At 66.7% G+C, this 55763-nt stretch carries 52 protein-coding genes and 1 pseudogene (2 of these 53 running past the window's edge); 17 read left to right on the plus strand and 36 right to left on the minus strand.

The genetic code is table 11. The features are described 5' to 3' along the window. The 5 genes from trmD to ACVOLJ_RS06165 form a co-directional block, all read left to right on the plus strand. Nucleotides 1–436 carry the 3' portion of a tRNA (guanosine(37)-N1)-methyltransferase TrmD gene (gene trmD / locus ACVOLJ_RS06145; protein WP_475278177.1) on the plus strand. It extends 323 nt beyond the left edge of the window, so the window shows 436 of its 759 coding nt (coding positions 324–759); its start codon lies off the left edge, out of view; it ends in the stop codon at nucleotides 434–436. A 153-nt stretch (nucleotides 437–589) separates the two neighbouring features. After that, complete coding sequence (gene rplS / locus ACVOLJ_RS06150) at nucleotides 590–991, plus strand: 50S ribosomal protein L19 (protein ID WP_475277810.1); 402 nt, start codon at nucleotides 590–592, stop codon at nucleotides 989–991. A gap of 81 nt (nucleotides 992–1072) precedes the next feature. Beyond that, the gene (locus ACVOLJ_RS06155) at nucleotides 1073–1447 is read left to right on the plus strand and encodes a DUF6404 family protein (protein ID WP_481563715.1); all 375 of its coding nucleotides are present in this window, start codon (nucleotides 1073–1075) and stop codon (nucleotides 1445–1447) included. 80 nt (nucleotides 1448–1527) lie between these two features. Then, entirely contained in the window at nucleotides 1528–1962 is a 435-nt protein-coding gene (locus ACVOLJ_RS06160; RefSeq protein WP_475277812.1) for a DUF1801 domain-containing protein, read from the plus strand. A 36-nt stretch (nucleotides 1963–1998) separates the two neighbouring features. Next, nucleotides 1999–2406: a DUF1801 domain-containing protein gene (locus tag ACVOLJ_RS06165; protein WP_481563716.1), complete on the plus strand. Its 408-nt coding sequence runs from the start codon at nucleotides 1999–2001 to the stop codon at nucleotides 2404–2406. A 16-nt stretch (nucleotides 2407–2422) separates the two neighbouring features. Here ACVOLJ_RS06165 and ACVOLJ_RS06170 read toward each other — a convergent pair whose 3' ends face one another. Beyond that, entirely contained in the window at nucleotides 2423–3895 is a 1473-nt protein-coding gene (locus ACVOLJ_RS06170; protein ID WP_475277814.1) for an MATE family efflux transporter, read from the minus strand. A 62-nt stretch (nucleotides 3896–3957) separates the two neighbouring features. On the opposite strand from ACVOLJ_RS06170, the gene ACVOLJ_RS06175 reads away from it, so the two are divergent. Together ACVOLJ_RS06175 and ACVOLJ_RS06180 are read left to right on the plus strand one after the other, a co-directional pair. Beyond that, entirely contained in the window at nucleotides 3958–4197 is a 240-nt protein-coding gene (locus ACVOLJ_RS06175) for a hypothetical protein (RefSeq protein ID WP_475277815.1), read from the plus strand. Nucleotides 4198–4206: 9 nt separating this feature from the next. After that, nucleotides 4207–4614 (plus strand): RNA-binding S4 domain-containing protein, encoded by a 408-nt coding sequence (locus ACVOLJ_RS06180; protein ID WP_475277816.1) that lies wholly within the window; start codon nucleotides 4207–4209, stop codon nucleotides 4612–4614. 159 nt (nucleotides 4615–4773) lie between these two features. Here ACVOLJ_RS06180 and katG read toward each other — a convergent pair whose 3' ends face one another. The 4 genes from katG to ACVOLJ_RS06200 all read right to left on the minus strand — a co-directional run bounded on the left by katG (nucleotide 4774) and on the right by ACVOLJ_RS06200 (nucleotide 11035). Next, on the minus strand, nucleotides 4774–7014 hold the full coding sequence (gene katG, locus ACVOLJ_RS06185) for a catalase/peroxidase HPI (RefSeq protein WP_481563717.1): 2241 nt from the start codon (nucleotides 7012–7014) through the stop codon (nucleotides 4774–4776). Nucleotides 7015–7158: 144 nt separating this feature from the next. Next, a complete protein-coding gene (locus ACVOLJ_RS06190) occupies nucleotides 7159–7773 on the minus strand; it encodes a DUF937 domain-containing protein (RefSeq protein ID WP_481563718.1) in 615 nt (204 codons plus the stop codon). Between the two features lie 130 nt (nucleotides 7774–7903). Further along, nucleotides 7904–10495, minus strand: a complete 2592-nt coding sequence (gene mutS / locus ACVOLJ_RS06195) for a DNA mismatch repair protein MutS (RefSeq protein ID WP_475277820.1) — start codon at nucleotides 10493–10495, stop codon at nucleotides 7904–7906. A 147-nt stretch (nucleotides 10496–10642) separates the two neighbouring features. Continuing rightward, nucleotides 10643–11035 (minus strand): barstar family protein, encoded by a 393-nt coding sequence (locus ACVOLJ_RS06200; protein WP_481563719.1) that lies wholly within the window; start codon nucleotides 11033–11035, stop codon nucleotides 10643–10645. Nucleotides 11036–11138: 103 nt separating this feature from the next. On the opposite strand from ACVOLJ_RS06200, the gene ACVOLJ_RS06205 reads away from it, so the two are divergent. The 3 genes from ACVOLJ_RS06205 to ACVOLJ_RS06215 all read left to right on the plus strand — a co-directional run bounded on the left by ACVOLJ_RS06205 (nucleotide 11139) and on the right by ACVOLJ_RS06215 (nucleotide 14735). Continuing rightward, the gene (locus tag ACVOLJ_RS06205; RefSeq protein ID WP_481563720.1) at nucleotides 11139–11816 is read left to right on the plus strand and encodes a hypothetical protein; all 678 of its coding nucleotides are present in this window, start codon (nucleotides 11139–11141) and stop codon (nucleotides 11814–11816) included. A 176-nt stretch (nucleotides 11817–11992) separates the two neighbouring features. Next, on the plus strand, nucleotides 11993–14212 hold the full coding sequence (locus ACVOLJ_RS06210; protein WP_475277826.1) for a methyl-accepting chemotaxis protein: 2220 nt from the start codon (nucleotides 11993–11995) through the stop codon (nucleotides 14210–14212). A gap of 154 nt (nucleotides 14213–14366) precedes the next feature. Then, nucleotides 14367–14735, plus strand: a complete 369-nt coding sequence (locus ACVOLJ_RS06215; protein WP_475277827.1) for a glycine zipper 2TM domain-containing protein — start codon at nucleotides 14367–14369, stop codon at nucleotides 14733–14735. Nucleotides 14736–14850: 115 nt separating this feature from the next. On the opposite strand, the gene ACVOLJ_RS06220 is transcribed toward ACVOLJ_RS06215, so the two are convergent. The 5 genes from ACVOLJ_RS06220 to ACVOLJ_RS06240 all read right to left on the minus strand — a co-directional run bounded on the left by ACVOLJ_RS06220 (nucleotide 14851) and on the right by ACVOLJ_RS06240 (nucleotide 20528). Then, nucleotides 14851–15978: an ABC transporter permease gene (locus ACVOLJ_RS06220; protein ID WP_475277828.1), complete on the minus strand. Its 1128-nt coding sequence runs from the start codon at nucleotides 15976–15978 to the stop codon at nucleotides 14851–14853. Next, nucleotides 15975–17162 (minus strand): ABC transporter permease, encoded by a 1188-nt coding sequence (locus ACVOLJ_RS06225; RefSeq protein ID WP_475277829.1) that lies wholly within the window; start codon nucleotides 17160–17162, stop codon nucleotides 15975–15977. Before ACVOLJ_RS06225 ends, ACVOLJ_RS06220 begins: the two co-directional genes overlap by 4 nt. Next, nucleotides 17147–18160, minus strand: coding sequence for an HlyD family secretion protein (locus ACVOLJ_RS06230; protein ID WP_475277830.1), 1014 nt, complete (start codon nucleotides 18158–18160; stop codon nucleotides 17147–17149). Before ACVOLJ_RS06230 ends, ACVOLJ_RS06225 begins: the two co-directional genes overlap by 16 nt. Continuing rightward, complete coding sequence (locus ACVOLJ_RS06235) at nucleotides 18153–19556, minus strand: TolC family protein (RefSeq protein ID WP_475277831.1); 1404 nt, start codon at nucleotides 19554–19556, stop codon at nucleotides 18153–18155. Before ACVOLJ_RS06235 ends, ACVOLJ_RS06230 begins: the two co-directional genes overlap by 8 nt. A gap of 78 nt (nucleotides 19557–19634) precedes the next feature. Next, complete coding sequence (locus tag ACVOLJ_RS06240; RefSeq protein ID WP_475277833.1) at nucleotides 19635–20528, minus strand: LysR family transcriptional regulator ArgP; 894 nt, start codon at nucleotides 20526–20528, stop codon at nucleotides 19635–19637. A gap of 106 nt (nucleotides 20529–20634) precedes the next feature. On the opposite strand from ACVOLJ_RS06240, the gene ACVOLJ_RS06245 reads away from it, so the two are divergent. Next, a complete protein-coding gene (locus tag ACVOLJ_RS06245) occupies nucleotides 20635–21249 on the plus strand; it encodes a LysE/ArgO family amino acid transporter (RefSeq protein ID WP_475277834.1) in 615 nt (204 codons plus the stop codon). On the opposite strand, the gene map is transcribed toward ACVOLJ_RS06245, so the two are convergent. The 13 genes from map to ACVOLJ_RS06310 form a co-directional block, all read right to left on the minus strand. Next, entirely contained in the window at nucleotides 21246–22028 is a 783-nt protein-coding gene (map, locus tag ACVOLJ_RS06250) for a type I methionyl aminopeptidase (RefSeq protein ID WP_475277835.1), read from the minus strand. The two genes, ACVOLJ_RS06245 and map, sit on opposite strands and share 4 nt — an antisense overlap. Before the next feature lie 7 nt (nucleotides 22029–22035). Next, on the minus strand, nucleotides 22036–22248 hold the full coding sequence (locus tag ACVOLJ_RS06255) for a ParD-like family protein (RefSeq protein ID WP_475277836.1): 213 nt from the start codon (nucleotides 22246–22248) through the stop codon (nucleotides 22036–22038). A 68-nt stretch (nucleotides 22249–22316) separates the two neighbouring features. Then, entirely contained in the window at nucleotides 22317–22676 is a 360-nt protein-coding gene (locus ACVOLJ_RS06260) for a bleomycin resistance protein (RefSeq protein WP_481563721.1), read from the minus strand. Nucleotides 22677–22883: 207 nt separating this feature from the next. Then, nucleotides 22884–23768 carry a hypothetical protein gene (locus ACVOLJ_RS06265; RefSeq protein ID WP_475278178.1) on the minus strand — a complete coding sequence of 295 codons (885 nt, stop codon included), beginning with the start codon at nucleotides 23766–23768 and terminating at the stop codon, nucleotides 22884–22886. Between the two features lie 3 nt (nucleotides 23769–23771). Next, entirely contained in the window at nucleotides 23772–24836 is a 1065-nt protein-coding gene (locus ACVOLJ_RS06270; RefSeq protein ID WP_481563722.1) for a GNAT family N-acetyltransferase, read from the minus strand. Nucleotides 24837–24868: 32 nt separating this feature from the next. After that, complete coding sequence (locus ACVOLJ_RS06275; RefSeq protein WP_481563723.1) at nucleotides 24869–26269, minus strand: aspartate aminotransferase family protein; 1401 nt, start codon at nucleotides 26267–26269, stop codon at nucleotides 24869–24871. Between the two features lie 48 nt (nucleotides 26270–26317). Then, nucleotides 26318–27004, minus strand: coding sequence for an MtnX-like HAD-IB family phosphatase (locus ACVOLJ_RS06280; RefSeq protein WP_481563724.1), 687 nt, complete (start codon nucleotides 27002–27004; stop codon nucleotides 26318–26320). A 162-nt stretch (nucleotides 27005–27166) separates the two neighbouring features. Beyond that, nucleotides 27167–28360: a DegT/DnrJ/EryC1/StrS family aminotransferase gene (locus ACVOLJ_RS06285; RefSeq protein ID WP_481563725.1), complete on the minus strand. Its 1194-nt coding sequence runs from the start codon at nucleotides 28358–28360 to the stop codon at nucleotides 27167–27169. Between the two features lie 5 nt (nucleotides 28361–28365). Next, complete coding sequence (locus tag ACVOLJ_RS06290; RefSeq protein WP_475277843.1) at nucleotides 28366–28764, minus strand: DMT family transporter; 399 nt, start codon at nucleotides 28762–28764, stop codon at nucleotides 28366–28368. Beyond that, on the minus strand, nucleotides 28761–29120 hold the full coding sequence (locus tag ACVOLJ_RS06295; RefSeq protein WP_475277844.1) for an EamA family transporter: 360 nt from the start codon (nucleotides 29118–29120) through the stop codon (nucleotides 28761–28763). Before ACVOLJ_RS06295 ends, ACVOLJ_RS06290 begins: the two co-directional genes overlap by 4 nt. Nucleotide 29121: 1 nt before the next feature. Further along, entirely contained in the window at nucleotides 29122–29961 is an 840-nt protein-coding gene (locus ACVOLJ_RS06300) for an alpha/beta hydrolase (RefSeq protein WP_481563726.1), read from the minus strand. A gap of 79 nt (nucleotides 29962–30040) precedes the next feature. Beyond that, nucleotides 30041–31420 carry a sensor histidine kinase gene (locus ACVOLJ_RS06305; RefSeq protein ID WP_475277846.1) on the minus strand — a complete coding sequence of 460 codons (1380 nt, stop codon included), beginning with the start codon at nucleotides 31418–31420 and terminating at the stop codon, nucleotides 30041–30043. Beyond that, complete coding sequence (locus ACVOLJ_RS06310) at nucleotides 31417–32088, minus strand: response regulator (RefSeq protein ID WP_475277847.1); 672 nt, start codon at nucleotides 32086–32088, stop codon at nucleotides 31417–31419. Before ACVOLJ_RS06310 ends, ACVOLJ_RS06305 begins: the two co-directional genes overlap by 4 nt. 354 nt (nucleotides 32089–32442) lie before the next feature. On the opposite strand from ACVOLJ_RS06310, the pseudogene uraH reads away from it, so the two are divergent. Then, a pseudogene (gene uraH / locus ACVOLJ_RS06315) lies at nucleotides 32443–32774 on the plus strand (hydroxyisourate hydrolase). A gap of 19 nt (nucleotides 32775–32793) precedes the next feature. Here the strand turns inward: uraH and ACVOLJ_RS06320 are convergent. The 6 genes from ACVOLJ_RS06320 to ACVOLJ_RS06345 form a co-directional block, all read right to left on the minus strand. Further along, the gene (locus tag ACVOLJ_RS06320; RefSeq protein WP_481563727.1) at nucleotides 32794–33924 is read right to left on the minus strand and encodes a metallophosphoesterase; all 1131 of its coding nucleotides are present in this window, start codon (nucleotides 33922–33924) and stop codon (nucleotides 32794–32796) included. Between the two features lie 119 nt (nucleotides 33925–34043). Further along, nucleotides 34044–36182 (minus strand): TonB-dependent siderophore receptor, encoded by a 2139-nt coding sequence (locus ACVOLJ_RS06325; protein ID WP_481563728.1) that lies wholly within the window; start codon nucleotides 36180–36182, stop codon nucleotides 34044–34046. Nucleotides 36183–36273: 91 nt separating this feature from the next. Then, the gene (locus ACVOLJ_RS06330) at nucleotides 36274–36567 is read right to left on the minus strand and encodes a DUF3325 domain-containing protein (RefSeq protein ID WP_475277851.1); all 294 of its coding nucleotides are present in this window, start codon (nucleotides 36565–36567) and stop codon (nucleotides 36274–36276) included. Then, nucleotides 36564–38141, minus strand: coding sequence for a PepSY-associated TM helix domain-containing protein (locus tag ACVOLJ_RS06335; RefSeq protein WP_475277852.1), 1578 nt, complete (start codon nucleotides 38139–38141; stop codon nucleotides 36564–36566). The genes ACVOLJ_RS06330 and ACVOLJ_RS06335 overlap by 4 nt, the downstream gene beginning before the upstream one ends. Beyond that, nucleotides 38138–38473, minus strand: a complete 336-nt coding sequence (locus ACVOLJ_RS06340) for a hypothetical protein (RefSeq protein ID WP_475277853.1) — start codon at nucleotides 38471–38473, stop codon at nucleotides 38138–38140. The genes ACVOLJ_RS06335 and ACVOLJ_RS06340 overlap by 4 nt, the downstream gene beginning before the upstream one ends. Before the next feature lie 93 nt (nucleotides 38474–38566). Beyond that, nucleotides 38567–38998, minus strand: coding sequence for a winged helix-turn-helix transcriptional regulator (locus tag ACVOLJ_RS06345; protein WP_475277854.1), 432 nt, complete (start codon nucleotides 38996–38998; stop codon nucleotides 38567–38569). Between the two features lie 79 nt (nucleotides 38999–39077). Between ACVOLJ_RS06345 and ACVOLJ_RS06350 the strand changes: the two genes are divergently transcribed. Continuing rightward, nucleotides 39078–40289, plus strand: a complete 1212-nt coding sequence (locus ACVOLJ_RS06350) for an MFS transporter (RefSeq protein ID WP_475277855.1) — start codon at nucleotides 39078–39080, stop codon at nucleotides 40287–40289. Between the two features lie 36 nt (nucleotides 40290–40325). On the opposite strand, the gene ACVOLJ_RS06355 is transcribed toward ACVOLJ_RS06350, so the two are convergent. Continuing rightward, nucleotides 40326–41744: a GGDEF domain-containing protein gene (locus tag ACVOLJ_RS06355; RefSeq protein ID WP_475277856.1), complete on the minus strand. Its 1419-nt coding sequence runs from the start codon at nucleotides 41742–41744 to the stop codon at nucleotides 40326–40328. Between the two features lie 286 nt (nucleotides 41745–42030). On the opposite strand from ACVOLJ_RS06355, the gene ACVOLJ_RS06360 reads away from it, so the two are divergent. After that, entirely contained in the window at nucleotides 42031–44280 is a 2250-nt protein-coding gene (locus tag ACVOLJ_RS06360; protein ID WP_481563729.1) for a TonB-dependent siderophore receptor, read from the plus strand. Between the two features lie 46 nt (nucleotides 44281–44326). Here ACVOLJ_RS06360 and ACVOLJ_RS06365 read toward each other — a convergent pair whose 3' ends face one another. Next, complete coding sequence (locus tag ACVOLJ_RS06365) at nucleotides 44327–45253, minus strand: hypothetical protein (protein WP_475277858.1); 927 nt, start codon at nucleotides 45251–45253, stop codon at nucleotides 44327–44329. A gap of 221 nt (nucleotides 45254–45474) precedes the next feature. On the opposite strand from ACVOLJ_RS06365, the gene ACVOLJ_RS06370 reads away from it, so the two are divergent. Beyond that, nucleotides 45475–46449 (plus strand): cation diffusion facilitator family transporter, encoded by a 975-nt coding sequence (locus ACVOLJ_RS06370; protein ID WP_481563730.1) that lies wholly within the window; start codon nucleotides 45475–45477, stop codon nucleotides 46447–46449. A 27-nt stretch (nucleotides 46450–46476) separates the two neighbouring features. On the opposite strand, the gene nfi is transcribed toward ACVOLJ_RS06370, so the two are convergent. Continuing rightward, nucleotides 46477–47157 (minus strand): deoxyribonuclease V, encoded by a 681-nt coding sequence (gene nfi / locus ACVOLJ_RS06375; RefSeq protein ID WP_481563731.1) that lies wholly within the window; start codon nucleotides 47155–47157, stop codon nucleotides 46477–46479. A 94-nt stretch (nucleotides 47158–47251) separates the two neighbouring features. Between nfi and gpmA the strand changes: the two genes are divergently transcribed. Together gpmA and ACVOLJ_RS06385 are read left to right on the plus strand one after the other, a co-directional pair. Beyond that, nucleotides 47252–48001, plus strand: a complete 750-nt coding sequence (gene gpmA / locus ACVOLJ_RS06380) for a 2,3-diphosphoglycerate-dependent phosphoglycerate mutase (RefSeq protein WP_088100450.1) — start codon at nucleotides 47252–47254, stop codon at nucleotides 47999–48001. 157 nt (nucleotides 48002–48158) lie between these two features. Continuing rightward, the gene (locus ACVOLJ_RS06385; protein WP_481563732.1) at nucleotides 48159–50249 is read left to right on the plus strand and encodes a M13 family metallopeptidase; all 2091 of its coding nucleotides are present in this window, start codon (nucleotides 48159–48161) and stop codon (nucleotides 50247–50249) included. Between the two features lie 81 nt (nucleotides 50250–50330). Here ACVOLJ_RS06385 and ACVOLJ_RS06390 read toward each other — a convergent pair whose 3' ends face one another. From ACVOLJ_RS06390 to ACVOLJ_RS06405, 4 genes are all read right to left on the minus strand, one after another. Continuing rightward, nucleotides 50331–50894, minus strand: a complete 564-nt coding sequence (locus ACVOLJ_RS06390; protein WP_481563733.1) for a hypothetical protein — start codon at nucleotides 50892–50894, stop codon at nucleotides 50331–50333. 101 nt (nucleotides 50895–50995) lie between these two features. Next, a complete protein-coding gene (locus ACVOLJ_RS06395) occupies nucleotides 50996–51601 on the minus strand; it encodes an HD-GYP domain-containing protein (protein ID WP_475277864.1) in 606 nt (201 codons plus the stop codon). Between the two features lie 178 nt (nucleotides 51602–51779). Beyond that, the gene (mfd, locus tag ACVOLJ_RS06400) at nucleotides 51780–55244 is read right to left on the minus strand and encodes a transcription-repair coupling factor (RefSeq protein WP_481563734.1); all 3465 of its coding nucleotides are present in this window, start codon (nucleotides 55242–55244) and stop codon (nucleotides 51780–51782) included. Nucleotides 55245–55448: 204 nt separating this feature from the next. Next, nucleotides 55449–55763, minus strand: the 3' portion of a protein-coding gene (locus ACVOLJ_RS06405; protein WP_475277866.1) for an N-acetyltransferase family protein. Its footprint extends 231 nt past the window's final position; the window shows 315 of its 546 coding nt (coding positions 232–546); the start codon falls outside the window, past its right edge — the gene reads right to left on this strand; its stop codon occupies nucleotides 55449–55451.

A 55763-nucleotide genomic window follows, 5' to 3' on the forward strand; every position in this document is an offset into this window, starting at 1 on the left:
GGTCCTGCTCTGCGGCCGCTATGAAGGCATCGACGAGCGCTTCCTGGCCGCCAACGTCGACGAGGAGATTTCCCTCGGCGATTACGTGCTGTCCGGTGGCGAGCTGGGCGCGGCGGTCATCATCGACGCGGTCGCCCGGTTGCAGGAAGGCGCCCTGAATGACGCTGAATCGGCGGCCCAGGACAGTTTCGAGGGCGACCTCGGGCTGCTGGACTGCCCGCATTACAGTCAGCCGGCCCAGCACCCGCTGGGCGATGTGCCTGATGTGCTGCGTTCGGGCAACCATGCCGCCATCGCCGCCTGGCGCCGGCAGCAGTCGTTGATCCGCACCGCGCAGCGGCGTCCGGACCTGCTGGATGAACCGGCGCTGGGCAAGGCCGACCGCAAACTGCTGGCCCTGGCTCGCCAGGCCCAGCCAGGGAAGGGCAGCCCCTAGCGCAGGGCTGCCTCCATCGGCTATGATGGTCAATTCCCGCCAGCTTCGGCCGGCGTGCGCAGTACCCAAAACAAACGTGCAGCACAGTTCCGTGACTGCATAAGCCTACGCTGTCAAATGACACGCCCACCCGAACAAGAATCGGTGTAACCCATGAGCAAGCTGAACAAGTCCATCGTTGCGGAATTCGAATCCGCCCAGATCACCCGTGAACTGCCGAAGTTCAGCCAGGGCGACACCGTTATCGTCAATGTGAAGGTGAAGGAAGGCGCTCGCGAGCGCGTGCAGGCCTACGAAGGCGTTGTGATCGCCACCAAGAACGGCGGCCTGAACTCCTCGTTCACCGTCCGCAAGATTTCGCACGGCTACGGCGTCGAGCGCGTCTTCCAGACCCACAGCGCCATCATCGACTCGGTCGAAGTGAAGCGTCGTGGTAAGGTCCGCGCCGGCAAGCTGTACTACCTGCGTGGCCTGGAAGGCAAGGCTGCCCGCATCAAGGAAGACCTGGCTGCCGCTGCTGCCGCCAAGGCTGCCCGTCTGGCCGACAAGGCCTGATAAACAACTTCGGTTGTTGCCGCGACGGCCGCCTTCGGGCGGCCGTTTGCGTTTGTGGCGTTGCATCGTTAGGTTCAGGGCATGGCGACGACCGAAGCACGCTATCCGGCCCCGATCCAGGTGGCGCTGCGTTTCCTGGACAACTCCGGCATTCCCCGGCGCGAAGCGGCGCCCCTGCTGCATCGCAGGCTGTGGCGGCTGGGCATCGCGCTGCCGCCGCCGATACTGGCCAGCTTCCTGACCAATGCGCTGTTGCAGGGCGTCCTGTTCGCCGGCTTCTGGACGCTGCTGATGTGGCTGTTGCTGTGGCAGGGGCGGATTACCTCGCTGGAACTGCTGCTGCTGGCCAGCGCGCTGGCCGGGGCGATGTTCGGCGTGGTGATGGCCACCTTGATGTGGTTCCTGCGAGGCAGCCGCAAGCTGCCTACCTGGCGGCAGTTCCGCGCAAGCCTGTAACCGGCCATGGCGCGGTGCGCCGTGACCGCAGGTTTCGGGCGGCGTAGGCTCGCCCCATCGCCTGGACGGTGCCGCCCGCAATGCCAGCCAAACGATCCGCCCCAGAGGCCGTGCCGGCGCTGTTGTCCGGTGGCAATCCGCAGATCGCCAAGGGTGAAGGCGATGCCCCCGTGCAGGCGTACATCGCCGCGATGCCGGGCTGGAAACGGGCGATGGGCGCGCGTCTGGATGGGTTGATCGTGCAGGCCGTGCCCGGCGTGCACAAAGCGGTGAAATGGAACTCGCCGATGTATGCCGCTGTGGCCGGTGAAGGCTGGTTTCTCAGCTTCCATTGCTTCACCCGCTACATCAAGGTCGCCTTCTTCCGCGGCGCCGCGCTGCAGCCGATGCCGCCGGAATCCTCGAAGAGCGCTGACACGCGCTACCTGCATATCCACCAGGAGGATGCGCTGGACCAGGCGCAGTTTCTCGACTGGGTGCGCCAGGCCGCGTCGCTGCCCGGCGAGCGCATGTAGTCCGGCCGTTCCGATTCCCTCCTGACGAGAACACTGATGGCCACGCACGCGCCCCGACCCACCGATGCAGCAACACCGGCCGCCGAACTGATCGATGCCCGTATCGCCGAGCTCGCTGACTGGCGCGGCGCGACCCTGGCACGTGTGCGTGCGCTGATCCACGACGCGCTGCCGGGCGTAGAGGAAACCTGGAAGTGGCGGGGCACGCCGGTGTGGGAGCAGGACGGCATCCTCTGCACCGGTGAGACCTACAAGCAGGCGGTGAAGTTGACCTTCGCCCATGGCGCTGCGCTGCCTGATCCCACGGGCCTGTTCAACGCCAGCCTAGCGGGCAACATGCGCCGTGCGATCGACATCCATGAAGGCACGATGCCCGATGCGACGGCGTTCAAGGCGCTGGTGCGCGCGGCCGCCAGATACAACGCCGGCAACAGGAAACGGTAGCGCCGGGGAGGTCGGTTCAGCGTGGCGGGGTGGCTTCCAGCGCAGCGTCCGGATCGGCCACCGGTGATGGCGGGCAAGCGGGAATCTCCGACGGCGTGGCCAGTACCTCGGCATGCGCGGGCGTGCTGATCATCGTCGCCTTGCGCCAGCCGCCCCAGCGGTAATACGCCAGCGACAGCAGCATCGACACCAGCGAGCCGGCCGGGAAGCTCCACCAGATCGCATCGGCGCCCCAGTACGGCTGCAGCAGTTCGGCGAAGGGCACGCGGACACCCCACAGTGATGCCGCCAGGATCAGCAGCGGCGGAATCACCGCGCCGGTGGAGCGCACCACGCCGGAGATCACGAAGCTGACGCCGAAGAACAGGAACGAACCAATCACGATGTGGTTCAGGTGCCGTGCGATCTGCAGCGACTCGCTGCCCTGCGGCAGGAACAGGGCCAGTGAATACTGGTCCAGCAGTACCAGCGGCAGGATCAGCGCGCCCGTCAGCAGGAAGTTGAACAGGATGCCCTGGCGTGCCGTGCCTCGCACGCGATCCCAGCGCTGCGCGCCGACATTCTGTGCCGCCATCGACGAGCACGCTGCGCCGATCGCCATCGCCGGCATCTGCACGTAGTTCCACAACTGCAGCGAGGCGCCATAGGCCGCACCGGTGGCGGTGCCGTACTGGTTCACCATGGTCATCAGCAGGATCACCGACAGCGAGATCAGCACCATCTGCAGGCCCATCGGAACGCCCTTGACCACCAGTGCGCGCAGGATGGTCATGTCCAGCTTGAACAGGTGCATGTCGGCGCGGCCGAGCCACAGCATGTGCCGCTTGTGCCGCATGTACAGCAGCAGTCCGGCCAGCGACAACGTCTGCGACACCAGCGTGGCCCAGGCCGAGCCGGCGATGCCCAGTTCCGGGAACGGGCCCATGCCGAAGATCAGTACCGGATTCAGCGCGATGTCCATCACCACCGACACCAGCAGGAACCGGAACGGCGTGCGTGAATCACCGGCGCCGCGCAGGGCCGCGCTGAGGAAGGCGAAGGCGTACAGCGTCGGCATCGCCAGGAAGATGATGCGCAGGTAAGCCTCGGCCAGCGGCAACGAGGCCGCCGGCGTGCCCATTGCTTCCAGCAGCGGATGGGCCAGGAACCAGCCGGCAACGGCGATGATCACCGACAGGCCGATGAAGAAGGTGGCGCTGGTGCCGACCACGCGTCGTGCCTGCGCGATGTCGCGCGCACCGATGGCCTGGCCGATCAGGATGCTGGAGGCCATGCCAAAGCCGAACACCGAGCCGATCAGGAAAAACATGATGTTGTTGGCGTTGGCCGTGGCCGTCAGTGCGGCCTCGCCCAGGAAGCGCCCGACCCACACCGCGTTCACCGATCCATTCAGCGACTGCGCGATGTTGCCGGCCAGGATCGGCAGCGAGAACAGCAGCAGGTTGCGCCCGATAGGGCCGGAGGTCAGGTCAAGCGGCGCTTTGGCCATGGAGTGGTGATCGAATCCCGGGAGGCGCACACTAGCATCAAGCTGGTTTGCAGGATGTGGCAATGCATCACTCACAGCAGGCTGTACCGATGCTGGCAGTGGCCTTGATAGCGGCCGTGCTGGCCGCATGTTCGTCAGGTGACCGGCTGGGTGATGCCCAGGTGCGGCCAACCGACCGGCCCGAGTGCCTGGTCGGCAGCCAGCGCCAGGATCTGGCCGCCGGAACGCCGGCATTGATCGGGGGCAGCGGTTGCCGCACCGACCCCGACAACCCGCGCCCCCTGAACAAGCGAACGGAGTAGTCCTTACCGATGTCCGAGCTTTCCCCGTTGTCGCCCAGCGTCCGCCTGGACATCTGGTTGTGGGCGGCGCGTTTCTTCAAGACCCGCAGCCTGGCCAAACAGGCGATCGAGACCGGCAAGGTGGTCGTGGCCGGGCAGCGGCCGAAATCCTCGCGTGCGGTGCGTGTGGGCGAGCAGCTCCAGGTTGACCGTGGCGAGGAGCATTTCGATATCGAGGTGCGGGGCCTGAGTGACCAGCGCGGGCCGGCGCCGCTGGCGCAGCAGCTGTATGTCGAGAGTGAGGCTTCGAAGGCGCGGCGCGCGGAACGTCGTGCGTTGCGTATTGCCGCGCGCGACGGCTACCAGGCGCCGGAGCACAAGCCGGACAAGCGTGCGCGACGGTTGATCCGCGCATTGGGTGATATCGACGCGCTGTGAGCGACCCCGCCGGGAGGGCCCGGCGAGCGCTTCAGCCCGCCGTGTGCCAACCAAGGTTGGCATCTACCAGATCATGGGCTCGGCGCGCATTCCGGTAGTCGCCCACCTTGGTGGGCGTTCTGCTGTGTGCCAACCAAGGTTGGCACACAGCAGATCAGGTCAACCGTGCAGGTCGTAGCGGTCCAGTTCCATCACCCGCGTCCAGGCGGCAATGAAATCCTGTACGAACTTCTTTTCGCCGTCGGCGCTGGCATAGACCTCGGCCAGTGCGCGCAGCACCGCATTCGAACCGAACACCAGGTCGGCACGGGTGCCGGTCCAGCGCGCAGCGCCGTCGTTGCGGCCGCGACCTTCGTAGCTCTCACGGCCGGTCGCCTTCCACGTCGTTCCCATATCCAGCAGATTGACGAAGAAGTCGTTGCTCAACGTGCCCGGTCGCGTGGTGAACACGCCGTGCGTGCCGCCATCGGCATTGGTGCCCAGCACGCGCAGGCCGCCGACCAGTGCGGTCATCTCCGGCGCGGTCAGGGTCAGCAGCTGTGCCTTGTCGATCAGCAAAGCTTCGCCCGGCACGCTGTAGGCGCCCTTGAGATGATTGCGGAAGCCATCGGCCACCGGTTCCAGCACCGCGAACGACTCGACGTCGGTCTGTTCCTGGCTGGCATCGGTGCGGCCCGGGGTGAACGGTACGCTGAGCGCATGGCCACCGGCCTTGGCCGCCTGCTCGATACCGACGCCGCCGGCCAGCACGATCAGGTCGGCCAGCGACACCTGCTTGCCACCGCCGCTGTTGAACCCGGCCTGCACCTTTTCCAGCGCGGCCAGCACCTTGGCCAGCTGCTGCGGCTGGTTCACCGCCCAGTCCTTCTGCGGGGCCAGGCGGATGCGCGCACCGTTGGCGCCACCGCGCTTGTCCGAGCCGCGGAAGGTCGAGGCCGACGCCCACGCGGTGGACACCAGCTCGGCCACGCTCAGGCCGGTCGCGGCGATCTGCTGCTTGAGTGCGGCAATGTCCTTGGCGTCGAGCAGCGGATGCTTCGCTTCGGGAACCGGATCCTGCCAGATGAATTCCTCGGCCGGGATTTCCGGGCCCAGGTAGCGCGCGCGCGGGCCCATGTCGCGATGGGTCAGCTTGAACCAGGCGCGCGCGAAGGCATCGGCGAAGGCCTGCGGATCGGCGAGGAACCGGCGCGAGACCTTTTCATAGGCCGGGTCCATGCGCAGCGACAGATCGGTGGTCAGCATGGTCGGGCGATGCTTCTTGGACGGATCGTGCGCGTCGGGGATGACCGCGTCGGCGTCCTTGGCCACCCACTGGTGGGCGCCGGCCGGGCTCTTGGTCAGTTCCCATTCGTTGCCGAACAGGATCTCGAAGAAGTCGTGGCTCCACTGCGCCGGGGTGCGCGTCCAGGTGACTTCCAGGCCGCTGGTGATGGTGTCGCCGCCCTTGCCGCTGCCGAAGCTGTTGGCCCAGCCCAGGCCCTGGCTTTCCAGGCCGGCCGCTTCCGGTTCCTTGCCGACGTTGTCGGCGGGGCCGGCGCCGTGGGTCTTGCCGAAACTGTGGCCGCCGGCGATCAGGGCGACGGTTTCCTCGTCATCCATGGCCATGCGGCCAAAGGTATCGCGGATGTCATGGGCGGCCAGCACCGGGTCGGGATTGCCGTCCGGGCCTTCCGGGTTCACGTAGATCAGGCCCATCTGCACGGCAGCCAACGGGTTTTCCAGCGTGCGCGAGTGCACGTCGCCGTCGGCGTCATCATCGGACACCAGCACGCCGTGGTCTTCCTCCACGCCTTCGGAGCCATGCTTGTAGCGCACATCGCCGCCAAGCCAGGTGGTCTCGCGGCCCCAGTACACGTCCTGGTCCGGTTCCCAGGTATCGGGGCGGCCGCCGGCGAAGCCCAGCGTCTTGAAGCCCATCGATTCCAGCGCGACGTTGCCGGTAAGGATCAGCAGGTCGGCCCAGGAAATGGCCTGGCCGTACTTCTGCTTGATCGGCCAGAGCAGACGCCGCGCCTTGTCCAGGCTGACGTTGTCCGGCCAGCTGTTGAGCGGTGCGAAGCGCTGCTGGCCACGGCCGCCGCCGCCGCGGCCATCGTCGATGCGGTAGGTGCCGGCGCTGTGCCAGGCCATGCGGATGAACAGGCCGCCGTAGTGGCCGAAGTCGGCTGGCCACCAGTCCTGCGAGTCGGTCATCAGTGCCTTCAGGTCGGCCTTCAGCGCGCTGTAGTCCAGGCCGTTGAAGGCCTTGGCGTAATCAAAACCCGCATCGAGCGGGTTGGAGCGCGCGGAGTGCTGGTTGAGCAGGTCCACGCGCAGCTGGTTGGGCCACCAGTCGCGGTTGGTCGTCGCATCACCGACGACGGCATGGTTGAACGGGCACTTCGCTTCGCTTTTCATGGGTCTCTACCTGTGGACTGGCGAAAGAGGGAATCGGATCGCCTACCCACCATAGGCAACGCCTAACGATGGGTAAATTCGATTGATTCAACCGATGCGATAGTGGCTGCCTATGATCGGCAGGGCTTGGACCGTTGTGCGCGATCAGCGCTTGAGCAGTCCCGCGCCGAGCTTGAACAGGTCGCTGGCACCGAACTGGCCATCGCCGTCCTGATCCAGTGCGCCACCGAGCAGGCTGCCGATGCCGCCGCCGGACTGCTGCGCTTCCTGGCCCAGTGCCTGGCTGAGCTGGCCGGGGTTGCCACCCTGGGCGAACCGCTGGGCCAGGAATGACATGACGATGGGCGCGAGGATGGCCAGCAGCTGGCTGGACGTGCCGCTGTCCAGGCCGGTCTTCTGGCCCAGCGCTTCAGCTGCCTGCGAGGTCTGGCCACCGAACACGTGACCGAGGATGCCGGCACCGTTGGTGGCATTGCCGCCACCACCGCCCATCACGGCGCCGAGGATGCTGCCGAGATCGAAGCCGCCACCACCGCCGGCCGCACCCAGATGGTCGCGCTGCAGGGCATTGAGCAGCGACTGCGCGCCTTGCGGTTCACTGGCGTTCTGGCCCATCGCACCCAACAGCAGGGGCAGTGCGCTGCCGACCGCCTGGGTGGCCTGGCTGCTGTCCAGCCCGAGCTGCTGCGACACCTGCTGCAGGCCTTGGCCCTGCTGCAACTGCTGGAAAAGGGATGCGGCGAGGGATTCGGTGTTCATGGCGGTCTCCAGTGTGTGAAGGAAGAACCGCCCGAGCATAACGCCGCGTGCACTACGGAAATGCGAAGGGTTCATGCCGCTGGACCCGGCAGCGCGGCATCGGTAGCGCCGGGCCATGCCCGGCGAATGGTTACAGCAACGCCTTCAGCCGGTACAGCGCTTCCAGCGCCTGCTTCGGGGTCAGTTCGTCCGGGTCGATCGCCGCCAGTGCTTCCTGCGCCTTGTTCGGCGGAGCGGCAAACAGCCCGAACTGCTGCGGGGCGTCCAGCGCCTGCGGAGCGAGTTCGGCAGCGTGGCTTTCGCCGCCGCGCTGTTCCAGCTCGGCCAGGCGCCTGCGCGCCTGCGCCACGGTGGCGCGCGGCAGGCCGGCCAGGGCGGCCACCTGCAGGCCGAAGCTGCGGTTGGCCGGGCCATCCTTCACTGCATGCATGAACACCAGTGCTTCGCCGTGCTCGACGGCGTCCAGATGCACGTTGGCGATGCCGCTGCGGCCGCCCTCGTGCTGCTCGTCGGCCAGCGCGGTCAGTTCGAAGTAGTGGGTGGCAAACAGCGTGTAGCAGCGGTTCTCGTATGCAAGGTGGCGGGCCACCGCATCGGCCAGCGCCAGGCCGTCGTAGGTGGACGTGCCGCGGCCGATCTCATCCATCAATACCAGCGAGTGCGCGGTGGCGTGATGCAGGATGTAGCTGGTCTCGGCCATCTCGACCATGAAGGTGGACTGCCCACGGGCCAGATCATCACCGGCGCCGATGCGGGTCAGGATGCGGTCGATCGGTCCGATCAGCGCACGGCTGGCCGGCACGAAGCTGCCGATGTGGGCCAGCAGCACGATCAGCGCGTTCTGCCGCATGTAGGTTGATTTACCGCCCATGTTGGGGCCGGTGATGACCAGCATGCGACGGTCCGGATGCAGGTCCAGGTCGTTCGGCTCGAACGGCTGGTCGCGCACCGCTTCCACTACCGGATGGCGGCCGCGTTCGATCTTCAGGCACGGCTCGGCCTGCAGTTCCGGGCGCGCCCAGTCCAGCGCCTGCGCGCGTTCGGCGAAGGCGGCCAGCACGTCCAGTTCACTCAGCGCGGCAGCGCATTGCTTGAGCGGTTCCAGCTGTGTGCCGAGGGTATCCAGCAACTGCTCGTACAGGTACTTCTCTCGCGACAGCGAGCGGTCGCGCGCGGACAGCACCTTGTCCTCGAACGCCTTCAGTTCTTCGGTGATGTAGCGCTCGGCGTTGGTCAGCGTCTGCCGGCGGGTGTAATGCACCGGCGCGCGCTCGGACTGGCCCTTGCTGATTTCAATGTAGTAGCCGTGCACGCGGTTGTAGCCGACCTTCAGCGTAGCGATGCCGCTGCTCTCGCGTTCGCGCTGTTCCAGATCGACCAGGAACTGGTCGGCGTGGGTCGACAGCCGCCGCAGTTCATCCAGCTCGGCATCGAAACCGTCGGCCAGTACGCCGCCATCGCTGAGCTTGAGCGGTGGCATCTCGGCGATGGCGCTGGCCAGCAGATGCGCGCATTCGTCGTGCTCGCCAAGTGCGGCATGCAGGGTCTGCAGGCGCGGCGAATCCAGCGGTGCCAGCACCTCGCGCACGGCCGGCAGCAGGCCCAGGCCATCGCGCAGGGTGGAGAAATCGCGCGGTCGTGCCGAGCGCAGCGCGACGCGGGTGAGGATGCGTTCAAGATCGCCAAGGCGACGGAACTGCTCGCGGATGTCGGCGTCGCTGCCGCGATCGATCAATGTCTCCACCGCGTGGTGGCGCTGCACCAGCACCTCGCGCAGGCGCAGCGGACGATGCAGCCAGCGGCGCAGCAGGCGGCCGCCCATCGGCGTTACCGTACTGTCGAGCACACCGAGCAGGGTGTTGCGGGTATCACCGTCGACACGTGTATCAAGTTCCAGGTGGCGACGCGTGGCCGCGTTCATCGCGATCGCTTCGCCGGCGGTTTCCATCGAGATGGAGGTCAGGTGCGGCAGGCGCTGCTTCTGGGTTTCTTCCACATAGCCCAGCAAGGCGCCGGCAGCAGCGGTGGCACGTGGCTTGTCATCGATGCCGAAACCGCTGAGATCGTGCAGCTTGAAGAAGTTCAGCAGCTGGCGACGACCACTGTCGGCGTCGAACAGCCACGGCGCGCGGCGGCGCACGCCACTGCGCTGGCGCAGGAACTCGGGCCAGTTTTCTTCATCGGGCACCAGCAGCTCGGCCGGCTCCAGGCGTGCCAGTTCGGCCTCCAGCGCATCATCGGTATCCACTTCGTTGACCAGGAAGCGTCCGCCGGCCAGGTCGGCCCAGGCCAGGCCGTAGCCGGACTTGCTGCGCGACAACGCCATCAGCAGGGTGTCGCGGCGCTCATCCAGCAGCGCCTCGTCGGTGACCGTGCCGGGGGTGACGATGCGCACCACCTTGCGCTCGACCAGGCCCTTGGCCAATGCCGGATCGCCGATCTGTTCGCAGATCGCTACCGATTCGCCCAGTGCCACCAGCCGTGCCAGATAGCCCTCATAGGCGTGCACCGGCACACCGGCCATCGGGATCGGCGCGCCGCCGGAGCTGCCGCGCTGGGTGAGGGTGATGTCCAGCAGGCGTGCGGCCTTGCGCGCGTCGTCGTAGAACAGCTCGTAGAAGTCGCCCATGCGGAAGAACAGCAGCAGGTCCGGGTACTCGGACTTGGCGGCGAAGAACTGCTTCATCAGCGGGGTGTGTTCGGCGGACTTGTCTTTGGACATGGGGCTCGTGGATCAAGGGCGTCCGCTCGCGCCGGAGGGCAGCGGGGCGGACGCAGGAACAGGGGCGTACATGTTAACGGGTAGGGGCCGGGGCTGCGGCGATTCCCGGCGAGCGCAGCCGTCCGGCACGAGCAGGTTGGGCGCAGATCAGGCCGTCACCAGCGTGATGTTCGGATGGGTGGCGAAGATCTCGAGCACGATCTCGAAATAGGTCTGGCCTTCGCCGCGGTCCAGCGCTGCCAACTGCCGCGCCAGGACGGCACCGTTGAAGGCGGCGGGGTGTTCAAGCTTGGCCAACAGCCACGCCCTCGTGGTATCGCGGCCAAGGGCGGTGCGACTGTGGTTGATGTCCCGCCACACCACGGTTGCCGTGGCATGGCCATGCAGCACGCCGTAGCCGCCGTACAGCAGGTCATCGAGCGCATCGAGGCTGGCGCCGAGCTGCCAGCTCTCTCCCGCCATGAATACACGGTTGATTTCGGCATAGAGGCTGGCGATGTCGGTGATGGCGGCGCCATCGATCTGCAGGGAAAGGGTCATGGCGTGACTGTAGCGTTGCCTGGATGAAGGGTCGTGCTGGAGATGGCCGGCTGCTTCAGAATGTCCCGATCCGGTCGATAAGCAGTGCGCCTGGATGTGCTGCATGCGCAGCGACCAGAGCGTCGAGGACGGGCGAGACATGGAGATGGATGGGATGAGGAACGGAAACATGGGTGCAGAAGTTGTCCGTGCGGGTTCGCGGCGTTGGGCCGGCAGGCTCACGGCCTGCGTGATGCTGGCGATGGCTTCGGCGGCGCCGGGTGTGGCGCTGGCTGCTGATTCCGGGTTCGAAGGTGTTTCGTGGGGTGCGACGGCCGCCCAGCTCGAAGCGTCTCTTGACGGCAAGCTGGCTGCACGTGAATGCGCCGAGCAGGAGCGTAACCAGCCTGAGCTGAAACGCTATGCGCGCAGCTGCGGTCCGGTGATCGAGGATTATCGGATTGACGGCATTTCCTTCGTCGCGTTCTTTGGTGTGCGAGGCGCCGACAGTCCGCTGCAAGCGATATATCTGGATCGCGTTGCGACGGTAACCAATGAGCAGATCCGGGCAGGCCAGGGGTCGGAATATCGATACAACCGGGTAAAGAAGGTGTTGATGGACCGCCATGGCACGCCAGCACGGGTCAGCGAGACGGCCGATCGCCCGCGTGACAAGCCCGCGGTATTGAGCACTGAATGGGTGACCGGCGATTCGACCATCACGCTCACAGAAACGATTGTTTCCGAGAAGCGCGGGCAGCAGTACTACCTCAGCATTATCTATACGCCGGTACAGCATTAGCACTGGCCGGTGCCGGGAGGAGTTAATCCCTTTCCCGTTCATTCCGGAATGAATGAGCGGGGACAGGGTGATTTTTGAACCAGTTCACATTATTGGTGGGTTGCAATTCCGCGCGCCTTAAAGTTTCCCCATATCGTGCCGCCACCGAGGGTAGGGCCACGATCAAGGGAATTGAGATGCTCGCCTTACGCAACCTCCGTGTGGGTTCCCGGCTTTCCGCCGGCTTCGGTCTGCTGTTGCTGTTCATCCTCGCCATCGTCGGCCTGGTGCTGTACGGAAACCATCTGAAGTCCGCCCAGTTCGAGAAAGTGGTAGGCGTGAACATGGTCAAGATGCGGCTGTTGAATGACATGCTCGATACCAACAACGCGATGCTGATGCATCGCCGGTTGATGGTGATCAAGCGTGGCGAGGAGTTCGACAAGGATTACCAGCGGGCGCAGGAACTGGGCCGCACCTACGACGGTATCTGGGGCAAGTACATCAGCATTCCGCGCGATGCCACCGGCGATACGCTGGTGGCGCAGATCGCGGCGGCACGCAAGGCCACCGATGCGTCCACCGCGCAGCTGCATGCGAGGATGCAGGCGGGTGACTACGATGGCGCGGCGAAGGAACTGCTGGCCGAGCACAGCCTGGCGTCGGCGTGGAATGGCGCCATTTCCAGCCTGCTGCGGCACCAGGAAACCTTGACCGAGCGCAGCCGGCAGGAATACCGCGCCACCGAGGCATGGACGGGCACGCTCTCGATCGCCTTCGGCGTTCTGAGCCTCCTTCTTGGCGCGTTGGCAGCCTGGGCGATCACCCGCAGCCTGACCCGACCGTTGCAGGGCGCGGTGAAACTGGCCGATGGCATCGCCAGCGGCCGCCTGGACAACGTCATCGACGCTTCGGGCAACGATGAAGTGACCCAGCTGCTGAAGTCGATGCAGCGGATGCAGGGGCAACTGCAGGCGGTGATGGCCGCGCAGGGCGAGATGGCTCGCCAGCACGACGACGGCAGCCTGAGCTACCGCATGGATGAAAGCGCCTTCCCCGGCGACTACGGTCGGATGGTGCACGACACCAACGCGCTGGTGGGCTCGCACGTGCAGGTGCAGAACCGCCTGATCGAGGTGATGAAGCACTACGCGCGCGGTGACCTGTCGGTGGACATGGATCGCCTGCCGGGTGAGAAGGCCGCGATCACCCAGGCGATGGACGAGACCAAGGCCAGCCTGTCGGCCATCAACGGCGAGATCCGCCGCTTGGCCACGGCTGCGGCCGCTGGCGACTTCAGCCTGCGTGGCGACGAAACGCGCTTCGAACACGATTTCCGCGACATGGTGACCGGCCTCAACCGCTTGATGCAGACCACCGACGAAAACCTGGTACAGGTGTCGGCTCTGCTGCAGGCGATCTCCGATGGCGATCTGACCGTGCGCATGCAGGGGGATTTCCACGGGGTGTTCGCGCGGATGCGTGACGACTGCAATGCCACGGTGGAGCAGTTGACCGGGATTGTCGGCCGTATCCAGACCAGCGCATCCAGCATCAACCTGGCCGCAGGCGAGATCGCCTCGGGCAACACCGACCTGTCGCGGCGCACCGAGCAGCAGGCCGCCAACCTGGAAGAGACCGCCGCCTCGATGGAAGAGCTGACCTCCACGGTGAAGCAGAACGCAGAGCACGCCCGCCAGGCCAACCAGCTGGCGATCGGCGCGCATGGCGTGGCATCGCAGGGGGGAGAGGTGGTGGGCCAGGTGGTGACCACGATGACTGCCATCGAGGCGTCTTCGAAGAAAATCGCCGAGATCATCAGCGTGATCGATGGCATTGCCTTCCAGACCAACATCCTGGCCTTGAACGCAGCGGTGGAAGCCGCGCGGGCAGGTGAACAGGGGCGTGGTTTTGCGGTGGTCGCCAGCGAGGTCCGCACGCTGGCGCAGCGCTCTGCCGGCGCAGCCAAGGAGATCAAGGGCTTGATCGAAGAGTCGGTGGGCAAGGTCGCCGACGGCTCGCTGCTGGTGCGCCAGGCAGGTACGACAATGGGCGAAATCGTGGCATCGGTGCAGCGGGTGACCGACATCATGGCCGAGATTTCCGCAGCATCGCAGGAACAGAGCTCGGGCATCGAGCAGGTCAACCAGACGGTGATGCAGATGGACGAAACCACCCAGCAGAACGCGGCGCTGGTGGAAGAAGCCAGTGCTGCGGCGCGTTCGATGGAAGAGCAGGCCAACCTGCTGGGCGAGGCGGTATCGGTGTTCCGCACCGGGGTCACTGCAGCAAGCGCGGCGGTACGCCCGATGCTGGCAGCGGTGGCGGCAACCGTGCCGCCGATGCGGCGCAGCGCAGCGATGCCGCCCCGTGCTCCGCCGCTGGCGGCCAACACGGGCGGCTGGGAAGAGTTCTAGGCCGGGTGGGAGACGGCGCCCATCGCGACGCTGGGTCGCGGTGGGCGCATTTTGTTTCATGAACCGAAGATGGCCCATCAAGCGGCAACGACGCCTATTTCACTTCAAGTTGCCAAGCGGCAGAGGAAACTCGGCCCATACCGGAACACAGGAGATGGCCATGAAGACCTCGACCCGATTGATGGTGCTGGGCACGCTGCTGGCAGCAAGCTCGGTTGCTGGCGCGCAGAACTACGGCCCGCGTGATGAAGGGCGCAAGTTCAACGATGGCAGCCGCGTGGTCTGCAAGAACGTTGAAGTGCAGCGCAATTCGCGTGATCCCAATCGCATCACCGGTACCGCCACCGGCGCGGTGGTGGGCGGCTTGCTGGGCAACCAGGTCGGTGGCGGCAACGGCAAGAAACTGGCGACGGTTGCCGGCGCGGTTGCCGGCGGCGCTGCGGGCCGCCAGATCCAGGGCAATCACCAGCAGAAATCCGGTGATCGCGTGGTCGAACGCCGCTGCGAGCGCGTCTATCGCTGACTCACCTGCAACACCCCTTCCACATAGCGGTACCCGAACGCCGGCCCTGTGCCGGCGTTCTTCGTTGGGAAAGAGGGGAAGGAGGGGATCGAATCGCAGTTCCCCCACCGGCCGTCTACGGCTTGATCCCCTGCGTTCCGTTTGTTGCGAGCAGGCGCCAGATGGCGAGGCCGCCGTAGAGCAGCAGCAGGACGCTGAGAGTGATCAGTTCGTGGCTGACTTCGACCAGGCGGGCGTCCATCTGGTTCAGGCGCACCATCAGATTGATGCCCGATGTGGTGGGTAGCAGCTGCGCCAGCCATACCAGTGGGCGTGGGGTCATCATTGCAGGCCAGGACAGGCTGGCCAGGAAGAACAGCGGAATGGAGGTGGCGATGATGTACTGGAAAGCGCGTTCGCGGGTGCGGAAGAAGCTGCCGACGAACAGGCCGAAAGCCACGGTCGCGGCGATGAACAAGGTGCCGCCCAGCAGCTGGCCCAGCGGATTGCCGCCGCGCGGATAGTCCTGCACCCACGCCGTGAAGCCGGCATACCAGAACAGGCCGAACAGGCCGATCAGGCCAAAGCCCAGGCCCATGCCGGCCAGCGTGGGCAGGTCGAAGCGCAGGCGTCGGCCGAGCTGCAGACGGCGCCCGCCCAGCAGCACGCCGATGCCCATCAGCAGGGTCTGATGCACGATCAGTTCGGCTACGCCGGGCACGATGGCGCTGCCATAGCCTTCCTGCGTGTTGTACAGCGGCCGTTGCACGAGCGTGACCGGCGGTGCCTGTGGCGCGCCCATGAAGGCGGCCTGGGTGATGGCCGCATCGCGACCGAACGCGCCCAGCGCATCAGCCACACTGCCCAGCACCCAGCTGGCGCGGCCGAGATAGGCGCCGTTGCCGAGCAGCACCAGCTTGGCCGGATGGCCGCGCAGGATGTCGCGCTCCAGATTGCGGGGGATCAGCACGATGCCCTCGGCGCGCCCGGCTTCCAGCTGCACGCGCGCCGCCTGCAGATCGGCCGGCTGCCCGACCACATGCGCCACGCGCAGTGAATCCAGTTTGCGCAGCAGTTCTCGGCTGGTGGCGCTGTGGTCTTCATCGACCACCAGCACGGGCAGGTTGCCGGCCACCTGATGGCGATAGGCGGCCGGGTAGAAGAACGAGTACAGGATCACCGCGCCGACCATCACCACGATCGCGTAGCGGTCGCACAATACGGCCAGCAGTGTCTGCCGCAGGCTGCGCCAGATCGCGCTCATGCGCCGGCTCCGGCCGGCTGCGCGGCCTGTGGCGTGCGCGCGAAGGTCAGCAGGCGCCAGCCACCGATGCCACCGGCAACCACGATCATCAGCAGCAGCGTCGCCAGCGGCCACAGCGAGACCAGCAACGGCGAGCCGATGAACTGCTGCTGCGTCTGCAGCTTGATGTAGGCGCTGAGCGGCAGCAGCAGGTGCCAGACGCGGGTGAACAGCGGCGCATCGATGACCGGGAAGGTGGCGCTGGAGAAGGCCAGGGCAGTGCCGATGCTCAGGCCCACCGCGGACAACGCGGTGCCCATGTCACGGGTAATGCCGACAAAGAACAGTGCGTAGGCCGCGGTGGCGAGGTAGAACAGGGGTTGCGCGAGCAGCAGCAGGAGCAGGCTGCCGGCGATGCCGTCGCCACGCAGCCAGGCAAGGTAGGCCACACCCAGCGCGCCATACAGCGAAAACAGCGCGACGTAGGGCAGCAGCTTGCCGGCAATGGCCGACCATGGCGCGTGGCCGAGCCAGGCCGGCAGCGTGCCATCGCGGATCTCGCGGCCAAGGCTTCCGGCCACCGCCAGCGCCAGCACCAGCGACAGCACCGCCGGGAAGATCAGCGGCAGCAGGAACAGTTCGTAGCTGCGCGCCGGATTGAACAGGATGTCCGACTGCACCGCGATGGGCGCGGCACGCAGCTTGCCCGGCCCGACCTGCAGGCCGATGCGCTCGCGCAGCAGCCGCGCATTCCACGCGGCGACGGCATCGCCGATGTCACGCGCGGCGGACTGCCCGGTGGTCATGTAGGTGGCGTTGTAATAGGCGAACACGGTGCCCTGGCGGCCACGCAGCGCCTGACGGGTGACATCGCGTGGCACCAGCACCACGGCAAAGACGTCCAGCCGGCGCAGCTGTGCATGCGCCTGTTCCATATCCACCGGCTGGCTGGCGATGCGTACACCGGGGCTGGCATCGAGCATGCGCAGCAGCAGGCGACTGTCGCTGCTGTGATCAAGATCGACCACGGCGATCGGCACATCGCGCATCACCGAGGCGGAGAACATCCACGCCATCATCCCCAGCATCAACAGCGGCAGCAGGGTTACCAGCGCCAGATCGGCACGGTTGTTGCGCAACGTACGCAGCTCGCGCCGCCAGGAGCCGCTGAACCCGCCGTTGCCGGTATTCAGTGCTGCGGCCATGCGAACAGCACGCTCATGCCGGGGCGGAAGCCCTCGATGCGGCGCACCGGGCGCACCCGCACTTCGAAGCTGCGCACGTCATAGCCGGAAGACTGGCGGGTAGTGCGCCAGGTGGCGTAGTCGCCGGCGGGATTGATGAAGTAGACCTCGAAGTCGTCGTCCTTGCCGAGCGCCGGCACGCTGCCGCGCAGCCGGCTGCCGACCTTCAGCCCCTGCATCTGCGATTCGCGCAGGTTCATCGATACCCACATGCGGTCGATGTCCACCAGGGTGAACACCGGGTAGCCGGCCGGCACCAGTTCACCGGGATCGGCCATGCGCTTGTTGATTTCGCCAGCCACCGGCGCGCGTCCTTCCACTTCCACGCGTGCGGCATTCACCTCTGCCACTGCGCCCTGGGCCTGCTGCACCTGCCCCTGCGCGGCCCGCTTGTCCTGCTCGCGGGCACCGGTCAATGCCATGTCGTACTGCGCGCGGGCGGCGCGGGCCAGCTCGCGTGAGCTGGTGGCCTGGGCCGCGGCTTCGTCGCGCTTCTGCCGGGTCATCACGCCTTCGTTGAACAGGTTCTGCACGCGCCGGTAGGTGGCTTCGGCCAGGGTGGCGCCGGCCTCGGCGCGCTTCCAGTTTGCTTCGGCAGCGCGGATATCTTCGCTGCGCGCACCGGCATCGGCCTTGTCGGCCACGGCCTGCGCAGCAGCCAGGGCGCCGTGCGCCTGCTGTTCCTTGGCTGCCACTTCCGGGCTGTCGAGCAGGAACAGTACCTGCCCGGCCTGTACGCGATCGCCCTCGCGCACTTTCAGCTCGGCCACGCGCGCGGTGATCTTGGCGGCCACGTTGAGGGTGTCCGCATCGGCCATGCCCTGGATCTGGTCGGCGGGGCTGCGCCAGGCCAGCCACAGGCCGACCACCACCGCCACCAGCAGCACCACGACCAGGATCGGCCCCAGACGACGCTTGCCCGCTGGCGTCGACGCTTCGTCGTGCAATACATCACTCATGATCGATCACCTCGTCTGCACGCCGCCGATATTCTTCGAAGCGGTCCATCTGTCCACTCACCTCAAGCAACTGTGCCAGGGCGACATCGTATTGGTAGGCGGCCTGCGCACGTTCGACACGGGCGCCACCGAGGCCGAGCCGCGCATCGATCACATCCAGCGAGGTGGCCTGGCCTTCGCGGAAGGCCAGCTCCTGCAGGCGCAGGTTCTCGTCTGCCTGGGCGATGCTGCTGTCGAGCAGCACGAACTGCTGCCGCGCGGTTTCCAGTTCGTTCCAGGCCTTGCGCACGCCCAGCGCGACCTGGTTCTCGGCCTCGCGCAGTCCGGCTTCGGCCTGTTCCTGCTGCGCGCGTGCGGCGGCGATCTGCGCTGGCCGCGAGTTGGGCGACAGGAAGGTGTACTTCAGGCCGATGCCGAATGCCCAGTCCGGGTCGGTCAGCATTTCATCACGGCGCCGGAAGTCGTACTGGCCGAACAGGAATATCGTGGGCTTGAGCTTGGCCTGTTGCACACGCACGCCCTGTTCGGCCTGGGCGACGATGGCCCGCAGCCGGGCGATCTGTGGCTGCCTTGCCTGTGCGGTGCGCTCGAAGCTGGTGACCGGTTCCAGCGGGGTGCGCTGCACGAACAGCGGCGACAACGGCTGCACGTCACCGCCACTGCGCAGCAGGGTGGCCAGTGCCGCCTTCAGGGTGGCCAGATCATTGAGTGTCTTCTGGTGCTCGCGCTCGGCCTTGTCGCGGGCCACGGTGGCCTGCAGGCGCTGGGCACGGGTCGCGAAGCCTTCGCGTTCCAGCTTTTCCGCATCGGACAGATGGCGGTTGAGGCCATCGCGCACGTCGCGGCGAACGACCACTGCCTGTTCGGCCAGGCGCTGGCCGAAATAGGCCTGGGCCAGCTGCACGGTCAACGACTGTCGTTGCGCCTCGCGCTCGGCGCTGGCCTGTTCGCTGGCGGCACCGGCAGCACGCTGCGCCGCCGGAATGAGGCCGCCGGTGTACAGCGGCAGCACCGCGGTCACCACCGGTCGCGTGCGCCAATCGCGTTCGGTGAATGACAGCGGCGAGTCGATGCCATAGGCCTCGGCCACCGGCGCCAACGAGCCCAGCGGCAGGGTCAGGGTCTTCTGGAACTGCAGGCGGCGCACTTCACCGGTGATCTCCGGCAGGCGCAGCAGGCGCGTGGCTTCCTGCAGTTCTTCCTTGTTGCGCACGCCGGCATCGGCGGCGGCCAGCGCATCGGACACCTGTTCCAGTCGCTGCCGTGCCTGCTCCCATTCCAGCGCGGGCGGCGTGCTGGTCTGTGCGCCTGCGGCCAGCGGCAGGCCGGCCAGCAGGGCCAGTCCGGCAGCGCCGAGCACGCGGTGCATCCTTGTCCGTGGGCAGCTCACGCGCATGCCGTTCCTGTAGTGAAGAAGTGGGCAAACGGTAGTGGTCTGCGCGTGAAGCCCGGGTCTGCGGTCATCGTGTCGTTCTCAACGTAGGGTGCCGCTGGCCGCAGTGCGCAGCGCCTGGGTGATGTGCTGCAGCGTGCTTGAGCGCACGGCGGCATGCTGCCAGTACAACGGCACATCGAGCCAGCGGCGGGGTTCCAGTACCACCACGCGGCCGGCACGCACGGCGGGCGCGACCAGGGTTTCCGGGGCCATGCCCCAGCCGAGTCCGCACGCGGCGGCTTCGACGAAACCAGTGGAGGAGGGCAGATAGTGTAGCGGCGGCTGCAGGCGCGCGCGGGTCAGGCGTCGCATGAAGCGCCATTGCAGTTCATCCTTGCGGTTGAACACCAGCATCGGTGCGCGCGCCAGCGCCGCAGCCTGCATGCCGTCGCTGAAGTACCGGTGGGCGAAGCCCGGCGAGGCAATGGCGTGGTAGCGCATCGCGCCGAGCGGGTGCACGTTGCAGCCCTTCAACGGCCGGCTTTCGGCGGTGACCGCACCAAGCACACTGCCATCGCGCAGCAGCTGCAGCGTGTGGTCCTGATCATCCATGCGCAGGTCGAACAGGTAGCCATGGCGCTGGTGCAGTTCGGCGATGGCCGGCACGAACCAGGTATCGAGCGAATCGTCGTTGACCGCCAGCGGGATCGGCGTGCGCGCGGCGTCGCTGCCGCGCTCGGGCAGCAGCTCGGCCAGCGCCTCGGCCTCCAATGCCTGCATCGGCCGTACCCGGCGCAGCAGTGCTTCACCTGCGGCGGTGGGCCGGCACGGTGCCTGACGGACGACCAGCACCTGGCCGAGCCGGTCCTCCAGCGCCTTGATCCGTTGCGACAGGGCCGACGGGCTGATCGACAGGCGGCGTGCCGCAGCCTCGAAGCTGCCTTCTTCCAGCACCGCAGCGAAGGCGGCCAGTTGCGGATGTACCAGGTCCACGCGGAGCCTCTTCAGTTTTTCTGCACAGGATAAAGAAAAAGCAGATTGTCTTAACAGGACCGTTGGCCGCACCCTGCGCGTCCCTTCACTGCCTGGCTCGTCCCTGATGTGGATTGCCGCTACCGCCGCCGGTCTGTTCGCAGGTGCCGGCCTGATCATCGCCATCGGTGCGCAGAACGCCTTCGTACTGCGCCAGGGCCTGCAGCAGCGTCATGTGGGAACGGTCGTACTGGCCTGCGCCGGCGCGGATATCGTGCTGATCCTGGCCGGGGTGGGTGGCATGGGCGCGCTGGTGCTGCAGTGGCCGCTGCTGCTGCAGGTGCTGCGCTTCGGTGGCGCGGCATTCCTGCTCTGGTACGGCCTGCAGGCGGGGCTGCGCGCGTGGCAGGGTGGCAGTGCACTGGCCGCCGCTGAGACGCAGGGCGGCAGTGGACGAGAGGTGTTGCTGACCTGCCTTGCCTTCACCCTGCTCAATCCGCACGTGTACCTGGACACGGTGGTGCTGCTCGGCGGCCTGTCCACGCGCTACCCCGGCGATCTGCGCTGGGCCTTCGCCGCCGGTGCCTGTGTTGCCAGCGTGGCGTGGTTCTGCACGTTGGGCTATGGCGCGCGCCTGCTGCAGCCGCTGTTCCGCAATCCGTCTGCCTGGCGGGTGCTCGATGCCAGCGTGGCGATCTTCATGTTCTGCCTGGCGACGCTGTTGCTGCTGCGCCCGCTCTAGGCTGCATCCACCGCGCACAGCGGCGTTTCGTCCGGTCGCAGGGTCAGCACCCGTACGCCGTTGCCGGTTACCGCCACCGTGTGTTCGAACTGCGCCGACAGCTTGCCGTCGCGGGTGTATACCGGCCATTGGTCCGGTTGCTGGCGGATGGCCGGCTTGCCCTGGTTGAGCATCGGTTCGATGGTGAACACCATGCCTTCCTCCAGCGCCATGCCGGTGCCGGGATGGCCGTAGTGCAGGATCTGCGGCTCCTCGTGCATTTCCTGGCCGATGCCGTGGCCACAGTACTCCTTCACCACGCTGTAGCCATGGCTGCGCGCGTGGCGGGCAATGGCATGGCCGATGTCGCCCAGGCGAGCACCAGGACGTACGGCGGCGATGCCTTTCCACATCGCCTGGTAGGCCACCTGCACCAGCTTGCGTGCGGGGTAATCCACCTCACCCACCAGGTAGGTGGTGCTGGAGTCGGCGATGTAGCCGTTCTTTTCCAGAGTGATGTCGAGGTTGACGATCTGGCCATTGCGCAGCACGTCGCTGGTGCTGGGCACGCCATGGCAGATCACGTTGTCGATCGAGGTGTTGAGCACGTACGGGAAGCCGTACTGGCCCTTGCTGGCCGGCCGCGCCTGCAGCTCATCAACGATCATGCGTTCGACGAAGTCGTTGATCTCCATCGTGCTGCGGCCCTGCAGCGGCAGCTGGTCGAGTGCGGCGAACACCTGCGCCAGCAGGCGACCCGATTCAGCCATCAGCGCGATCTCGTCGGGGCGCTTGATCATGGTCATGTCAGGCCCGCCCGGCAGCCAGCGCCTGTGGCTGCACACCGGCCGCGCGCAGTTCGCTGGCGACGATGTCCTGGAAGCTCAGCGTGGGGTTCATCTCGCACAGCATGCCGACCCGGATCCAGAAGGTGGCCTGGGCGTTGATCGAGCGGCTGGAGACGGTGCAGGCACGACGCAGCTGGTCGTGCAGGATGTCATCGATGTTGACGATGCCCATGGGCAGTCCTGAAGCGGGGTATATACGAATCGTATACGTTTCGTATATTCAGCTCAAGCCAGGTGGCTTCAGCTGGCGTGGGTGGCGAAGCGCAGGTGGTTGCCGTCCGGATCGCGCAACAGCATCTCGCGGCTGCCCCAGTCGGTGTCATGCGGCGGTTGCTCGATCGGCACGTTGGCGGCACTGAAGGCGCGGTGCAGGGCATCGACGTCTTCGACGATGAAGTACACCGCACCGCCGACTTCGCAGTCGCCGCTGTGTTCGGTGAGAAAGATCGTCTGGCCATCGCGGGTGAGCTGCGCGAACAGCGGGAAGCCGGGTTCGAAGCGGTGTTCCCAGTCGACCACGAAGCCGAGCCCCTGCACGTAGAACGGCAGCGTGGTATCGGCGTGGCGCATGCGCAGCTGCGGGATGACGGTCTGGGGCATGGTGGCGGCTCCTTGGGCGGGAAACCAGTGTAGTGCCGGCCGCTGGCCGGCATCCTGATGAGCCTGGCAACGATGAAGTTGCCGGCCAGCGGCCCGGCACTACCGACTCTGCCTGGGTCTGGTAGTTGCCAACCTAGGTTGGCATTGCCGGCCAGCGGCCGGCACTACCGAAGCCATCTCGGCCAGCGGCCGACACCATCGAAGCGGTCAACAGGCCGTGGGCACGGCGGCCATCGCCGCCAGCAGCTCGCGGTTCACCTGCTGGTGCCGGGCCTGCCACAGCGGGAGATCATCGGCGCTGACGTCGGGCTGGCCATCCAGCGACGACAGCCAGCGCTTGAAGCGGCTCTGGTAGTTGGCCAGCGACACTTCGCCGGTGATGTCACTGCCGGCCAGGCCGCCGGCGCGCAGCGCCTCGATCACCACCAGCGCGTGTTCCAGCTGGAAGCAGCCCTGGTCCCAGTTGCTGCGGGCCACGTCCTCGGCGAATACATCCTTGTCGATCGAGAGGTAGGTCGGCTGTGGCGACCTGGCCTGCTCGGCGGCGAATGTGGCCACCATGGCCTCGGGATGATCGAAGCGGCGGAAGGCACGGCCCATGCCGAGGCGATGGCCCCAGCTGACGTCCACGTCCGTGCACCAGTACGTCAGGCGGCCCCTCATCAGCGGCCGCCAGTGATTCTCCCAGGCATGGCCGAGGCCGATGTCGCTGGAGGTGATCCCGAGTACATGGATGTGCGAGATCTGCGGCAGCCTGCTGGCGGCGTTCACCCACGAGCCGCAATGCATGCCGAAAGGGAACCGCATGTTGTCCGGATGGTTGTCCAGCACCACCAGCTGGAAGGGCGCGTGGCTGCGCATGCGCTGCAGGAGTGCCAGGCTGAGATGGTGGAAGTCGCCGCTGCCGAGCATGACCGTGCCGAGCTGCGCTGGCAGTGGCGACAGTACGTCTGCTGCGAAGCGCGCCAGCGTGGTGCTGCGGCAGGCAAAGCGCAACGGGTCATGCCACTGGTGCAGCTCGAGCGTGCGCGCCTGCGGCAACGGCAGTACGCCGCTATCAAGGTCGAGGATCAGGGGCGGCCGGACCGGCATCATTCAGCCACCTCCATCCGGTTCGCCCTGCAGATGCGGGGCCAGCCTGCGCAGGGCGGCACGCAGCAGTGGGGAACGGGCGTGGATCGCATGCCGGGTGGAGGTGAAGCGGGCGCCCAGCTCGGCCTTGATGCGCGAATCGGTCCAGCCGGCGACATAGTGACTGAGCCCATGCTGCAACGCGTACTCCAGGTTGTGCATCCAGCTGACCGAGTACAGGTTGTGGTCGCGCGATTGCGGATAGGACAGGCCGATGTATTTGTCCACCAGCTTGCCGGCGTGCACGTAGCACAGGTTCCAGCCGATCAGCCGGCCCTTGTGGCGGTACAGGAATATCCGCCCCTGGCCCTGGCTGTCGGCCAGAAGGTGCCGGAAGTAGGGCAGGCCGAGCTGGTCGAAGTGAACTGCGCTCTGCGCGTACACGCCCAGATAGAGCGCATGCAGTTCAGCCTGCAGCTGCGGGTCGGCCAGTGCCGGATCGCCGGTGGCGATGCACTCGATCTGCAGGTCGTTACGCGAACGCAGCTTGCGCCGGATGTTCTTGCGGCGCGAGGACGACAGGCGCCCGAGATAGCCATCCAGCGAATCGAAATCGATTGCCACCCAAGCCAGCGGCATGCCTTCCAGCTCGACGAAGCCGCGTGCCAGCAAGGCCTGCAGGAAAGCCCCGCTGTGCGCATTGGCGGCATCATCAAGCAGCGGCGAATCGATGGCCAGGTCCTTGACCACCAGCAGGCGGGAATCCGCGCTGGCGTGACGCATCACATCGTCGGCCAGCGCCGACGGTGCGACATGCGCCGGCAGCGGCGTGTACTCGGTGCTGGTGGCGCCGATGAAACGCGTCTGCCAGGTCAGCCACGGCCACCACAGGCGCGACAGCGGCAGGCCAAGAAGCCTGCCGCGCAGTGTGTCGTCCATCGTGGTGGTCAGATCCAGCGGCGCGCGGAACGTCGGCAGGCCGCTGGGCAGCCGCCCGGCATCGAATCCGACCGGGGGATGGGCAAGGAAGCCCTCCAGCAGCGCGGCCGGTTCCAGCGCAGTGCTGGACGCACGTGGGTTCATGTCCATCAGGGGCACGGGAACCGGCAGCGCATGCGAACTCAGCCCTTGGCCTTGTTCAACAGCTGGTCCAGCAGGGTGATTGCCAGATCGATCTCGGCGTAGGTGATGTCCAGCGACGGCGCAAAGGTGATCACGTTCTTGTACCAACCGCCCACATCCAGCACCAGGCCCATGCGCTTGCCGTCGTGCAGCAGGTCGCCGGCCAGGCCGATGTCGACCATGCGATCGAGCAGCTCACGGTTGGGGGTGAAGCCGTCGGCGGCGCAGATTTCCGCACGCAGTGCCAGGCCCAGGCCATCCACATCACCGATTTCCGGATGGCGCTTCTGCAGGCCACGCAATCCATCGAGGAAGTAGGCGCCCTTTTCCGGCACGGTACGCTCGTAATCCATTTCCTTGCCCAGCTTCAGCACTTCCAGGCCCAGGCGGGTGCCGAGCGGGTTGGAATTGAACGTGGAGTGGGTCGAGCCCGGCGGGAATACGGTCGGGTTGATCAGCTCTTCGCGCGCCCACAGGCCCGAAAGCGGATTCAGGCCGTTGGTCAGCGCCTTGCCGAACACCAGCACGTCGGGGGTGACATCGAAATGCTCGATCGCCCACAGCTTGCCGGTACGCCAGAAGCCCATCTGGATCTCATCGACCACCATCAGGATGCCGTACTTGTCCAGCACGCGCTTGAGGCCCTTGAAGAAGTTGCGCGGCGGGATGACATAGCCACCGGTGCCCTGGATCGGCTCGACATAGAACGCGGCGTACTCGGCCTGGCCGACCTTGGGATCCCACACGCCGTTGTACTCGCTTTCGAACAGGCGCTCGAACTGGTGCACGCAGTGGTCGGAGTATTCGTCCGGGGTCATGCCCTTGGGGCGGCGGAACGGATACGGGAACGGGATGAACATCGCGCGTTCGCCGAAGTGGCCGTAGCGGCGGCGGTAGCGGTAGCTGGAGGTGATCGACGACGCGCCCAGGGTGCGACCGTGGTAACCCCCTTCAAAGGCGAACATCAGGCTCTTGCCGTTGCGCGCGTTGCGGACGATCTTCAGCGAATCTTCCACCGCCTGCGCGCCACCCACGTTGAAATGCACGCGGCCATCGAGGCCGAATTTTTCGTGCATGTCGACGGCAATCGTCTTGGCCAGCTGCACGCGCGTAGGGTGCAGGTACTGGCTGGCGACCTGTGGCAGGGTATCGATCTGGTCCTTCAGCGCATTGTTCAGGCGCTGGTTGGCGTAGCCGAAGTTGCACGCCGAGTACCACATCTGCAGATCCAGATACGGAGTGCCGGCGGCATCGAACATGTAGCTGCCTTCGCAGCGCTGGAAGATCTTCGGCGGATCGACGTAGTGCACGGTGTCGCCGTAGGAACTGTAGCGGGCTTCGTCTGCCAGCAGCTGCGCATCGGTGATGGCGGCATCGGCGTTCTTGTCAAAAATATTCATCGGTTCGGTTCCGGGCAGGGCATTGGAAGGAAGCAACGGGCGGAGCGATCAGGCGGTAGCGAGCAACCGCGGGAGTGAGGGCTGGAGCAGGCTGCCGTCGAGCAGGCGCGGCAGCAGCGCGGTGGCATCGTGGAAGGTGTCGATGGCCGCATGCGGGATGCCGGCATGCGTGCAATGGGTGATCAAACGACGCTTGGCAAACACGAAATCTGCGCGTTCGGACACACAGAAATCCGAAGCGCCATCGCCGATCATCAGCACGCGTGGGGCATGGTCGGCGCGCGCCTGCGCCGCGCAGGTGCATTTGCAGGTGCCGCTGCGGCAGCCTTCGGCCTGGAACGGCGACTCCAGTTGCCAGTGGCCATCACGCCAGCGCAGGTGGTTGGCCACCACCGGCAGCGGCGGCAGGCCATGGTTGGCGAGGATGCGGTGGATCGCATGGTCCAGGCCGTCGCTGACGATGCGCAGTGGCAGTCCCAGTGATTGCGCGCGCCTGACGAAACCGGCGAAACCCGGATCGATCCCGACCTGGTCGAGGTGTGCATCGAGCGTGGCCGGATCCAGCTTCAGCAGGCGGACCTGCCCCTGCATGCATTCGCGCGAGCCGATCTGGCCCGAACGCCACTGCTCCTCCAGTTCCTGCCAACCGGGCTGGCCGAATTTCTCAAGCAGTGAATCGATGACGTCTTCGAGGCTGATGGTGCCGTCGAAGTCACACAGGATGCTCCATTGCATGGGCAGGTCCTTCGATGGAAAGAGGCGATGGCACAAGGCCGGCGACGGGGCCAATGTAGGCAGGCGTTCTTTCTCGTTCCTTTCCGCCTGAAAGCCCGGGCGGAGACGCTCGGGAAGTGTTCAGCCAGCGGCCGCGGGGCAGGCGCTGCCGGGCTTCGGTCACTACTGGCCAGCCAGTACCTTCACGATCTCGCGCGTGTCTTCGTGGGTCAGCCAGGGGCTGTTGCCCACGGTCAGGGTGCGGGCGGCGAAGTCGCGGGCATTGGGCACGTCTGCTTCCGGCACCACCCCGCGCAGGTAGGCGTAGTCGGGCAGGGCACGAATGAACATGCGACTGACACCCAGGCCGCGCTGCCACAGCGACGACAGTGCTGCATCACGTGCATGTTCGCTGGGCAGCAGCAGCATCAGCATCGGCCAGGTGCCGCTGGTGCCGGGCATGCCGTCCACCACCTCCACCGCAGGCAGCGGTTCCAGCTGTACACGCAGCTGCAGTGCACGCAGCCGCGCCGCCTGCAGGAAGGCCGGCAGGCGCTGTGCGGCGTGCGCGCCCACGTTCTGCCGCCAGCGGCTGACGCGATGCTGGGGAACCTGCAACGGGAACACGTCACCTACCGCCTGTTCGGGGTCGCCACGCTGCAGTGCGCGGCGCAGCGGGTTGCCATAGGCCAGCGGCAGCAGCGAAGGGCGATAGCAGGCCGCAAGGCCCAACAGCTGGATGCAGCGGGCCAGCTCCCAGCGCAGGCTGAAGGGCGTGTGTGCTTCGGCATGCGCGATCATCGCCGCGCGCAGTTCTTCGTCACGGGTCAGCAGCAGGCCGCCTTCATGCAGGCTCAGGCCCTTGCCGGCGGCCAGGCTGAAGAACCCGATGTCGCCGCGCAGGCCGACGCTGTTGCCGGCGACGCGCGCACCCAATGCCTGCGCTGCATCCTCGATCACCCAGGCGCCGACGCGGTGCGCGATCGCGCAGGCGCGATCGACATCGGCGATGCGCCCGCCCAGGTGCGTGGGCACGATCGCCAGGGTGCGCGCATCAGCGGCGTCGCGCAGCGCTGCCGGGTCGAAATCGAAATGGTCGCGGCGGGTATCACACAGTTGCACGCGCATGCCGAGGCTGTGCACGGCAATCGGCACCAGCGGACAGGTATAGGCCGGCAGGATCACCGTGTCGCGCTGCGGCGCACGCCGGCGCAGGGTACGCAGGGCGATCATCAGCGCATGGGTGCCCGAGCAGGTCAGCTGCAGTGGCGGCGTACCCAGCTGCTCGGCCAGAATCGCGCACAGGTCACCGCCACCGGGCAGGAAATCGCCGGCCCGCAGCGGCAGGCCAGCGGTGGGGGGCAGCTCGCGCGGCATCGGTATCACCCGGTTGCTTCAACCGTGGCGTGTGGATCATCCGCCTCGGCACGGCCGAGACAGACGATGCCGGCCACGATCAGCACCGCACCGATGAGGTGATGCAGCGTCAACGGCTCGTGCAGCAGCCACGCTGACAGCAGCAGCACGCTGATGACTTCCAGGTGCGAGGCAGCGAACGCCGGGCCGATCGGCGCGTGGCGCAGCAGGCTCATCCAGGTGAAGAACGCGCCGACATAACCGAGCATGGCGCCGTACACCCAGGGCTGCGACAGCACGCGCAGCACCCACGCGGTACTGGCCTCGACCGGCAGCGCGGCATCACCGGCGAACTTGAAGCAGAGCTGGGCCAGGGTGTCGAAGGCCATCAGCAGCGGGAAGCCGATCAGGTACAGCCGCTTCATGTGCCTGCTCCAACCACGGCCACGCCGGCACTGACCAGCAGCATGCCGGTCACCCGCAGCGGCGTGAGGCGCTCGCGGAACAGCAGGCGGCCGGCGATCATCAGTGCAACGATGTTGATCGAGCCGAGCAGTACGCCCTTGGACAACGGCACCAGCGACAGGAAGGCGATCCAGGCGACGAATTCGAGCACGTAGCAGGCGATGCCCAGCCACAGCCACGGCCGCCTGGACATATGTTTCCAGCGCTGCAGGCCCTCGCCCGCGTTGGGGTCGCTGGCGGCCGCCTTGAAGGCCAGCTGGCCGCCGGTATCGAGCACCACGTTGACCAGCCACAGCAGGGTGGCAAGTGCCCCCATTTCAGGCCACCGCCTGCAGCACGTCCGCGCGTTGTTGGCTGATGTTGCTGAAAAAGCGCGCGCTGCGGCGGATCACCTCGCGTCGTTCGCGGTCGATGGTGATCATGTGGTAGCTGTCCTCCAGGACCACCAGTTCGGTGGGGCCGCTCACGCGTGACATCACCAGTTCGGCGTTGCCCATGCTGGCCACGTCGTCTTCGCGTGCATGCATCACCAGACAGGGGGCGCTGACCTGGTGCAGGTGGCGCCGTGTCCAGGTGCTGAGCGCGCGCATTTCCGCCAGTGCGTGCCATGGGTTGCCCGGCAGGCCGGCGGCGGCGCTGTCACCGGACAGCATCGCCGCACTGACCTGCGCGCGCAGGCGTTCGTCACGCAGGCCATAGGGAGGTTCTTCCATGAACATGCGATCGCGGCCGATGCCCAGGCGCTTGAACCACGGCAACAGGAACGAGAAGCGTGCGACCGCCGGAATGTTCCAGCCGTCATAGCGGAAGGTGGCGCCGTACACGCCAACCCCTGCCACCCAGTCGGGGCGGCGTGCGGCCAGCGCGAGGGCCAGTACCGCCCCCATCGACAGGCCGCCGACAAACAGCTGGTCGACCTTGCCGCGCAGGGTGGCTGCCGCATCCTCCACACCCTGGTACCACTGTTCCCAGCGGGTCTGCAGCAGGTCCTCGACGCTGCCGCAGTGGCCGGGCAGCTGCACGCCGTGCACGGTGAAACCGGCGGCGTTCAGGCCCTTGCCCAGCATGCGCATCTCGGCCGGCGTGCCGGTCAGGCCGTGAATCAGCAGGACGCCCTGCGGGCCACCGGGAAGGAAGAATTCATGGGATGCAGGCACCAGTGGGCTCCAGCGCGGCGGTCGGGAAGGTCAGCATCGCAAGCGCGATTTTCGGCAACCTTTCAACCACCGGTCCGGATCAAGGGCCCTTCAGCAACGGTATGGTGATGGTCACCTTCAGGCCACCGCCGGGCCGGTTGAGGTAACCCAGGCGGCCGCCCAGGTGCTCGACCGCCTCGTGGGCGATGGCCAGGCCCAGGCCGGTGCCGCTGGCGGCCGTGCCGGGGGCGCGGAAGAAGCGCTCGCCCAGGCGCGACATCACGTCTTCGGGCACGCCCGGTCCGTTGTCTTCCACGAACAGCTCGATGTCGTTGTCATCCAGCGCCTGCACGCCCACCGTGACCGTTGCATCGGCCCCGGCATAGCGCAGGGCATTGTCGATCAGGTTGTCCAGCGCTTCGTGCAGCAAGGCACCGTTGCCCAGAATCCGCAGGGGCTGCTGCGGGCCCAGGTAGCCCAGGTCGATGCCATCGCGGATCGCTTCGGGCACGCGCATGCCTACCCACTGTGGCACCAGTTCCGATACGTCCAGGGCTTCGACCGTTTCCGGCACCGTCTGCGCACGGCTCAGCGCCAGCAGCTGGGTGCTGACGCGTGCCGTGCGCTGGTTCAGCCGGCGGATGTGCTGCAGCGCTTCACGCACCGTCTCCGGATCACCATGCGCCAGCGCCTGGTCCACGTGCAGGGCCATCCCTGCCAGCGGCGAACGCAGCTGGTGGGCGGCGTCGGCAATGAAGCGGTTCTGCAGGGTGATCATTTCCGCCTGCCGTGCGAACAGACCATCGATGGTGCTGATCAACGGCTGGATCTCCTCGGGCACGTCGGCATCGGAAATCGGCGCCAGCGCACCACGGCGCTGGGCCAGGCGCGAGGTCAGCGGGGTCAGGATGCGCAGGCCATGGGTCACGCCGAACCAGACCAGCGCGGCCATTCCCAGCGCCAGCATGGCCATCAGTGGAATGACGATCATCAGGATCTCGCGCGCGCGTTGGCGCCGGTCGGCCATGCTCTCGGCCACGGTCACCGCCAGCTGGTCCTGCGGGTCGTTCATCGCCTGCGTGCAGACCGTGGCCATGCGCACCTGCTGGCCGTTCAGTTCACCCTCGTACAGTGCCGGATGCAGTCCACTGCAATCCTGCGAAGGCGCATAGGCACTGAAATCGGCATTGCCGGCGATGGTGCCCAGGCGACTGCTGTCCACGTTGAAGTAGCGATGCCCATCGGGGTCATACTCGATGAGGAAACGCGCCTGCGGGGACAGATCGCTGCTGACCGGCATGGTGCCCAGCATCTGTGCGAACGACACGGTGTCGTCGGTCAGGTTGCGGTCGTGGATGCGGTTGGAATAATCCAGCGCCACGTAGTACGCCAGCAGCGTATTGAAGGTCAGCAGGCCCAGCATCGGCAGCGCCAGGAAGGCGAGCAGGCGCCTGCGCAGGCTGGGCGGTCCACTGATCACGTGCCGGCATCTTCCAGCATGTAACCCAGCCCGCGTACGGTGCGGATGCCCATGCCGCCCGGCTGCAGCTTGCGGCGCAGGCGGTGCAGGGCGATGTCCAGGCCGTTGTCGGTCAGGTCCTGGCCCCAGTCGCACAGGGCTTCCACCAGCTGCGCGCGGGAGACGATGCGCTCGGCGCGTACCGCCAGCGCCGACAGCAGGCCGAACTCGCGAGCGGTCAGTTCCAGGGTCTGCTCGTCGATCCACACCCGGTGGCCGGCCAGATCCAGGCGCAGGCGCCCGATGCGCAGGTCCGGGTTGCCGTTGCTGGTGACCCGGCGCAGCTGCGCACGCACACGCGCTTCGAATTCGTCCAGTGCGAAGGGCTTTACCAGATAGTCGTCGGCGCCAAGATCCAGCACACGCACGCGCTCGGCCAGGCCGTCGCGCGCGGTCACCACCAGTACTGCCAGGCCATCGCCGCGCTGGCGCAGGCGTTGCAGCACGTCGCGGCCATCGAGCTGTGGCAGGCCCAGGTCCAGCACCAGCAGCGCGTACTGGGTCGAATTCAGCGCGGCGTCGGCATGGGCGCCGTTGTCCACGTGGTCGACCACGTGACCCTGCCGGCGCAACGATGCGCACAGGCCGGAGGCGATGTCCGGGTCATCTTCGGCGATGAGTACGCGCATGCGCGGGGCTCCTGGTAACGGTCGGGCCTCCGCGTGGACAGGGGCCTCTCGGATGCCGAGGGTAGCGGCAAAGCACCGGCAGGTGGTGCAGGCCCATCGTCGCAGTGTGCCGCCGCTGGCCGTTCGTTCATGCCCGGTCGGCCTGGCCGGCGGCACGGGCAGCGCTGCGATTGGGGGCAGTCCTATGGCTGCGGCGACCGGCAGGCGGGACGATCACTTTTCCCGAGTATTGTGAGTTCCCCCATGTCCGCCTTTCGAAACACCCTGATGGCGCTGCTGATCGCGGCGCTGCCGATGGCTGCCTCGGCCGCTCCCGCCGTGCTCGACGCCCCGGCCAGGCCGTCCCGCAGCGCCATGAGCGTGCATGTACTGAACCTGGAGACCGGGCTGCCTTCGGCCGGCATGCAGGTCACGCTGGAACGGAAGCAGGGTGAGGCCTGGACCCGCATCGCAGGCGGGAGCACCGATGCCGATGGTCGTATCGAAGCGCTGTACCCCGCCGACGCCGCGCTGGAGCATGCCGACTACCGGGTCCCTTCAACACCGGTGAGTGGTATGCCAGCAAGGGCGCGGCGGTGTTCTACCCGGTGGTCCAGGTCGTCGTCCGGGTCGATGGCAGCGTGCCGCATTACCATATCCCGGTGCTGCTCAGTACGTACGGTTATTCGACCTACCGCGGCAGCTGAGTTGTGCCCCGGTCTGCAGTCAGTCCTGCAGGCCGGGTTCGCCCTCGGCCAGCGGCACCCGCGATCCATCCAGCAGGCCGCGGCTGAGCATGCCGTTCTCGATGAACAGCAGTTCGCCGTTCTCGCCGTTCTTGATGCTGCTGTCGATGGCGATCACGCGGTCACCGTGGAAACGACTGACGTGCGGCATGGAGGTGTGCCCGACAACGATGCGCTTGAGCTGAAGGCGGTCGAGTACGGCCTGCACCCCAGCGGTATCCAGGCGCCCGTCGAAATAACCGCGGTACCAGATCGGGCTGGTCTTGCCGTCATACAGCGGCGCGGTGGCCGGGTCGGCTTTCACTTCGGCCTTGGCCGTTCCCAGCGAGGCCTGGTAGCGGGTATTGGTCTGTGCCGGGTGCAGGGCCATCTGCAGCGCCTCGGGCGCAACGCCACCATGCAGGAACAGGGTGTCGCCGATCTGCAGCAGCACCGGACGCGTGCGCAGCCATTGGCCGATCACCGAATCGGCGGCGTACAGCTGCGGATAGGTGCGGCCCAGCAGCTGCGCGCTGCGCAGGTATTTCGGGTTGACGTAGCGCAGGTCGTCATACAGCACCATGGTTTCGTGGTTGCCGAGCACGAAGTGCACCGCGCCACCGGCCGCGGCCGCCTGCTGCTGCAGGCCGTAGAGCAGCCAGAACGCTTCGGTTACCTGCGGGCCGCGGTCGAACACATCACCGGCGATGACCAGGGTGTCGCTGCCCAGTGCCCAGCGATCCTGCGCATCGATCACCTTGTTCGCACGCAGCAGGCGCACCAGCAGATCGTACTGGCCGTGGATGTCGGACAGCGCGACGATGCGCGGTACCGCCGGCAACACCGAGGCCGAAGCCGCTGCCTCGGGAAGGACGCGCACGCTGTGCCTGTAGCCGCAGCGTGCGCTGATGCGGGTGCCCGCAGCGCGGGCGGCCAACGTGCGCGTGTGCACGGTGTCATTGCAGATCCATCGGGCCTGCAGCCGGTCGCCCTCGCGGAACACGTAGGGCCCGTCTGCATCGACATGCTCGGCCGGCGCTGCAACCTCGCGCGCCTGTGCCCAGGGCATGGCAAGCAGCAGCGCCAGCGGCAGCAGCATCAGGGCAGGGCGGTGCAGGACGCGGTGCAGCATGGGAGTTCCTCGGCAGGCAATGAAAGGGCGGGCCCGCAGGCCCACCCGTTGATGCTACGCCGTTGCAGCCCCCGCACGCATGCGGCAGCCGCGGGAAATGCTGTGCCCGATGAGGTGGATCAGAACGTCGCGCGCAGGTTGAACAGTACGCGGCGCGGTTCGCCCCAGTAACCCGCGTTGAAAAAGCCGACGTTGCGGTAATACACCTTGTCGAACAGATTGGTGACCGTCACGCCCACGCTCAGGTTGTCATTGATGCGGTAGCGGCCCATCAGGTCGAACAGCACATAGCCGCCCTGGCTCATCCTGCCGTTGGCCGTTACCGGCGTGCCGTTGGCAGTGAAGCGTCCGGTGGGAATCGGCTGCACCTGGTAGATCTCGCTCTGCACGCTGAAGCCACCGCCCACCATCCATTTCCCGTAGCGGTAGGTCGTGTTGAAGCGTGCCAGGTGCATCGGGCTGGTGCTGGCAAAGCGGCTGCCATCGGGGTTGCTGCTGTAGCTGTAGGTGTAGCCGCCGGTCATGCTCCAGTGGTCGGTGATGGAGCCGGACACTTCGAACTCGCCGCCCTGGGTGGTGATGCCACGGCTGGCGATGTACGGCGAGCTGCCGTCTGGCAGCTTGATATCGCCGCCGTTGGGGTCCAGCTCGGCCACGTTGTCCTGCTTCATGTAGAAGCCGTTGAGCGAGGCATACAGGCGACCCCCAAAGAAGTCGCCCTTCAGGCCGTATTCGTAGTTGCCGCCGGTGGTCGGGTCGAGCAGCTGGTTGTTGATGTCGCGGCGCGCGGTGGCCTGGAACACGTCCGAGTAGCTGGCGAAGGCGGTGATGCTGCCGCTCAGGTCGTACAGCACCCCCACGTACGGGGTCAGCTGGTGCGCGCTGGTGCGCGCGCTGCGGCTGGTGAACACACCGTTGACGTCGTAATTGTCGGTGGTGGTGCGGTAATCGGAATAGCGCGCACCGGCGATGATCTTCAGCGGGTCGATCGGGTTCAGGCGCACGGCGCCGTAGTAGCCGGTCTCGGTGGTGTTCACCGTGTTGGACGGAATGCCGTAGTTGACGGTGCCCGGCTTGCCGATGTTGCCATCCCAGCCAAAGATGCTGGGGAAGGCCGCAACGTTGTACGGGCGCGAGGTGATGCCGGCGCGGATCGTGTCCAGGTCGCGGTCGTAGTGGTTGATGCCCGCCACCAGCTCATGCGAGCGGCCGAACAGCTGGAACGGTCCGGAGGCGTACAGGTCGAACGCATCTTCGCGGGTTTCCGACACCGAGTAGGTATCGGCGATACGCAGGCCCAGGCCGGTGGTCGCATCGGCCCAGTTGCCGGTGTTGGAACCGGCCAGCAGCAGCGAGTCGGTATCGGTGGCGCGGTGGTTGTAGGCCAGGCGGCCGCTCCAGCCAGCGCCGAACTGCTGTTCCAGGGTGGCGAAATAGTTGGTGCTCTCGCGGTTCCACTCGTTCCAGCGCGCTGCGGCACTGTAGGAGCGCGGCATGTGCGCGCGCGTGCCGTCGCGGAAGTACAGCGGCGAGGCGCTCCAGGCACCGCCATCGGAGCCGGTCTTCAGGTAGTCGATGCCGGCGCGCAGGCGGGTGCTGTCGGTCAGGTCGGCCTCGATCACGCCGTACAGGCTGGGCGATGTGTCGTGCTGGAAGCGCACCCAGCTTTCCTTGTCGGTGTAGGCACCGACGAAGCGACCACGCACGCGGCCGCCCTTGCTGAGCGGGCCGGACACATCCACTTCGGCGCGCTTGTAGTCCCACGAACCGGCGCTGAGGCTGGTGCTGGCCTGGAAGTGGTCGGTCGGGCGCTTGCGCACCATGTTGACCGTGGCCGATGGATTGCCCGAGCCGGTCACCAGGCCGCTGGCACCGCGCACGATTTCGATGCGCTCATACACCGAGGTGTCGCTGAGGATCGAGTTGCCGCCCGCACCGGTGGTGTAGTTGGTGGGAATGCCATCGAACATGAAATTGTTGATCGCAAAACCACGGGCGTTGAACAGCGTGCGGTTGCTGTCGTACGACTGCACGGTCACGCCCGGTGTCTGCTGCAGCACCTCGGAAATGGTGATGAGGTTGAAATCCTCGATGCGCTGCCGGGTAAACACGGTCAGCGACTGCGGCGTTTCGCGCAGGGTCAGCGGCAGCTTGGTGGCCGTGTTGGTGCCATAGACCTGGTAGCCCTCGGTACGCTGGGTGACCATCACCCGGTCCAGGTCAGTGGCGGCCGGTTCGGTGGTCGCCTGTTGGGCCATGGCCGGGGCCACAGCAAGAGCGAGGGACAAAGCAAGGGCATTCCGACGCAGGGCGCCAGTGCGGGTGGACATCATGGGAGGGCCTTCTAGGTCAGGAACGGGAAGTCGGGCGAGACGTGACCGGGGTGCGGAAGCTGAGCCAGAGCACCATTGCCCCGGCGCCTGCGGCGAGCACGCCGCACCAGCCAACAACACCCTGGGCCAGGCCCCAGGCTGCGATGCTGGCCAGCAGGCTGGCGCCCAGCCCGGCAACACCCAGCACGCGCAGCAGGCGATGGCGCGCAATGGCCGGTGCGTGGCCCACCACATCACGGTGGTGGCGTTCCATCGCCAGCGCCAGGCAGGCAAAGGCGGCGGCTGCCAGCAGCAGGGCGAGCAGGCTCATGCGCTGGCCTCGACGGCGGCGGTGCGCGCCGCGCGTGGCCTGCGCTGGGCAGGCACGAAGCGGTAGACCTTGCGTGCGGCCCACAACAGGCAGGCGCCGATCAGCAGCAGGCCGATATCGATGCCGGCCTTGGCACCGTCGCCTGCGGCCAGCGCGGTGATCGCACCGCCCTTCCATGCCACCAGGTTGTACAGCGGCAGGCCCAGCGCCAGCACACCGGCCAGCGCCAGCTGCTCCACCCATCCGCGTCGTGGCGCACGCAGCATCGCGTGCAGCATGCAGGCGGCCCATGCATAGAAGAACACCTTCACTTCGGCATCGCTGCGGTTGGCCACATCCAGCGGCAGCAGGCGATTGCCCCACAGGAAGGCCAGCATCGCCACCGGCAGGCCGGCCACGAAGCCGATGTTCAGGCGCTCCACGATGCGGAAGCCCAGGTGCGGGCGTGCGGGGTCGGGCAGCTGCGCACGCCGCTTCACCGTCCACAGCACCAGCCCGGTGGCGACCATCAAGGTACCGGCGATGCCGGATACGAAGAACAGCCAGCGCATCGTTGTCGGTGCAAAGCGCGCCGCGTGCAGGCCGATCATGCCGTCACGGGTGATCACGGCTGCCGAACGCGGTGCTGCCGCATCCAGAAGCCGGCCCTGTGCGTCGAAACCGAGAGTATCGGCGGCGCCGGCAATCTGGTCGCCCGGCTGTCGGCGCACGCTGATGCGCATTGCCGCATCACCCGGCTGGTCGATCTGCAGCGATGCCGCGTGGCCGCCACCCCATTGCACTTCAGCGCGGCGCAGCACATCGGCCAGGGCCGGCGGCACGGCCGCAATGCCGCTTGGCTGGACCTTCTCCGCACGCGGCAGCAGGTCTGCAAAGAAGGCGTCGCGGCCGCCGGGGTAGTTCGCATCCACCGCCCAGGGCATGTACAGCGTCATCAGGGTGATCAACCCGGTGTAGGTGATCATCAGGTGGAACGGCAGCGACAGCACCGCCAGCGCATTGTGGCCATCCAGCCAGGTGCGTTGGCCCTTGCTGCGGCGGAAGGTGAAGAAATCGCTGAAGATCTTCTTGTGGGTGATCACGCCGCTGATGATGGCCACCAGCATCAGCATCGAACATGCGCTGACGAACCAGCGTGCCCACAGTACCGGCACGTAGTGCAGGTCGAAGTGCAAGCGGTAGAAGAAGTTGCCGCCGCGCGTCTGGCGTACCTGCACCGGGTTGCCATCGGCATCCAGGGTGGCCTGGTTGGGATTGCGCTGGCCGCGCCGCCGTTCCTTTTCGCCCTGCGGTTGCCAGCTGACGGTGGTCGCGCTGCTGCGGTTGTCAGGCAGTTCGATGCTCCAGCGCTGCGCACCGGGTGCGCTGCGGGCGAGGAACTGCTGGGCCTGCGCGACCGCCGTTTCCGCATTGGCCGGCAGGCCGATTTCCGGCTGCATCCAGCGGGTCAGCTCTTCTTTCCAGTAAGCGGCGGTGCCGGCGATGAAGATCAGGAACAACACCCAGCCGACCACCAGGCCGGACCAGGTGTGCAGTACCGATTGCGATTGGCGGAAGCCACCGAGGTTGCTCATGCTCCACCGCCGCGCAGCAGCCAGGCCAGCACGGCGCCCAGCCCACCCGCCAGCAGCAGCCCCAGGCCGGCATGCACGGTGCTGCGCGCGGCGTAGACCCAGATCGCGGCCAGCGCGTAGACCACGAACGACAGCATGGTGGCCACCAGGGTCGCGTCGGCGGTGGCGGCGGGCAGCAGCCGCGCCAACGCGGCCGCCCAGCAGGCAGCCACGGCGTAGCCGCCCAGCAATGCCAACAGGCCACGGGCCCACAGCAGGCCATGGTTGCTGCCGCGTGCCACGCGTTTGGCCGGCGCGCTGCCGGCGGGAGATGAGGAGGTGGGTGCGGCCATTGCCGGTGTCAATAAGAATCGTATGCAATTGCGATTCGATGCTATTTGACACCGGTGGCGCTGTCGAGTCCCCCGTTCGGGGGATGCCGCTCCTCAATCGATCCTGCGCACCACGGTCTGGTCGGCGGCAAGCGGCCGCTCACCACTGCCCAGCGGCTGCATGTAGGGCAGGGCCTCGCCACTGCTGCGTTCGACCAGGGTCGAGTGCGCTTCGCCTGCGGCAAAGCAGTGACGCTCCCCCCATTGCCGCAGTGCCACCAGCAGCGGGAACAGATCGCGCCCGGCCCCGGTCAGCACGTAGTCCTGGTAGGCACTGCCATCCGCCGCCGGCTGCTGCGCCAGCAGGCCGGCCTCCACCAGCCGGCGCAGGCGGTCGCTGAGGATGTTGCGCGCCACGCCCAGGCTGCGCTGGAAATCGCCAAAGCGGCTGACACCATCGAAGGCGTCGCGGATGACCAGCAATGCCCAGCGGTCACCCAGCAACTCGACGCTGCGGGCCACGGGGCAGGGGCTCTGGGCGTGCATGGCAGCTCTCCTGAAATGTGGTTGCAGTTTAAAACCACAGGCGCTACCGTGCATCTGGTTTCAATTTGCAACTACATATATGACCCCTCTTTTGTCGCGCTCCCTGCTGACGCTGCTGGCCATTGCCGCCGGTGCCAGCGTGGCCAACGTCTACTTCGCGCAACCGCTGCTGGAGCGCCTCGCCCATGACTTCGCGCTGGATGCGGCGGTGGCCGGTGCCGTGGTCGCTGCCACCCAGGCCGGCAGCGTGCTGGCGTTGCTCGGGCTGCTGCCGCTGGCAGACCGGGGTGACCGTCGCCGCCTGCTGCGGCTGCAGCTGATCGCGCTGGTGGCGGCACTGCTGTGGCTGGCAGCGGCACGCAGCAGCACATGGCTGCTGTCGGGCATGCTGCTGGCCGGGCTGCTGGGTACCGCGCTTACCCAGGGATTGATCGCCTACACCGCCAACCTTGCCGCACCGGACCAGCGCGGGCGTGTCGTGGGCGCGGTGCAGGGCGGGGTGTTCATCGGCCTGTTGTCGGCGCGCGTGTTTTCCGGCGCGGTGGCCGCAATGGCCGGTTGGCGGGCGGTGTACGTGCTGTCGGCACTGCTGATGGCGGGGCTGGCGCTGTTGCTGTGGCGGCGCTTGCCGCCGGTACCGGTGTCGGCCGTGCCGCCTGCCTGGCGCGGGCTGCTGGGTTCGATGGCCGGCATGCTGCGGCATGACCGCGCACTGCGCGAACGTGGCCCGTTGGCGCTGCTGCTGTTCGCCGGTCTCAATGTGTTCTGGGCGGCCGCGCCGTTGCCGCTGTCAGCGCCACCGATGCAGTGGTCCACCGCCGCGATCGGTGCGCTGGGCCTGGCCGGCATCGTCGGTGCGCTGCTTGCCGCGCGGGTAGGCCACTGGATGGATCGCGGCCATGCCCACCGTGTCAGCCTGGGCGCGTTGCTGCTGATGCTGCTGGCATGGTGGCCGCTGCTGGGGCTGCCGCAGTCACTGGCCCTGCTGCTGCTGGGCGTGGTGGTGCTGGATCTGGGCGGACAGGCACTGCACGTGTCCAACCAGGCACTGCTGCTGCGCGCGCCGGCCGAACAGCACGGTCGCCTGGTGGCGTTGTACATGCTGTTCTACGCGGTGGGCAGTGGTGCCGGGGCCGCTGCCGGCACGTGGATGCAGGCGCGCCATGGCTGGCCTGCAGTGTGCGCATTGGGGGCCTGCATCGCGTTGCTGGCATTGCTGTGGTGGATGGCGTGGCGGAACGTTGCGGTGCCCGCAGCGCCCGCCGGATGCGCGGGCAGCGTGGACAGGTAGCGTCGACTGTCAGTCGAATGCTCTTCTGCCTGCGGCCTAGCGCGCCGAAAGCGCGCGCCGTCCGGGCGCTTCGGGCAGCCCTTCATCGGCCACCACCACGCGGTTGCGTCCTTGCCCCTTGGCCGCGTACATCGCCGCATCGGCGCGTGCCATCAGCCGCTCGTAATCGGGGTGACCGTCATGACCGGCCACGCCGATGCTGGCCGTCAACGCCAGCGTCCGGCCGTTGGGCAGGCTGACCGGTGATTGCGCGATCTGCCGGCGCAGGCTTTCGGCGATCACCGCTGCCTGCGGCTCGCTGGCTGCTACCAGCACTACCACGAACTCTTCGCCACCGTAGCGGAACAGGTAGTCGCTGCCACGGGTCTGCTGGCCAAGCAGCGCAGCCACGTGCTGCAACGCGCGATCGCCGGCATCGTGGCCGTGGCCGTCGTTGATCGCCTTGAAATGATCCAGGTCCAGCAGCAGCAGCGAGAACGGCGTGTGGTTGCGCGTGGACAACTCGATCTCACGGCGCAGCACGGTCGGCAGGAAGCGGCGGTTGAGCAGGTTGGTCAGTGCATCGCTGCCTGCGTCCAGCTCGCCGATGCGTTCAAACAGCAGCGTCATCAGGTTGCGGATGGTCGCCAGGTCTTCGCGGATCGTCGGCAGGGCCACCAGGCGCTGCGCCGGGTCTTCGTGGGTCGCGCGCTGCAGTCCGTTGTCGATGCGGGCCATCAGCTGGGCCACCTGCTGCGTTTCGCTGCTTTCACCGAAGCTGGGAATGCCCTTGTGGGTGAACCACAGGCCGAATTCCGAGGTTGCCAGGCTGGCGCTGTCACTGCCTGCGGCGTGGCCGGCGAGGGTGTACAGCAGGTTGTTCTCCCAATCCAGCAGCAAGGCACGCTGGCGCTCGCGCTCGGTGCTGACGTTCTGCACCAGCGAGAACAGCCGGTATGCAGCGTCGGTGCGCGAAGAGCGTTCACGGGCATGGGTATAGGCCAGCGTCATGCCTTCCATGGCGATGTCCATGATCGCACTGAGGCAATCGATCGCAGCGAAGGCGGTGTCGCTGTCACTGGCATCTGCGCGAAGGCGCAGGAAAAGTTCGTGCTTGAGCACGCGCGCGCCGCGCGTCACCAGGTCCACCGGGATGCCGACCCGCGCATGCACATCGCCGATCACGCGCTGGGCCGCGACCGTGGCGGCAATGCCGGCGACATCGGTGGTCAGCAACTGCGTCAGCCAGCGTTGCATCGCCGGCTGCAGGCGCTGCTTGACCTGCTCGTGGGACAGGAAACGGCGTGCACGCGTGTCCTGCAGCAGTACCTCATAGAAGCGCTGGGCCAGCATCGGTGGTGCGTCGGCGGCCGCTGCATGCAGCAACGCCGCCGCGGCGGGGCCGGCCTGCAGCAGGCAATGCTGCCAGGCCTGCGCCAGCGGCTGGCTGGCTTCATCCAGTTGGGGTGTATCCACGTCGATCTCCAGCGGCGCACAACAGACCACGGTAGCGGCCGCGATTGCCGTTGGTTGATGCCGGGTAAGCCGTGCAGTTTAAGCCCGATGCAGCCTTGGGCGGTGCGCAAAGCACAGGCGGGCCCCTGCTGCAATGCGTTGACGCATTTGAGAATCAATCGCATTGGTGGGAGAATGGCCGCACGGATCGACCTGCGGGTATGTGCAGCGGCGTTCCGCCTCCCCCTCGTCGCTGCCTCAAGCCCTTTGCCAGAGGCCCCGTTGCCCTGCCATAAGGTGTTTGATCATGTTCCCAGTCGTTGTTCTTTCGCCGCGCCCGCTGGCGCTTGCCGTGGCCGCCCTGTTGGGCGCCGGTGCATTGACCGCCCGGGCCGAAAACGACGCCACCGATATCGACACGGTGCATGTCACCGCTTCGCAGATCGCACGGCAGGCGCTGGGCACTTCGACCATCACCGCCGAGGACATCGCCAAGCGGCCGCCGGCCAATGACATCGCCGAACTGCTGCGCACCATGCCCGGCGTCAACCTGACCGGCAACAGCGCATCGGGCCAGTACGGCAACAACCGGCAGATCGACCTGCGTGGCATGGGGCCGGAAAACACCCTGATCCTGGTCGATGGCAAACGCATCGGTGCCCGTGATGCGGTGCGCATGGGCCGCAGCGGTGAACGCAACACCCGCGGTGACACCAACTGGGTGCCGGCGGAAATGATCGAGCGCATCGAAGTGCTGCGTGGTCCGGCCGCCGCGCGCTATGGCTCGGGCGCTTCGGGCGGCGTGGTCAACATCATCACCAAGCGCCCGACCGGCGATCTCAGCGGCGCCGTCGATCTGTATGGCCTGGTGCCCGAGCACAGCGCCGAGGGTGGCAGCGAACGGGTGGGTCTGCAGCTGAGCGGGCCGATGACCGATACCCTGTCGTTCCGCCTGTACGGCAACCTCAACAGGACCGACGCCGATTCGCTGGAGCTCAACCGTGACTTCTCCACCGGCGCGACCGCCGTACCGCCGGCGGGGCGCGAAGGTGTCAAGAACCGCGACGTCAATGCGCTGCTGCGCTGGGACGTGACCGCAAACCAGGTGGTCGAATTCGAGGCCGGCACCAGCCGGCAGGGCAACATCTACGCCGGCGACCGCGCCGTCAGCACCACCGGCACTTCCACCGGTGTCGACCTGGCAGCGCTGGCCGACGAGCAGGCCGAGACCAACCGCATGTACCGCACTACCGGGGCGATCACCCATCGCGGCCGCTGGGGGGATGTGACCTCGCGGGTCACCGCAGCGGTGGAGGCCGTCAACAACTCGCGCATCAACGAAGGCCTGGCCGGTGGCCCGGAAGGCAGCTTCAACGGCACCGACTGGTCGACCTCGCGCCTGCGCAATTACCAGCTGGATGGCGAGGTCAGCTTCCCGGCCACGATCGGTGGCGCCGAGAACGTGTGGACGCTGGGCTTCGAGCACCTGGACAGCCGCCTGACCGATCCGTATTCGATGAGCCAGTCCAGCAGCAGTGGTGGCGGCCTGCCGGGCCTTTCGCCCGATCGCGCGCGCGGCAAGGCCGATGCACAGACCACCGCGGTGTTCGTGGAAGACAACATCTACCTGGGCGAGCGCTGGATCGTCACGCCGGGCCTGCGCTTTGACCACCACAGCCAGTTCGGCAACAACAGCAGCCCCAGCCTCAATGCGCAGTTCCGCATCAACAGCGACTGGGTGGTGAAGGGTGGCATCGCGCGTGCATTCAAGGCGCCGAACCTGTACCAGTCCAACCCCGACTATCTGTACTACACCCGTGGCAATGGCTGCCCGAACGCGCTGCCGAGCCTGGGTGCCGGCTGCTACATGCGCGGCAATGCCGATCTGAAGGCCGAGACCAGCCTGAACAAGGAACTGGGCATCGAGTGGGCGCCGCAGAGCGGCTGGCAGGCCTCGCTGACCTACTTCCACAACGATTACAAGGACAAGATCCAGGCCGGCTATGAACAGATCGGCCTGACCGCCGACACCAAGGGCCGCATCTTCCGTTGGGAAAACGCGCCGAAGGCGATCGTGCAGGGGCTTGAAGGCAACCTGGTGGTTCCGCTGCTGGGCGAGCAGGGCGATCGCCTGAAGTGGAGCAACAACTTCACCTACATGGTGGAGAACGAGAACAAGACCACCGGCCAGCCGCTGTCGGTCATTCCCAAGTACACCATCAACACCATGCTCGACTGGCAGGCCACCGAGCAGCTGTCGCTGCTGCTGACCGGCACCTTCTATGGCAAGCAGGAGCCGGCTACCGCCAACATCAACAACGATCCGCGCTGCAGCGGCAGCTGCGATGCGTCCACCGTGCTGCAGACCCGTGGCGCGTACAACATCTGGGGCGTGAGCGCGCGCTACAAGGTGACCGACACCGTCAGCGTGGGCCTGGGTGTGAACAACCTGGCCGACAAGCGCCTGTTCCGCGAGGCCAACAGCAGCGATGCCGGTGCAGCGACCTACAACGAGCCGGGCCGCGCGTACTGGGCCAGCCTGCGTTTCGGTTTCTGACCCGATGAGCGCTGCGCCGGGGCGGTTCCCGGCGCAGCCTGATGGCTTACTTCACCTGCCGGCAATCGCGCAGGTGGACACCACCGGTGTCCATCCTGTCGACCACACCTTCCAGCTTCACCCAGTCGTTCTCGCGCAGGGTGGCGCCCAGGGCCATCTGATCCGGGGCCAGCGCACAGTGCACGGTGAAGTTGGCGTTGTTGTCGTCGTTCGACTGGCGTCCGCCGATGCCACCGATGCCCTTCATCTTGGTGACCAGATAGCCCACCTCGAAGGTCTTGGCGAAGCGGTTGGCTTGGGCGGTGTAGACCTGGCCATCGATGATGAAACGACGGCCGAAATACTTGACGAGCAACGGCTGGTACATCGCTTCGGTATCCGGCGGGGTGCTGGTGCCGGAGAACAGCGCCTTGAGCGGTGCGGTATTGATCTCACGCTGCAGCCGCTTGGAGTCCTTGCCCATTTCGGTGGACATGCCGACCGCGGTGGCCTGGATCGGCTTGTCGAAGCCGCTGGAGACACGCACGGCTTCGGCGATCGCCTCGCCTTCGGGGCCGGTCTTGAGTTTGTCCAGCCAACCGCACAGCGCGCTGCGTGCGTCCTCTTCCTTGGCGGTCTGCCCGCGTGACAGCTTGGTGCCGACCACCACGTTGCCGCCATTGGAGGCAGTGATGATGCTGACCAGCGGCATCTTCGTGTCGGTCTGAAGCACGTACATCTGGCCTTCGGTCTCGGTGATGACATCACCGCTGACGAAATTGTTGCCCTCATCAAGTGCCGCCTTGCGCAGCTGGCCCAGCGCACTGCGGGGCTTCAGGCCGGGAAGGGTGACCTCGGAGGTGAAGAACTGGCCATTGCGGGGGTCACCTACCGAGCGGAAGTTCTGCTGGCAGGTCTTGGCCGAGGCGCTTGCGGCCATGCCCAGCGCGCAGGCCACGGCGACGACGACCCAGGGGGTCTTGGTAGTCCACATGTTCCGGATTCCTTGTGCTTGAGTGTCCATTGCGGGCAGCAACGCCGAGGCGATCCGGCTGCCCGTTCCCCTTCCAGAGGGGATGCGGTCATCATAGTGTGGCCCGTTACGGGCGCAGCCGCAGCGACCCACGTCGCGGATGCTGCAATGTTATAAACACCGTGATAGTTTCCCAACGCCCCTCGGCGTAGCCTGCCTCCCATCGCAAAGGAGCTGTTGCCATGGGTCACGACCACGATCACCTGCCGTCCGAGATCCGCCACGAGAAACCCTTGTGGTGGGCGCTCGGGCTGACGTCCACCTTCCTCATCGTGGAAGTGGTCGGCGCATTCTGGACCAACAGCCTGGCGCTGCTGTCCGACGCTGCGCACATGGCCACCGATACCCTGGCGCTGATGATCGCGCTGGTCGCCGTACGCCTCAGCCGGCGTCCGCCCGATGCACGACGCACCTACGGTTATGCGCGCCTTGAAGCACTGGGTGCGATGATCAACGGCGCGATGCTGTTCGTGGTCGCCGGCTACATCCTGTGGGAAGCCATCGGCCGCTTCCGCCAGCCCCAGGAAATCGCGTCCACCGGCATGCTGGTGATCGCCGCCGTCGGTCTGGTCATCAACATGATTTCGATGCGCCTGCTGCAGGCCGGCAGTGGCGAGAGCCTGAACGTGAAAGGCGCCTATCTGGAAGTCTGGGCCGACATGCTGGGCTCGGTCGCGGTGATTGCCGGCGCGTTGCTGATCCAATGGACCGGATGGAAGCCGATCGACCCGATCCTGGCCGTGCTGATCGGCCTGTGGGTGCTGCCGCGCACCTACGTGCTGATGCGCGAAGCCATCAACGTGCTGCTGGAAGGCGTGCCCAAGGGCATGGACGTGGCCAGGGTCCGCGATCGCCTTTCCGATCACGACGCGGTGCTGGACGTGCATGACCTGCACGTCTGGGCGCTGGCATCCAGCACGCCGGCGCTGACCGCGCACATCGTGATGCGCGAAGGCGACGACGCTGACCACCTGCGTCGCGAACTCGGTGATCGCCTGCACGATGATTTTGGCATCGAACACGTGACCCTGCAGATCGAAGCCGACCACTGCGGCGAAGCCTGTGGCCAGCCGTCAGCGGCGAAGGATGACGATCATGCCGGGCACGATCACGCCGCCACCGATGCCCAGGGCCATCGTGGTCACGTGCATCGCTGAAGCAGGTGTGGCGGCCGGTGCCCGGCGCTACCTCTGTTCGTCGCGCCGCGAGGCCAGCCGATCCGCCAGCCGGGTCGGCTCCGGCAGCCGATAGCCGCGCAGCGTGCGCTGCACCCACGCCAGCGCGGTATCGGCGCTGACCCGATGGCCGCCGGCCACGAACAAGGGCTTGCAGCGCAGCTTGCTGCGCAGTACCCAGCCCAGCTGCTCGCCGCCGTCCATCAACGGCGTATGCGCGCCGGCCTCGGGGTCGGGCTCGATGTAACGGCCCACCAGCTTCGATTTGGCCACGCCGATGCTCGGCAGGTCGGTCACCACGCCCAGGTGGGCGGCAATGCCCAGCCGGCGCGGATGGCTGATGCCGTGGCCATCGACGAACACCAGGTCCGGTGCGCGCGGCAGCAACGCCAACGCGGCCAGCAGCGCGGGCAGTTCGCGGAAGCTGAGCAGGCCCGGGATATAGGGCATCACCGTAGGAATGCGGGTGATTTCCTGCACCACCGGCTGCAGGGTTTCCGCATCAAGCAGGACCGCGGCGGCACGGGTCACCGCACCATCCTGCTCGAAGCCGACATCCAGCCCGGCCAGCCAGCGCACGCTGGCGGGCAGGCGGTCCTGCCGCTGCACGCGGGTGGCCAGCCGTTTCTGCTGCTCGCGGGCAGCGCTGACGCTGCCTTCCCAGCGCCCGGGATCGATCACTGTATTCATCGGCCACAGGATGACATCCATGCCGCCACGGCGCGGTGAGCGGGCGCCGGGGCTACAATGGCCGCCTGCCTTTCCTCGCGTTGGAGACCCTGCAGTGACCCGTAAACTCGTACTGTTGCGCCATGGCCAGAGCCAGTGGAACCTGGACAACCGCTTCACCGGCTGGGTCGACGTCGACCTGACCGAGCAGGGGCGCCGGGAAGCGGCCGCCGCTGGCCGCCTGATGCGCGAAGAGGGCCTGCAGTTCGATGTTGCCCACACCTCCGTGCTCAAGCGCGCCATCCACACCCTGCAGGGAGCGCTGGCCGAGCTCGACCAGGACTGGCTGCCGGTGAGCAAGTCCTGGCGCCTCAATGAGCGCCACTACGGTGGCCTGCAAGGGCTGGACAAGGCCGAAACCGCTGCCAAGCACGGCGAGGACCAGGTCAAGGTGTGGCGCCGTTCGTACGACATCCCGCCGCCGGCGATGGACCTGGAAGATCCGGGTCACCCGATCCACGACCGTCGTTACGCCGGCCTGGACCGCAACGCGCTGCCGGGCACCGAATCGCTGGCGACCACGCTCGACCGCGTGCTGCCGTACTGGCACGACGCCATCGCGCCGCAGTTGAAGGATGGCAAGACCGTGCTGGTCACCGCCCACGGCAACTCGCTGCGCGCGTTGTACAAGTACCTCAACAACGTGTCGCGCGAGGAAATCCTCGAGCTGAACATTCCGACCGGCATCCCGCTGCTGTTCGAGTTGAACGACGACCTCACCGTGAAGTCGTTCCGCTACCTGGGCGACCCGGAAGCGGCACGCAAGGCCGCTGAAGCCGTGGCCAACCAGGGCAAGGCGCGGTAGATACCCACCGTTGGTGGGTATTCCCCTGCAGGGTGTGTGCGGACCAACGGCCCGCACCTACCCGATTGCGACCACGGGCGTTCCCCCTGTGACCTTTGGCCGGTCCCCACCATCGCCGCAGCGGCTACGCTGGACGATTCGCCGTTGGAGACACGCCATGAACGTCCGCAACCTGGTCCCGCTGGGCCTGACCATCGCCATCGCTGCTTCGCTCGCCGCTTGCGGCAAGAACGAGACCGCGCCCGCGGCCGACACCGCCAAGCCGGCCTTCGACCAGTCGCAGATCAAGACCGCGCTGATCAGCCTCAATGGCGCCGATCTTGATCCGTCCATCGCCGCGTGTACCGACCTCAACGGCTTCGTCAACAGCAAGTGGCTGAAGGCCAACCCGGTGCCGGGCGACCAGACCACCTGGGGCAGCTTCGAAATCCTGCGCGAGCGCTCGCTGGAAGTGCAGCACGCGCTGGTGCAGCAGGCTGCTGCCAGCCAGGCCAAGGCCGGTTCGGTGGAAGCCAAGATCGGTGACATCTGGAAGACCGGCAACGACGAAGCGAAGATCGAAGCGGCGGGCCTCGCTCCGTTGCAGCCGACGCTGGACAAGATCACCGCGCTGAACGACACCGCCGCCATCACCCAGTACCTGCGCGACAGCCAGGCGCAGGGCCAGGGCGTGCTGTTCTCGCTGTTTGCCAATGCCGACTACAAGGATTCGGCCAACGTCATCGCCTATGTGGGCCAGGGCGGTCTCGGCCTGCCGGAGAAGGGCTATTACTTCGACGACGCGCAGGCCAAGATCCGCGACGCCTACGTTGCCTACATCGCGCAGGTGCTGACCCTGTCCGGCGTGGACGCGGCCCAGGCGGCCGAGCAGGCCAAGGCCGTGATGGCGTTCGAGACCCGTCTGGCCAAGGCGTCGATGTCGCGTATCGAGATGCGCGACCCGGCCAAGCGCTACAACCCGCTCAGCGCGGCCGACGCCGACAAGTTGACCCCGAACTTCAGCTGGACCTCGCTGTTTGACACCCTGAAGGTGCCGGCCGCGCAGAAGTTCTCGCTGGCACAGCCGGGCTTCTTCGGCGAAATGGACAAGATGCTGGCCGACACGATGCCGACCACATGGCAGGCCTATCTGCGCTTCCACACCATCGACGATGCCTCGCCGTACCTGAGCAGCCAGTTCGAAAAGGCCAACTTCGAGTTCTATGGCAAGACCCTGCGCGGCCAGCAGGAAATGCAGCCGCGCTGGAAGCGTGTGCTGGAGTCGGTCAACGGCGGCATGGGCGAAGCGCTCGGCCAGCTGTATGTCGATGCGGTGTTCCCGGCCGAATCCAAGGTGGCGATGCAGCACCTGGTGGAAAACCTCTCGGTAGCGCTGAAGGCGCGACTGGAGAAGCTGCCGTGGATGGGCGAAGAAACCAGGAAGAAGGCGCTGGAGAAGTGGGCCAGCTTCACCCCGAAGATCGGCTACCCGGACAAGTGGCGTGAGTGGACGGGCCTGCAGACCAACGGCGACAGCTACCTGGGCAACATGCAGGCGGCGCGCGCGTTCAACTACCGCTACATGCTGGACAAGGTCGGCAAGCCGGTGGACAAGACCGAGTGGGGCATGACCCCGCAGACCGTCAACGCCTACTACAACGCCACCAAGAACGAGATCGTGTTCCCGGCGGCGATCCTGCAGGCGCCGTTCTTCGACGCCAAGGCCGATCCGGCGCTGAACTACGGCGGCATCGGTGCGGTCATCGGCCACGAGATGATGCACGGCTACGACGATTCGGGCAGCCAGTTCGCCGCCAACGGCAACTTCGACAACTGGTGGACCGACAGTGATCGCAAGGCCTTCACCGAGCGTACCGACCAGCTGGTCGCACAGTTCGACGGCTATGAGTCGGTGCCGGGCGTGTTCGTCAAGGGCAAGCTGACCCTGGGCGAGAACATCGGCGACCTCGGTGGCCTGACCGTGGCCTATGACGCGCTGCAGATGGCGTTGAAGGAAGACCCGAAGGCGAATGTCGAGGTCGACGGCCACAGCCAGGACCAGCGCTTCTTCATGAACTGGGCCACCGTGTGGCGCCGCAACTTCACCGATGGTGAGCTGCGCGTGCGCCTGAACACCGACCCGCACGCGCCGGCGAACTTCCGTGCCAATGGCGCGCCGTCGAACATGCCGTCCTATGCCGCTGCGTTCCAGTGCAAGGCCGGCGATGCGATGGTGCGTGCCGACGACAAGCGCGTGGTGATCTGGTAACCGATCGCCCATAACGCGTGAAGCAGAAGGCCCGGCATATGCCGGGCCTTCTCGTTATGGCCGGCTACGGCGTGTTGACGCTCAGGCCGGGCACTTCAGATACTGCGACAACGTGGCCTGCCATGCGCTGGCTGGGTCGAAGCCGGGTACCAGTCCGCCGCCGGTGCCGGTGAAGCTGGACATGCCATGGGACAGCATGTAAGTGGGCGGATAGGACGGCGGTCCCACGCGCTTGCTGAAGGCACATATTCCGGCGACATAGGCGGGAGCCTTGTCGGGGGAAAGCTGGGCCTTCAGGGCGCTGTCGAAGCGGCCCAGATTCTCTTCACCCAGGGCCGAGCCAGCCATCGCTTTCAGCGCGCCGTAGGCACTGTGTGCGGTCTCGTCAGCCACGCGCTGGCGGTCGAAATGCGAAAACACGCCGGCGATGTTGTAGAGATCGATGGCGTCCTGCATGCGTCCATCCTGCACACAACGCGGCAGGGCATTCATCAACGCGGCAGGCGAGGTGGCGGCGGTGATCTGGCTGCGCGACAGGCACGCGGCAGCAGGCGAGTCATTGCTGTCTTCACTGGCCTGGGCGAACGCTGCCGTGGCCAGCAGCAACAGTCCCAGCGGTGCCGCGGTGCGGATGTTTCCTTTCATGGGCGGTGCTCCTCATAAGCGGTCAGGCCATCTGTGGCCAGCCCTCAGCTTGCGAGGATCGCTCCGGCTGTGCAAGCCGGAGGCCATGCAGACAGCCCCATCTACGCCAGCTCCGGCTGCCGCGCCAGCATGCGGTGGAAACGTCGCAGTACGTAGGGATCGATCAGGCCATCGGCCTGCTCATCAAGTATCCGCAGTACCACGTCATGCTCCATCGCCGCGCGATACGGGCGTGCGCTGGTCATCGCATCGTAGGCATCTGCAATGGTGACGATGCGTGCACCCAGCGGAATGCGCTCTCCGTGCAGTCCATCGGGATAGCCGCTGCCATCGAATGCTTCGTGGTGGGCCCGGATCAGGCGTGCGACCGGTGCTGCATCACTGCGGCCGGTCGCCAGGAAGATGTGCTCGCCTCGAACGGGATGCTCGCGCATGATCTCGCGCTCTTGCTCGCTGTGGCGACGTGGACTCAGCAGCACCTCATCGGGGATGCCGATCTTGCCGATGTCGTGGAAGCGCGCGGCCAGGCCGACCTGCGCGGACGCATCATCATCAAGGTCGCATTGTGTGGCCAGGCGCTGTGCAAGCAGCCCTACGCGGTCGCAATGGTGGCGGGTATAGGCATCACGCATCTGCAATGACATCGACAGCGCATCGATCAGGCAGGCCTGCGCGTGCAGGAGGTCAGGAGGTTTGAAGTGTGGCATCGGAACTGGCGGCGCCGCGGTGCAGCGCGGAAAAACGGAAAGGCCCGCGAGAGCGGGCCTGGGAGGCGCATAGAATAACCGTATCGGCGTCGCCCGCACCGCGATGGCGGTGCCGGACGAGGGCATGCGTTCAGTCGCCTGCCTGCCGCGCGCAGCAGACAGGCATCGGCTGGACAGGTCAGCGCAGGGCCAGGGTCAGCAGCAACGCACGCGCCGCATTGAAGCGGTCTTCCGGCAAGGGCAGCGGGTGCTTGATACGCAGCTTGTCCGGCCCATCCATGGCATACAGGTTCGGCTGCTTCTGGATCAGCTGGATCACCGCCATCGGGTCGATGTTCGGCTTGGACTCGAACACGATGCGGCCGCCAGCCTCGCCCAGATCCAGCTTGCGGATGCCCAGGGTGTTGGCCTGCAGCTTCAGCTCGGCAATGGCGAACAGGTTCTTGGCCGCATCCGGCAGCAGGCCGAAGCGGTCGATCATCTCCACCTGCAGTTCGCGCAACCCATCGCTGTCGCGTGCGCTGGAGATGCGCTTGTACAGCGTCAGGCGGGTGTGCACGTCCGGCAGGTAGTCTTCCGGAATCAGCGCGGGAACATGCAGTTCGACCTCGGCACCGCGCACTTCCTCGCCGGCATCCAGGTCGGGCAGCTTGCCCTGCTTGATGCTGCGCACCGCGCGTTCCAGCAGCTCGGTGTACAGGCTGAAGCCAACCTCGGCCATCTGCCCGCTCTGGTCTTCGCCCAGCAGTTCACCGGCGCCGCGGATTTCAAGATCGTGGGTGGCCAGGGTGAAGCCGGCACCCAGCTCGTCCATCGACGCGATCGCATCCAAGCGCTTCTCCGCGTCCGGGGTGATCGAGCGGCGGTCCGGCGCTACCAGGTAGGCATAGGCACGATGGTGCGAGCGGCCCACGCGGCCACGCAGCTGGTGCAGCTGTGCCAGGCCGAAGCGATCGGCGCGGTTGATGATGATGGTGTTGGCGTTGGGAATGTCGATGCCCGATTCGATGATCGTGGTCGACAGCAGCACATTGAAGCGCTGCTTCTGGAAGTCCAGCATCACCTTTTCCAGTTCGCGCTCGGGCATCTGCCCGTGGGCGACGCCGATGCGCGCTTCGGGCACCAGCTCGGACAGCTCGCGCTGCATGCGGCCGATGCTTTCCACATCGTTGTGCAGGAAGTACAGCTGGCCACCACGTGCCAGCTCGCGCTGGAACGCCTCGCGCAGCAGTGCGTTGTCCCACTGGGTGATGAAGGTCTGCACCGCCAGCCGGTTCGGCGGCGGGGTGGCGATGATCGACAGGTCGCGCAGGCCAGCCATCGCCATGTTCAAGGTACGTGGGATCGGCGTGGCGGTCAGGGTCAGCAGGTGCACGTTGGCGCGCAGCGCCTTCAGTGCCTCCTTCTGGCGCACGCCGAAACGCTGCTCTTCATCCACCACCACCAGGCCCAGGTCCTTGAACTTCACGTCCGGCTGCAGCAGGCGATGGGTGCCGATGATCACGTCGATGGTGCCGGCGGTGACCTTCTCCAGCTCGGCCTTGATTTCCTTGGTGCTCTTGAAGCGCGACAGCACTTCGACCTTCATCGGGTAATCGGCGAAGCGGTCGCGGAAGTTGCGGTAATGCTGTTCGGCCAGCAGCGTGGTCGGTACCAGCACCGCCACCTGCTTGCCGGCACTGGCGGCGGCGAACGCGGCGCGTACCGCAACTTCGGTCTTGCCGAAGCCGACGTCGCCGCAGACCACCCGGTCCATCGGCTGGCTGCTGGCCAGGTCGCGCAGGGTGGCCTCGATGGCCGCCAGCTGGTCCGGGGTTTCCTCGAACGGGAAACCGGCGGCGAAGGGCTCGTACATCGCCCGGTCCACCTGCAGTGCCAGGCCGGCACGGGCGCGGCGGCGGGCCTGGATCTCCAGCAGTTCGGCGGCAACATCGCGGACTTTCTCTGCGGCCTTGCGCTTGGCCTTGCTCCACTGCTCGCCACCCAGCGAATGCAATGGGGCGGTTTCGGCCGACGCACCGGAATAGCGGCTGATCAGGTGCAGCTGTGCGACCGGCACGTACAGGCGGTCGCCCTTGGCGTACTCGATCTCCAGGAACTCACCGGGCATGCCGCCGACATCCATCGCGATCAGGCCGCGGTAGCGGCCCACGCCATGGTCCTCGTGCACGATCGGCGCGCCCTCGGTCAGCTCACCGAGGTCGCGGATGATCGCTTCCGGCTCGCGGCCGGCACGCCGCGTGCGGCGGGTGCTGCCAGCGCGTTCGGGGAACAGCTGGCGCTCGGTCAGCACCGCGACGTGCGGAGTGTCCAGCGCGAAACCGTCTTCCAGCGGTGCCACGGCAATGGCGAAGCGTTCGTCGCTGGCCAGGAAGGCCGGCAGGTCGGCCACCACCGGCGGCTTCAGTTCGGCGGCCTGCAGCACCTCCAGCAGGGCTTCGCGACGGCCGGGTGAATCGGCGGCGATCAGCACCCGGCCGGGATAGTGGCCAAGGAAGGATTTCAGCGCGTCGCCCGCAGGCGCTTCGCGTGCAGCCACCGGCAACGGCGGCAGCGGCTGGTCACCCAGTGCATGCGCATCGGCGATGCGGGCGTGATCGGCGGCCCATACTTCCACCCGCGGTGCGTCGTTCAGGCGCTCGCGCAGCAGTTCCGGCGACAGGTACAGCGCCGACGGCGGCAGCAGCGGCCGCTCGACATCATGGCGGCGCTGTTCATAGCGCTCGCCGGTCTGCGCCCAGAACGTTTCCGCCGCCTCGCCCGCGCCCACGCACACCACCGGCAGGCTGCCTTCGGGCAGATAGTCGAACAGGGTGGCGGTGCGTTCGAAGAACAGCGGCAGGTAGTACTCGATGCCGGCCGGGGCCAGCCCGGATTTCAGGTCCTGGTACAGCGAACTGCGGCGGGTATCGACGTCGAAGCGTTCGCGCAGGGTGGCAAGCACACGGGCGATGCTGGCCTCGTCCATCGGCACTTCGCGGCCCGGCAGCATGTGCACCGCCTCGACCCTGTCCAGCGAGCGCTGGCTTTCCGGATCGAAAGCGCGGATCGAATCGATGTCCTCGTCCAGCAGCTCCACCCGCAGCGGCTCGCCGGCACCCATCGGATACACGTCGAGCAGGCCACCGCGCACGGCGAAGTCACCCGGGTCCATCACCTGTGGCACGTTGCGGTAACCGGCGCTTTCCAGGCGTCGCTTCTCCGCTTCCAGGTCCAGGCGCTGGCCGACCTTGAGGTCGAAGCTGCCGCCGATCACATAGCTGCGCGGTGCCAGCTGCTGCAGCAGCGTCTGCACCGGCACGACCACCAGGCCGCGCTTCAGCGCAGGCAGGCGGTGCAGGGCGGACAGGCGCTGGGAAATGATGTCCGGGTGCGGGCTGAAACGGTCGTAGGGCAGCGTTTCCCAGTCAGGGAACGCAACGACCGGCAGGCTCGGGTCGCCTCCCAGCAGGGTGTGCAGGTCCGCTTCGAGCTGGTTGGCGCCGTGGTTGTCACGGGCGATCACCAGCAGCGGCGCATCATGCGCACGTGCGGCCTGGGCCAGGTACCAGGCCAGGGCAGTGGGCGACGCGGGGGCGCGCCACCAGGCGCGGAGCTGGCCAGTACGCGGCAGCGGCGGAGCGGGGTAGGAGATACGCGACATGAACTGCGGATTTTAGCAGATGGTTCTGTCGGCACCGCGTGCGCGATTGCACGGCAGCGCCGGGCCGCGCAGCAGGACGGGGCGGGCGCCTGCCCGGAGTACGCATCGCCATGCGCGCGGAACCGGCCGCACCGCGTGGACAATGCTGTCAGCCCGGCGGCGCGTGTCGGTCGCGGTGCTCGCCGGGCATGACCCGGCGCTACCTCAGTTGTCCAGTTCCAGCACCATCCGCACCAGGCCTTCGGCGCCGTTGGGGTGCGGCACCGGCTTGAAGCCCAGCGAGGCGGCCAGCTGCTTCATCGGTTCGTTTTCGGCAGCCACGTCGCCATACAGGCGGTCCAGGTACTTGCCGCGACCCCACTTCACCAGCTTGCGCATCAGCTGCCGGCCAAGGCCCTGGCCGATCAGGAAGCGGCTGATCAGGATCGCGTACTCGGCTTCACGGGTACCGGGGATGATCGAAGCGCGGGCCACCGCGCCGACCACCGCTTCACCGGCCGGCAGCGACTCGGCTGCCAC

It is taken from the genome of Stenotrophomonas sp. STEN046 (genome assembly GCF_056759755.1).

Excerpts from the sequence above, each read along its gene's own strand:
- ACVOLJ_RS06175 (WP_475277815.1), top strand. The coding sequence starts at position 3,958 with ATGCATCACTCACAGCAGGCTGTACCGATGCTGGCAGTGGCCTTGATA.
- ACVOLJ_RS06245 (WP_475277834.1), top strand. The coding sequence starts at position 20,635 with ATGTGGATTGCCGCTACCGCCGCCGGTCTGTTCGCAGGTGCCGGCCTG.
- ACVOLJ_RS06160 (WP_475277812.1), top strand. The coding sequence starts at position 1,528 with ATGCCAGCCAAACGATCCGCCCCAGAGGCCGTGCCGGCGCTGTTGTCC.
- ACVOLJ_RS06225 (WP_475277829.1), bottom strand. The coding sequence starts at position 17,162 with ATGGCCGCAGCACTGAATACCGGCAACGGCGGGTTCAGCGGCTCCTGG.
- ACVOLJ_RS06275 (WP_481563723.1), bottom strand. The coding sequence starts at position 26,269 with ATGAATATTTTTGACAAGAACGCCGATGCCGCCATCACCGATGCGCAG.
- ACVOLJ_RS06270 (WP_481563722.1), bottom strand. The coding sequence starts at position 24,836 with ATGGACATGAACCCACGTGCGTCCAGCACTGCGCTGGAACCGGCCGCG.
- ACVOLJ_RS06190 (WP_481563718.1), bottom strand. The coding sequence starts at position 7,773 with ATGAACACCGAATCCCTCGCCGCATCCCTTTTCCAGCAGTTGCAGCAG.
- ACVOLJ_RS06395 (WP_475277864.1), bottom strand. The coding sequence starts at position 51,601 with ATGCCACACTTCAAACCTCCTGACCTCCTGCACGCGCAGGCCTGCCTG.
- ACVOLJ_RS06260 (WP_481563721.1), bottom strand. The coding sequence starts at position 22,676 with ATGCCCCAGACCGTCATCCCGCAGCTGCGCATGCGCCACGCCGATACC.
- ACVOLJ_RS06345 (WP_475277854.1), bottom strand. The coding sequence starts at position 38,998 with ATGCACGCCCAGAGCCCCTGCCCCGTGGCCCGCAGCGTCGAGTTGCTG.
- ACVOLJ_RS06295 (WP_475277844.1), bottom strand. The coding sequence starts at position 29,120 with ATGGGGGCACTTGCCACCCTGCTGTGGCTGGTCAACGTGGTGCTCGAT.
- ACVOLJ_RS06320 (WP_481563727.1), bottom strand. The coding sequence starts at position 33,924 with ATGCTGCACCGCGTCCTGCACCGCCCTGCCCTGATGCTGCTGCCGCTG.
- ACVOLJ_RS06200 (WP_481563719.1), bottom strand. The coding sequence starts at position 11,035 with ATGACCCTTTCCCTGCAGATCGATGGCGCCGCCATCACCGACATCGCC.
- ACVOLJ_RS06310 (WP_475277847.1), bottom strand. The coding sequence starts at position 32,088 with ATGCGCGTACTCATCGCCGAAGATGACCCGGACATCGCCTCCGGCCTG.
- ACVOLJ_RS06370 (WP_481563730.1), top strand. The coding sequence starts at position 45,475 with ATGGGTCACGACCACGATCACCTGCCGTCCGAGATCCGCCACGAGAAA.
- ACVOLJ_RS06230 (WP_475277830.1), bottom strand. The coding sequence starts at position 18,160 with ATGAGTGATGTATTGCACGACGAAGCGTCGACGCCAGCGGGCAAGCGT.
- ACVOLJ_RS06155 (WP_481563715.1), top strand. The coding sequence starts at position 1,073 with ATGGCGACGACCGAAGCACGCTATCCGGCCCCGATCCAGGTGGCGCTG.
- ACVOLJ_RS06330 (WP_475277851.1), bottom strand. The coding sequence starts at position 36,567 with ATGAGCCTGCTCGCCCTGCTGCTGGCAGCCGCCGCCTTTGCCTGCCTG.
- ACVOLJ_RS06205 (WP_481563720.1), top strand. The coding sequence starts at position 11,139 with ATGCGCAGCGACCAGAGCGTCGAGGACGGGCGAGACATGGAGATGGAT.
- ACVOLJ_RS06180 (WP_475277816.1), top strand. The coding sequence starts at position 4,207 with ATGTCCGAGCTTTCCCCGTTGTCGCCCAGCGTCCGCCTGGACATCTGG.
- katG (WP_481563717.1), bottom strand. The coding sequence starts at position 7,014 with ATGAAAAGCGAAGCGAAGTGCCCGTTCAACCATGCCGTCGTCGGTGAT.
- ACVOLJ_RS06365 (WP_475277858.1), bottom strand. The coding sequence starts at position 45,253 with ATGTGGACTACCAAGACCCCCTGGGTCGTCGTCGCCGTGGCCTGCGCG.
- ACVOLJ_RS06255 (WP_475277836.1), bottom strand. The coding sequence starts at position 22,248 with ATGGGCATCGTCAACATCGATGACATCCTGCACGACCAGCTGCGTCGT.
- ACVOLJ_RS06280 (WP_481563724.1), bottom strand. The coding sequence starts at position 27,004 with ATGCAATGGAGCATCCTGTGTGACTTCGACGGCACCATCAGCCTCGAA.
- ACVOLJ_RS06350 (WP_475277855.1), top strand. The coding sequence starts at position 39,078 with ATGACCCCTCTTTTGTCGCGCTCCCTGCTGACGCTGCTGGCCATTGCC.
- ACVOLJ_RS06220 (WP_475277828.1), bottom strand. The coding sequence starts at position 15,978 with ATGAGCGCGATCTGGCGCAGCCTGCGGCAGACACTGCTGGCCGTATTG.
- ACVOLJ_RS06325 (WP_481563728.1), bottom strand. The coding sequence starts at position 36,182 with ATGGCCCAACAGGCGACCACCGAACCGGCCGCCACTGACCTGGACCGG.
- map (WP_475277835.1), bottom strand. The coding sequence starts at position 22,028 with ATGATCAAGCGCCCCGACGAGATCGCGCTGATGGCTGAATCGGGTCGC.
- mfd (WP_481563734.1), bottom strand. The coding sequence starts at position 55,244 with ATGTCGCGTATCTCCTACCCCGCTCCGCCGCTGCCGCGTACTGGCCAG.
- ACVOLJ_RS06210 (WP_475277826.1), top strand. The coding sequence starts at position 11,993 with ATGCTCGCCTTACGCAACCTCCGTGTGGGTTCCCGGCTTTCCGCCGGC.
- ACVOLJ_RS06265 (WP_475278178.1), bottom strand. The coding sequence starts at position 23,768 with ATGCCGGTCCGGCCGCCCCTGATCCTCGACCTTGATAGCGGCGTACTG.
- ACVOLJ_RS06290 (WP_475277843.1), bottom strand. The coding sequence starts at position 28,764 with ATGAAGCGGCTGTACCTGATCGGCTTCCCGCTGCTGATGGCCTTCGAC.
- ACVOLJ_RS06215 (WP_475277827.1), top strand. The coding sequence starts at position 14,367 with ATGGCCATGAAGACCTCGACCCGATTGATGGTGCTGGGCACGCTGCTG.
- ACVOLJ_RS06340 (WP_475277853.1), bottom strand. The coding sequence starts at position 38,473 with ATGGCCGCACCCACCTCCTCATCTCCCGCCGGCAGCGCGCCGGCCAAA.
- nfi (WP_481563731.1), bottom strand. The coding sequence starts at position 47,157 with ATGAATACAGTGATCGATCCCGGGCGCTGGGAAGGCAGCGTCAGCGCT.
- rplS (WP_475277810.1), top strand. The coding sequence starts at position 590 with ATGAGCAAGCTGAACAAGTCCATCGTTGCGGAATTCGAATCCGCCCAG.
- ACVOLJ_RS06390 (WP_481563733.1), bottom strand. The coding sequence starts at position 50,894 with ATGAAAGGAAACATCCGCACCGCGGCACCGCTGGGACTGTTGCTGCTG.
- ACVOLJ_RS06335 (WP_475277852.1), bottom strand. The coding sequence starts at position 38,141 with ATGAGCAACCTCGGTGGCTTCCGCCAATCGCAATCGGTACTGCACACC.
- mutS (WP_475277820.1), bottom strand. The coding sequence starts at position 10,495 with ATGTCCAAAGACAAGTCCGCCGAACACACCCCGCTGATGAAGCAGTTC.
- ACVOLJ_RS06360 (WP_481563729.1), top strand. The coding sequence starts at position 42,031 with ATGTTCCCAGTCGTTGTTCTTTCGCCGCGCCCGCTGGCGCTTGCCGTG.
- ACVOLJ_RS06285 (WP_481563725.1), bottom strand. The coding sequence starts at position 28,360 with ATGCCGCGCGAGCTGCCCCCCACCGCTGGCCTGCCGCTGCGGGCCGGC.
- ACVOLJ_RS06235 (WP_475277831.1), bottom strand. The coding sequence starts at position 19,556 with ATGCGCGTGAGCTGCCCACGGACAAGGATGCACCGCGTGCTCGGCGCT.
- ACVOLJ_RS06385 (WP_481563732.1), top strand. The coding sequence starts at position 48,159 with ATGAACGTCCGCAACCTGGTCCCGCTGGGCCTGACCATCGCCATCGCT.
- ACVOLJ_RS06165 (WP_481563716.1), top strand. The coding sequence starts at position 1,999 with ATGGCCACGCACGCGCCCCGACCCACCGATGCAGCAACACCGGCCGCC.
- ACVOLJ_RS06170 (WP_475277814.1), bottom strand. The coding sequence starts at position 3,895 with ATGGCCAAAGCGCCGCTTGACCTGACCTCCGGCCCTATCGGGCGCAAC.